This window comes from Vibrio ezurae NBRC 102218 (genome assembly GCF_000467185.1).
Taxonomy (GTDB): domain Bacteria; phylum Pseudomonadota; class Gammaproteobacteria; order Enterobacterales; family Vibrionaceae; genus Vibrio; species Vibrio ezurae.
This window is the reverse complement of sequence record NZ_BATM01000022.1, coordinates 1-57,671: the sequence shown is the minus strand read 5'-3', so window position 1 is coordinate 57,671 and position 57,671 is coordinate 1. Positions and strand designations below refer to the sequence as shown.

The 57,671-nt window shown below is 43.0% G+C and carries 53 protein-coding genes, 1 pseudogene and 1 riboswitch (1 of these 55 running past the window's edge); of the genes and pseudogenes, 19 read left to right on the top strand and 35 right to left on the bottom strand.

Annotation, left to right across the window (positions count from 1 at the left end; all coding sequences use genetic code 11):
* Window positions 1-157, top strand: partial view of a hypothetical protein gene (locus tag VEZ01S_RS09155; protein WP_021713755.1) — the 3' end only. 485 nt of this gene lie to the left of the window's left edge; the window shows 157 of its 642 coding nt (coding positions 486-642); its start codon lies off the left edge, out of view; the stop codon is at window positions 155-157.
* Window positions 158-172: 15 nt separating this feature from the next.
* On the opposite strand, the gene VEZ01S_RS09150 is transcribed toward VEZ01S_RS09155, so the two are convergent.
* Window positions 173-904, bottom strand: coding sequence for a dienelactone hydrolase family protein (locus VEZ01S_RS09150; RefSeq protein ID WP_021713754.1), 732 nt, complete (start codon window positions 902-904; stop codon window positions 173-175).
* A gap of 236 nt (window positions 905-1,140) precedes the next feature.
* Here VEZ01S_RS09150 and VEZ01S_RS09145 point away from each other — a divergent pair, with 236 nt between their 5' ends.
* Window positions 1,141-2,184: a helix-turn-helix domain-containing protein gene (locus VEZ01S_RS09145; RefSeq protein WP_021713753.1), complete on the top strand. Its 1,044-nt coding sequence runs from the start codon at window positions 1,141-1,143 to the stop codon at window positions 2,182-2,184.
* A 28-nt stretch (window positions 2,185-2,212) separates the two neighbouring features.
* Here VEZ01S_RS09145 and VEZ01S_RS09140 read toward each other — a convergent pair whose 3' ends face one another.
* From VEZ01S_RS09140 to VEZ01S_RS09100, 9 genes are all read right to left on the bottom strand, one after another.
* The gene (locus tag VEZ01S_RS09140) at window positions 2,213-2,761 is read right to left on the bottom strand and encodes a DUF1415 domain-containing protein (protein ID WP_021713752.1); all 549 of its coding nucleotides are present in this window, start codon (window positions 2,759-2,761) and stop codon (window positions 2,213-2,215) included.
* Between the two features lies 1 nt (window position 2,762).
* A complete protein-coding gene (gene nfsA / locus VEZ01S_RS09135) occupies window positions 2,763-3,485 on the bottom strand; it encodes an oxygen-insensitive NADPH nitroreductase (protein ID WP_040890563.1) in 723 nt (240 codons plus the stop codon).
* A 107-nt stretch (window positions 3,486-3,592) separates the two neighbouring features.
* Window positions 3,593-3,958, bottom strand: a complete 366-nt coding sequence (locus VEZ01S_RS09130) for a DUF6559 family protein (RefSeq protein ID WP_021713750.1) — start codon at window positions 3,956-3,958, stop codon at window positions 3,593-3,595.
* Between the two features lie 256 nt (window positions 3,959-4,214).
* Window positions 4,215-4,976, bottom strand: a complete 762-nt coding sequence (locus VEZ01S_RS09125; protein WP_021713749.1) for a hydratase — start codon at window positions 4,974-4,976, stop codon at window positions 4,215-4,217.
* A gap of 162 nt (window positions 4,977-5,138) precedes the next feature.
* The gene (gene gnd / locus VEZ01S_RS09120) at window positions 5,139-6,587 is read right to left on the bottom strand and encodes a decarboxylating NADP(+)-dependent phosphogluconate dehydrogenase (protein WP_021713748.1); all 1,449 of its coding nucleotides are present in this window, start codon (window positions 6,585-6,587) and stop codon (window positions 5,139-5,141) included.
* Between the two features lie 24 nt (window positions 6,588-6,611).
* Window positions 6,612-7,328: a 6-phosphogluconolactonase gene (gene pgl / locus VEZ01S_RS09115; RefSeq protein ID WP_021713747.1), complete on the bottom strand. Its 717-nt coding sequence runs from the start codon at window positions 7,326-7,328 to the stop codon at window positions 6,612-6,614.
* Complete coding sequence (gene zwf / locus VEZ01S_RS09110; protein WP_021713746.1) at window positions 7,325-8,827, bottom strand: glucose-6-phosphate dehydrogenase; 1,503 nt, start codon at window positions 8,825-8,827, stop codon at window positions 7,325-7,327. The genes pgl and zwf overlap by 4 nt, the downstream gene beginning before the upstream one ends.
* A 421-nt stretch (window positions 8,828-9,248) precedes the next feature.
* Window positions 9,249-10,106, bottom strand: a complete 858-nt coding sequence (gene yghU / locus VEZ01S_RS09105; protein ID WP_021713745.1) for a glutathione-dependent disulfide-bond oxidoreductase — start codon at window positions 10,104-10,106, stop codon at window positions 9,249-9,251.
* Between the two features lie 78 nt (window positions 10,107-10,184).
* Window positions 10,185-10,412 carry a DUF3820 family protein gene (locus VEZ01S_RS09100; protein ID WP_021713744.1) on the bottom strand — a complete coding sequence of 76 codons (228 nt, stop codon included), beginning with the start codon at window positions 10,410-10,412 and terminating at the stop codon, window positions 10,185-10,187.
* 135 nt (window positions 10,413-10,547) lie between these two features.
* Here VEZ01S_RS09100 and VEZ01S_RS09095 point away from each other — a divergent pair, with 135 nt between their 5' ends.
* A complete protein-coding gene (locus tag VEZ01S_RS09095) occupies window positions 10,548-11,444 on the top strand; it encodes a hypothetical protein (RefSeq protein ID WP_052032214.1) in 897 nt (298 codons plus the stop codon).
* 213 nt (window positions 11,445-11,657) lie between these two features.
* Complete coding sequence (locus tag VEZ01S_RS09090; protein WP_021713742.1) at window positions 11,658-12,242, top strand: outer membrane beta-barrel protein; 585 nt, start codon at window positions 11,658-11,660, stop codon at window positions 12,240-12,242.
* A 150-nt stretch (window positions 12,243-12,392) separates the two neighbouring features.
* Here VEZ01S_RS09090 and VEZ01S_RS09085 read toward each other — a convergent pair whose 3' ends face one another.
* The 3 genes from VEZ01S_RS09085 to VEZ01S_RS09075 all read right to left on the bottom strand — a co-directional run bounded on the left by VEZ01S_RS09085 (window position 12,393) and on the right by VEZ01S_RS09075 (window position 15,384).
* Complete coding sequence (locus VEZ01S_RS09085) at window positions 12,393-12,860, bottom strand: hypothetical protein (RefSeq protein WP_021713741.1); 468 nt, start codon at window positions 12,858-12,860, stop codon at window positions 12,393-12,395.
* A gap of 296 nt (window positions 12,861-13,156) precedes the next feature.
* Window positions 13,157-14,188 carry an L-threonine 3-dehydrogenase gene (tdh, locus tag VEZ01S_RS09080; RefSeq protein WP_021713740.1) on the bottom strand — a complete coding sequence of 344 codons (1,032 nt, stop codon included), beginning with the start codon at window positions 14,186-14,188 and terminating at the stop codon, window positions 13,157-13,159.
* The gene (locus VEZ01S_RS09075) at window positions 14,188-15,384 is read right to left on the bottom strand and encodes a glycine C-acetyltransferase (RefSeq protein WP_021713739.1); all 1,197 of its coding nucleotides are present in this window, start codon (window positions 15,382-15,384) and stop codon (window positions 14,188-14,190) included. The genes tdh and VEZ01S_RS09075 overlap by 1 nt, the downstream gene beginning before the upstream one ends.
* 163 nt (window positions 15,385-15,547) lie before the next feature.
* Between VEZ01S_RS09075 and VEZ01S_RS09070 the strand changes: the two genes are divergently transcribed.
* A complete protein-coding gene (locus VEZ01S_RS09070; protein WP_021713738.1) occupies window positions 15,548-16,462 on the top strand; it encodes a LysR family transcriptional regulator in 915 nt (304 codons plus the stop codon).
* A gap of 129 nt (window positions 16,463-16,591) precedes the next feature.
* On the opposite strand, the gene VEZ01S_RS09065 is transcribed toward VEZ01S_RS09070, so the two are convergent.
* The 3 genes from VEZ01S_RS09065 to VEZ01S_RS16750 form a co-directional block, all read right to left on the bottom strand.
* Window positions 16,592-17,785 carry an acetate/propionate family kinase gene (locus VEZ01S_RS09065; RefSeq protein ID WP_021713737.1) on the bottom strand — a complete coding sequence of 398 codons (1,194 nt, stop codon included), beginning with the start codon at window positions 17,783-17,785 and terminating at the stop codon, window positions 16,592-16,594.
* A gap of 388 nt (window positions 17,786-18,173) precedes the next feature.
* A complete protein-coding gene (locus VEZ01S_RS09060; protein ID WP_021713736.1) occupies window positions 18,174-20,072 on the bottom strand; it encodes a DEAD/DEAH box helicase in 1,899 nt (632 codons plus the stop codon).
* 299 nt (window positions 20,073-20,371) lie between these two features.
* Window positions 20,372-20,509 (bottom strand): hypothetical protein, encoded by a 138-nt coding sequence (locus VEZ01S_RS16750; protein WP_156896011.1) that lies wholly within the window; start codon window positions 20,507-20,509, stop codon window positions 20,372-20,374.
* Between the two features lie 286 nt (window positions 20,510-20,795).
* Between VEZ01S_RS16750 and rnb the strand changes: the two genes are divergently transcribed.
* The 6 genes from rnb to VEZ01S_RS09030 all read left to right on the top strand — a co-directional run bounded on the left by rnb (window position 20,796) and on the right by VEZ01S_RS09030 (window position 28,164).
* Entirely contained in the window at window positions 20,796-22,781 is a 1,986-nt protein-coding gene (gene rnb, locus VEZ01S_RS09055; protein WP_040890580.1) for an exoribonuclease II, read from the top strand.
* A 155-nt stretch (window positions 22,782-22,936) separates the two neighbouring features.
* Complete coding sequence (locus VEZ01S_RS16380; protein WP_119005664.1) at window positions 22,937-23,767, top strand: helix-turn-helix transcriptional regulator; 831 nt, start codon at window positions 22,937-22,939, stop codon at window positions 23,765-23,767.
* Window positions 23,768-23,844: 77 nt separating this feature from the next.
* The gene (locus tag VEZ01S_RS09045; RefSeq protein WP_021713733.1) at window positions 23,845-24,993 is read left to right on the top strand and encodes an iron-containing alcohol dehydrogenase; all 1,149 of its coding nucleotides are present in this window, start codon (window positions 23,845-23,847) and stop codon (window positions 24,991-24,993) included.
* Between the two features lie 891 nt (window positions 24,994-25,884).
* Window positions 25,885-26,622: a transporter substrate-binding domain-containing protein gene (locus tag VEZ01S_RS09040; RefSeq protein ID WP_021713732.1), complete on the top strand. Its 738-nt coding sequence runs from the start codon at window positions 25,885-25,887 to the stop codon at window positions 26,620-26,622.
* A 176-nt stretch (window positions 26,623-26,798) separates the two neighbouring features.
* Complete coding sequence (locus VEZ01S_RS09035; protein WP_021713731.1) at window positions 26,799-27,446, top strand: amino acid ABC transporter permease; 648 nt, start codon at window positions 26,799-26,801, stop codon at window positions 27,444-27,446.
* Complete coding sequence (locus tag VEZ01S_RS09030) at window positions 27,439-28,164, top strand: amino acid ABC transporter ATP-binding protein (protein ID WP_021713730.1); 726 nt, start codon at window positions 27,439-27,441, stop codon at window positions 28,162-28,164. The genes VEZ01S_RS09035 and VEZ01S_RS09030 overlap by 8 nt, the downstream gene beginning before the upstream one ends.
* A gap of 180 nt (window positions 28,165-28,344) precedes the next feature.
* Here the strand turns inward: VEZ01S_RS09030 and VEZ01S_RS09025 are convergent, their stop codons facing one another.
* The 5 genes from VEZ01S_RS09025 to VEZ01S_RS09005 form a co-directional block, all read right to left on the bottom strand.
* Window positions 28,345-28,809 (bottom strand): RNA-binding S4 domain-containing protein, encoded by a 465-nt coding sequence (locus VEZ01S_RS09025; RefSeq protein ID WP_021713729.1) that lies wholly within the window; start codon window positions 28,807-28,809, stop codon window positions 28,345-28,347.
* Window positions 28,810-28,865: 56 nt separating this feature from the next.
* Window positions 28,866-29,477 carry a glutathione S-transferase family protein gene (locus tag VEZ01S_RS09020; RefSeq protein WP_021713728.1) on the bottom strand — a complete coding sequence of 204 codons (612 nt, stop codon included), beginning with the start codon at window positions 29,475-29,477 and terminating at the stop codon, window positions 28,866-28,868.
* Between the two features lie 86 nt (window positions 29,478-29,563).
* The gene (locus VEZ01S_RS09015) at window positions 29,564-30,994 is read right to left on the bottom strand and encodes a coniferyl aldehyde dehydrogenase (RefSeq protein WP_021713727.1); all 1,431 of its coding nucleotides are present in this window, start codon (window positions 30,992-30,994) and stop codon (window positions 29,564-29,566) included.
* 229 nt (window positions 30,995-31,223) lie between these two features.
* Complete coding sequence (locus VEZ01S_RS09010; protein ID WP_040890577.1) at window positions 31,224-31,502, bottom strand: hypothetical protein; 279 nt, start codon at window positions 31,500-31,502, stop codon at window positions 31,224-31,226.
* Between the two features lie 370 nt (window positions 31,503-31,872).
* Window positions 31,873-32,454, bottom strand: a complete 582-nt coding sequence (locus VEZ01S_RS09005; RefSeq protein WP_040890576.1) for a DJ-1/PfpI family protein — start codon at window positions 32,452-32,454, stop codon at window positions 31,873-31,875.
* 178 nt (window positions 32,455-32,632) lie between these two features.
* On the opposite strand from VEZ01S_RS09005, the gene VEZ01S_RS09000 reads away from it, so the two are divergent.
* Window positions 32,633-33,103 carry a hypothetical protein gene (locus VEZ01S_RS09000; RefSeq protein ID WP_021713724.1) on the top strand — a complete coding sequence of 157 codons (471 nt, stop codon included), beginning with the start codon at window positions 32,633-32,635 and terminating at the stop codon, window positions 33,101-33,103.
* A gap of 154 nt (window positions 33,104-33,257) precedes the next feature.
* Here VEZ01S_RS09000 and VEZ01S_RS08995 read toward each other — a convergent pair whose 3' ends face one another.
* Together VEZ01S_RS08995 and VEZ01S_RS08990 are read right to left on the bottom strand one after the other, a co-directional pair.
* The gene (locus VEZ01S_RS08995) at window positions 33,258-34,856 is read right to left on the bottom strand and encodes an isocitrate lyase (protein ID WP_021713723.1); all 1,599 of its coding nucleotides are present in this window, start codon (window positions 34,854-34,856) and stop codon (window positions 33,258-33,260) included.
* Window positions 34,857-34,895: 39 nt separating this feature from the next.
* Window positions 34,896-37,064, bottom strand: coding sequence for a malate synthase G (locus VEZ01S_RS08990; RefSeq protein WP_021713722.1), 2,169 nt, complete (start codon window positions 37,062-37,064; stop codon window positions 34,896-34,898).
* 167 nt (window positions 37,065-37,231) lie between these two features.
* Between VEZ01S_RS08990 and VEZ01S_RS08985 the strand changes: the two genes are divergently transcribed.
* Entirely contained in the window at window positions 37,232-38,782 is a 1,551-nt protein-coding gene (locus tag VEZ01S_RS08985; protein WP_084621691.1) for a DUF3612 domain-containing protein, read from the top strand.
* A 105-nt stretch (window positions 38,783-38,887) separates the two neighbouring features.
* On the opposite strand, the gene thiE is transcribed toward VEZ01S_RS08985, so the two are convergent.
* Genes thiE through thiD form a run of 8 tightly spaced genes read right to left on the bottom strand, consistent with a single transcriptional unit; the run spans window position 38,888 to window position 45,431 of the window.
* Complete coding sequence (thiE, locus tag VEZ01S_RS08980; RefSeq protein WP_021713720.1) at window positions 38,888-39,511, bottom strand: thiamine phosphate synthase; 624 nt, start codon at window positions 39,509-39,511, stop codon at window positions 38,888-38,890.
* A gap of 9 nt (window positions 39,512-39,520) precedes the next feature.
* A complete protein-coding gene (gene thiM / locus VEZ01S_RS08975; RefSeq protein WP_021713719.1) occupies window positions 39,521-40,312 on the bottom strand; it encodes a hydroxyethylthiazole kinase in 792 nt (263 codons plus the stop codon).
* A 33-nt stretch (window positions 40,313-40,345) separates the two neighbouring features.
* Entirely contained in the window at window positions 40,346-41,011 is a 666-nt protein-coding gene (gene tenA / locus VEZ01S_RS08970; RefSeq protein ID WP_021713718.1) for a thiaminase II, read from the bottom strand.
* Window positions 41,012-41,020: 9 nt separating this feature from the next.
* The gene (locus VEZ01S_RS08965; RefSeq protein ID WP_021713717.1) at window positions 41,021-41,992 is read right to left on the bottom strand and encodes an ABC transporter substrate-binding protein; all 972 of its coding nucleotides are present in this window, start codon (window positions 41,990-41,992) and stop codon (window positions 41,021-41,023) included.
* Window positions 41,993-42,026: 34 nt separating this feature from the next.
* The gene (locus VEZ01S_RS08960; protein ID WP_021713716.1) at window positions 42,027-42,980 is read right to left on the bottom strand and encodes an ABC transporter substrate-binding protein; all 954 of its coding nucleotides are present in this window, start codon (window positions 42,978-42,980) and stop codon (window positions 42,027-42,029) included.
* A gap of 31 nt (window positions 42,981-43,011) precedes the next feature.
* On the bottom strand, window positions 43,012-43,764 hold the full coding sequence (locus tag VEZ01S_RS08955; RefSeq protein ID WP_439654007.1) for an ABC transporter permease: 753 nt from the start codon (window positions 43,762-43,764) through the stop codon (window positions 43,012-43,014).
* Window positions 43,765-43,798: 34 nt separating this feature from the next.
* A complete protein-coding gene (locus VEZ01S_RS08950) occupies window positions 43,799-44,602 on the bottom strand; it encodes an ABC transporter ATP-binding protein (RefSeq protein WP_021713714.1) in 804 nt (267 codons plus the stop codon).
* A 7-nt stretch (window positions 44,603-44,609) separates the two neighbouring features.
* A complete protein-coding gene (gene thiD, locus VEZ01S_RS08945; protein WP_021713713.1) occupies window positions 44,610-45,431 on the bottom strand; it encodes a bifunctional hydroxymethylpyrimidine kinase/phosphomethylpyrimidine kinase in 822 nt (273 codons plus the stop codon).
* 69 nt (window positions 45,432-45,500) lie between these two features.
* Window positions 45,501-45,598: riboswitch (TPP riboswitch) on the bottom strand.
* Window positions 45,599-45,847: 249 nt separating this feature from the next.
* Here thiD and VEZ01S_RS08940 point away from each other — a divergent pair.
* A complete protein-coding gene (locus VEZ01S_RS08940) occupies window positions 45,848-46,660 on the top strand; it encodes a LysR family transcriptional regulator (protein WP_084621692.1) in 813 nt (270 codons plus the stop codon).
* Window positions 46,661-47,408: 748 nt separating this feature from the next.
* Here VEZ01S_RS08940 and VEZ01S_RS08935 read toward each other — a convergent pair.
* From VEZ01S_RS08935 to VEZ01S_RS08925, 3 genes are all read right to left on the bottom strand, one after another.
* On the bottom strand, window positions 47,409-48,440 hold the full coding sequence (locus tag VEZ01S_RS08935) for an HlyD family secretion protein (RefSeq protein ID WP_021713711.1): 1,032 nt from the start codon (window positions 48,438-48,440) through the stop codon (window positions 47,409-47,411).
* A 3-nt stretch (window positions 48,441-48,443) separates the two neighbouring features.
* Window positions 48,444-48,956, bottom strand: a complete 513-nt coding sequence (locus VEZ01S_RS08930) for a hypothetical protein (protein WP_021713710.1) — start codon at window positions 48,954-48,956, stop codon at window positions 48,444-48,446.
* A gap of 186 nt (window positions 48,957-49,142) precedes the next feature.
* Window positions 49,143-50,114: a polysaccharide lyase family 7 protein gene (locus VEZ01S_RS08925; RefSeq protein WP_021713709.1), complete on the bottom strand. Its 972-nt coding sequence runs from the start codon at window positions 50,112-50,114 to the stop codon at window positions 49,143-49,145.
* 385 nt (window positions 50,115-50,499) lie between these two features.
* Between VEZ01S_RS08925 and VEZ01S_RS08920 the strand changes: the two genes are divergently transcribed.
* The 5 genes and pseudogenes from VEZ01S_RS08920 to VEZ01S_RS08900 all read left to right on the top strand — a co-directional run bounded on the left by VEZ01S_RS08920 (window position 50,500) and on the right by VEZ01S_RS08900 (window position 56,639).
* Entirely contained in the window at window positions 50,500-50,880 is a 381-nt protein-coding gene (locus VEZ01S_RS08920) for a DUF2750 domain-containing protein (protein ID WP_021713708.1), read from the top strand.
* Between the two features lie 212 nt (window positions 50,881-51,092).
* The gene (locus VEZ01S_RS08915; protein ID WP_021713707.1) at window positions 51,093-52,979 is read left to right on the top strand and encodes a polysaccharide lyase family 7 protein; all 1,887 of its coding nucleotides are present in this window, start codon (window positions 51,093-51,095) and stop codon (window positions 52,977-52,979) included.
* Between the two features lie 229 nt (window positions 52,980-53,208).
* Entirely contained in the window at window positions 53,209-54,774 is a 1,566-nt protein-coding gene (locus VEZ01S_RS08910; RefSeq protein WP_021713706.1) for a polysaccharide lyase family 7 protein, read from the top strand.
* A 203-nt stretch (window positions 54,775-54,977) separates the two neighbouring features.
* A pseudogene (locus VEZ01S_RS17045) lies at window positions 54,978-55,765 on the top strand (radical SAM protein); the annotation flags it as partial.
* Between the two features lie 136 nt (window positions 55,766-55,901).
* Entirely contained in the window at window positions 55,902-56,639 is a 738-nt protein-coding gene (locus VEZ01S_RS08900) for a hypothetical protein (RefSeq protein WP_021713703.1), read from the top strand.
* Between the two features lie 88 nt (window positions 56,640-56,727).
* On the opposite strand, the gene VEZ01S_RS08895 is transcribed toward VEZ01S_RS08900, so the two are convergent.
* Entirely contained in the window at window positions 56,728-57,564 is an 837-nt protein-coding gene (locus VEZ01S_RS08895) for an MOSC domain-containing protein (RefSeq protein WP_021713702.1), read from the bottom strand.
* Between the last annotated feature and the right edge of the window lie 107 nt (window positions 57,565-57,671).

The following is a 57,671-nucleotide window of genomic DNA, read 5'->3' as shown; positions in this document are numbered from 1 at the left end:
CCTTGCACCATCGCAGGCTCCTAAACTGGACGATCTTATGCAAGATCTTAGCTTACAACCTTGTTATAAAACCCACACTCACCCTCTAAAACGAGAAGAGGACGGATCCTTTGTGAAAAGATACGTCCATCTTTATGCGATTTTTGAATGTAAATAATCGGTGTTAGTCGCGCTATTTTGTCACTTCTGCAAGTACTTCATTAAAACGATTCCACGATTTTAGATCGGCATCTTTACGATAGCGATCAGAGCCAAGCACTGTAAATGCGTGTGGCGCTCCGCCGTAAGAGATCATTTCATGTTGAATGCCAGTGCTTTCCAGTTCATCAGCTAGCATGGCAAAGTCCGTCATGCTAACAACTTTATCTGCTGTGCCGTGGAAAATGACCACCGGTGCTTTCGTCATCTTGTAATCTTGACCTTGTGGCGTTTTTAAACCGCCATGGAAACTGATAAAGGCTTTCGCGCTATTGCCCGCACGAGCAGATTCAAGAACCGCGGCTCCGCCAAAACAATACCCTGCTACTACGGTATTATCTTTGCTACCATTGAGCATTTCTGCTTTAAGCTGACTTTCTGCCATTAGCTTTTGTAGCTTCGCTCGGTCTTTATACAACTCACCTGTGTGCTGCTTTTTATCTTTCACTTCGGTTGGGCGAATACCTTTACCAAACAAGTCAGCAGCAAAAACGTTATACCCCACTTCATTAAGCATTTTAGCTCGCTTAATTTCGTATTCGGTTAATCCATCCCAGTCGTGAACTAAGACCACTAAAGGCGCAGAATCAGAGATCTTAGACCAATAACCTTGATACTCTTTTCCATCCACTTCATAAACAACGTCTTCTCCTGCTAACACACTAGCAGAACCCGCCAATAACGCTGCATACAAAAAATAGCGCATACCACTGTCTCCTTCCTTATGAGTTCCATTGAGTGTAGTACGGCTTTCTAAAAATAAGAACTATTCCTATTTGATTTTTTACATGAAGTTAATGGAGATACAGACAACATAGATACTCTATAACCTATTTATTTGTAACGAGAATTTGTCAATGCTGAATACTGGCTATACTTAACGAATATGAAAAAGATTTGTCATTGCACTGTCGATGTTCACCAAAAACTGGAAAATCAATTTTGAATCAAGGTAGCCCTGAACTTTACATTACTAAACATGACGATGACTCGGAAACGCAAGCTATTCCGCTGGTTCGTGCCGATGTTGTCAACACCATCATAGTGCAGTTTGAGAAACAGGGTATTAACATGACTGAGGCACTGCGTCACGCCAATATCAGCCGTGAAATGCTGACAGATTCAAGCAATATGATCGTGAATACTTCAGTGAAAAGTATCTTCGGTAAGGTGTACACCGATGAGGGTATTTTTACTTTTGTCGAAGCGGTTATTCATACCCAACGAACTCAACTCATCCCACATTTTGTAAGAACGCTGTCTAAAAATCTGACCTTACGTGAGGTATTAACCCAGTTTAATTTATTAATCAGAGAGTCTATCCCTGTTGCTTCACAATACTTAGAAGTGAACGACAACAGCGCATGGTTTTGTTCTGCAATGCAGCATAAAGAAGTGAACGACTGGCAAGAGATCTTCAATGTTTTATATTGCGTCGAGCTTATTCGCTCACTGACCAATAACCTGGCATGGCGACCAAAGTCGTTGGCGTTAATTCAAAGTCGCCATGGTCAGTTTGCCAAAAACATTCCCAGTGACATCCAATTGTTATTTTCGCAACAGAACACCAAAATCAGCATTGATTTAGAACTGCTTGATCAAACGATTTATACCCATTACCCAGAGCCTGTCGCCAAAGAGATCATTTGGCATAGTACCTTCACCGATACTTTGTACACCGCGCTCGCGCCTTACGTGCATGAGCAAAATCTTGATATAGAACTGGCCGCCACGCTATTAAGCATGAGTACGCGCAGCCTGCAGCGCAAGCTACTGCAAGAGAAAAACTCATTTAGAGCCATCAAGAACAGCCTTTTATTTAATACTGCCTGTGATTTGATGAAACAGAACCTCAACCTAACCCAAATATCGGTACAATTGGGCTACGCCGACATAGCCCACTTCTCGCGTGCCTTTAAGCGATTTAGCGGTATTCCCCCTAAACGCTATCAGGCCCTACTGTGTGACGTAACACCTGATGTTTAAGGCCTGCTTTCTAAAGCAAAATCTACGGTTATAAATACGGAAACAAGGCTCGTTTTTGTTCATCAGTGAGATTACTCACACGCTCAATGTTGTTATCTGGAATAGCCTCTGGATCAGGGTAATGTTTTAATACCCTCTCCATACTTGCTTCTCGAATGAGGTGTATCACCGGATACGGCGAACGATTGGTTAAATTCTCATCGTCATCGGGATGAGTACCGGCAAAACAGTAATCAGGATGAAAGGTGGCTATTTGAAACTCCCCTTCGTAATCTTGCTGTTTAATCAGTGCATCAACCCAATCTAAAAACAGATTGTAATCCATAAAATCATCTAAGAAATTAGGGATAGTGACCAAAGTCGTTTCTAGCTCTTCGACGTCGGTGCTTTGCAAATGCATGAACTCTTGCAAGATAAACTCTAGCAATTGCTCTTCGTTGTCTGCTTCTGTGACGGCAATTCTGATCTGTTTATTTCGATTAGGTTTTGCGGCAAATGGACATAAATTTAGCCCAATGACCACCTTTTCTAACCATTCTCGAGTTTGATGCTCTACCTGCTCTAAATTAATACTCATATTATTTGGTATTAAATCCTTGATCTTGTAAAAACTCTTGCATAAACGGGCGGGCTTCTTTACTTAATATTTTAGTAATTTGATCCGACCAAGCACCCGATTTTTTATTGTCTGTACGCGTGGCATAATAGTTTTTGATTTGATCGTCATAACGGGCTAACACATCTTTATCCAATGCCGTGTATTGCTCTTGATGTACTACGATGGATTTAGGTAAACGAGGTTTAACCTCAGGGTTTTGCGCCGGATGCCCTAGACACAATCCAAATAGAGGAATAACGTGTTTTGGAAGTGCCAGCAACTCGGTGACCTGTTGTGGGTTATTACGTAATCCACCAATATACACGCCCCCTAGCCCTAATGACTCAGCGGCCGCAAGGCAGTTTTGCGCCATCATAGCCGCATCAACAGACCCAATTAAAGTTTGTTCGGTAAACCCGAGCTGCGCTTGTGGATGAATATCCTGATGACGATGGTAGTCAACACAAAAAACCAGAAACTCCGCGCAACTTTCTACATAAGACTGACCGCCAGCGTAGCGTGCCAGTTTTGCTCGGCTGTCCTTTTGCTGAATACGAATAATCGACACACACTGAATAAAGGTAGAGCTCGACGCAGCTAAACCACAATCTAAGATGGTTTCCAGTTGTTCTGCCGTGATGTTTTGCTCGGTAAATGAACGAATTGAACGGTGAGAAAGAAGAGTTTCGATTGTGCTATTCATCGGGCTATCCATAAGAAATCATTGGCCTTTAGAGTAGCAATAATGCGCCTTGTAGCAAAGTAACTTTCCGTCGATAACCATTACACTACACGGTTTTAACGCCGTATTTAATAACGACCGTTCATCCCATTTCGGTTAGACATATCATCATTCATGCTCCCGCCTTTCCAACCACCACTACCTAGGACATTTAAAACGTCGTTTGCGGTATAGTCGTCAGCGTCGGTAAAGAAATCATGAGATATCTCCTTGCGCAGTCGATGAAATAAAGAGGCATCCTCTAACCCTGCTAAGTCTTGAGGATCTGCAAACAGGGCCAGTGCAAACTTTTGCTGGCGTTGACTGAGGGTTTGACTGCTCGCTTGTATTTGCCCAATAGAGAAATAATCACGTCTGCCATACCCTTTTAGCAGTATCGGCGATAGTATTTTAATCACTTTGGCCATTCTGCGATATTGGATAAATCGAAACATACAACTCCTCGACTTTACTGCGATCAAGCCTTCTTAGCGTAAGGATTGGCTCTTCTTCATTAGCATTATGATGTTAGCACTGGAGTCGATATTGTCTAACACTGTCCTGCATATAAGCCATATTTAACTCATCTTTACTGCAATACGTAATACCAATCCCACTAACTCAGTGATCAGAAATAGCGCAGCAAAAAGGGGCCAATAGCCCCTTATAAAATAACAAATAATATGACGCTTAGTTGTTATTTCGTACGAGTTACTTAGCGTTAAATACCACTTGGTACTCGCCGATGCCTGCGTAATTTACTGTTGTAGGCTTGTCGAATTCAACTTCAACGATGCCACAGTAAGAACCGGTAATGATAGTCTCGCCAGCTTTGAACGTTACGCCGCGACGAGTCATGAAGTTAATTAGCCAGTAAACAGGGCTTTGCGCCGATTCGTTTGGATGTGTGCCATCAAAGTTTTGAACATTGTCACCTTGAGTCACAGTCACGTTAACTTTAGCCGCATCAAAGGCTTTTTCACGAGCAATTTCAGGGCCAACAAACAGACCTTGGTTTACCATGCAGTCAGCCAGTTTTTCGTTGAACTCAGCATCGCTGTCTGCAGCAAAACGTGCTTGCATTAGCTCAAGTGCCATGTGGCATGAACCGATAGCGTCATTGATTTGCTCTTCAGTGTAACCTTCTGCGTTTGCAGGAAGATCTTTGCCCAGTTTGAAGCCAATTTCTGGTTCAATGCGCGCTGCGCCATTGTCCATAAACAATTTACATGTATCGCCACTGTTCACGCTATCAGTAAAGATAGGTGCAACGATGTATTTGTCTTCCCCAAGTGGGTTCAAACATTTCCAGCCGCCTACAGCGCCGTTTTTCAGTTCAATCATTGCCGCTTGAGTTTGCAGAGCGTCTTCTAGAGTCGTTGGACGAATGTTTTCTGCAAGACGTGGCGCTTTAGTACCCGCTACGCGGCGGCTTAAAAGCTCTTTTGCCGCTTCTGTATATAATGTAGTCATATTGTATTACCTGATGATTGTTTTGTTTGATGATATAGCAATTTTTATATTCTGAATAGGTCGCCCAATCACGAAAAAGGGTGACTTGCATAACAAGTCACCCTTAAATTACCTAGTTAGATCAACCTTTGTCTTGTTAGTAAAAAAGACAGTCACTGACGATTAAACGTCGTAAGTTGTTGATGCTGTGTCGCCGCCCGTACCAGTCCAATTAGTGTGGAAGAATTCACCACGCTCACGGTCAAGACGCTCATAAGTGTGAGCACCAAAGTAGTCACGTTGCGCTTGAAGAAGGTTTGCAGGCAAACGAGCCGTTGTGTAACCATCAAGGAACGAAAGAGCAGACGTTGTACAAGGCATTGGGATGCCTACTTCTAGCGACTTAGCCGCCACTTTACGCCATGCACCTAGACAGTTTTCTAGGATAGCTTTGAAGTAAGGATCAGAGCCTAGGAATGCAATTTCTGCATCGTTTTCAAACGCATCACGGATGTTACCTAGGAATGCAGAACGGATGATACAACCGCCACGCCACATGAGTGCTACGTTACCGTAGTTTAGGTCCCAACCATTTTGGTTTGATGCTTCACGCATTAGCATGAAACCTTGTGCGTAAGAGATGATCTTAGACGCAAGCAGTGCTTGGCGAAGTGCGTCAACCCACTCTTGCTGGTCGCCTTCAACAGGTTGTACTGTTTTACCAAACAATTTCTCAGCCGCTACACGTTGATCTTTCATAGAAGATAGGCAACGAGAGAATACAGACTCAGAGATAAGCGTTAGTGGAATACCTAGATCAAGGGCATTGATACCAGTCCATTTACCCGTACCTTTTTGGCCTGCAGTATCAAGGATCTTGTCAACTAATGGCGCGCCATCTTCGTCGCGGTATTTCAAGATGTCTGCTGTGATTTCTACTAAGTAGCTGTCCAGCTCAGTGGTGTTCCAGTCAGCGAAGACTTTTTGCATATCGTCAGCAGACATGCCAAGGCCGTCTTGCATAAATTGGTACGCTTCACAAATAAGCTGCATGTCACCGTATTCGATGCCATTGTGTACCATTTTAACGAAGTGACCTGCACCATCGTTACCTACCCAATCACAGCAAGGCTCACCTTTATCAGTTTTCGCTGAGATGCCTTGTAGGATAGGTTTCACTGCTTCCCATGCTTCTGGAGAGCCGCCTGGCATGATTGAAGGACCAAAACGTGCGCCCTCTTCACCACCTGATACGCCAGTACCGATGAAGTGAATGCCTTTTTCACGTAGGTAAGCTACGCGACGGTTTGTGTCAGGGTAGTTAGTGTTACCACCATCGATGATGATGTCACCTTTGTCTAGTAGTGGGATAAGTTGTTCGATGAAACTATCAACCACATCACCAGCACGTACCATAAGCATCACTTTACGTGGCGTTTCTAGCTTCTCTACCATTTCTTGTAAAGAGTAAGCACCAACGATGTTAGTGTCTTTTGCTGGACCTTCTAAAAATTGGTCAACTTTAGCCGCAGTACGGTTATGTGCTACCACTTTAAAGCCATGATCGTTCATGTTTAAGATAAGGTTTTGACCCATTACTGCGAGTCCAACTACACCAATATCACCTTTCATTTTGTCTCTCCTACTATTCTTATCTTAAGCAATCTTACTTGCTGCGTCTGAGTCTAAAAACCATTCTGTTTCACCCGCATTGGAGTGAATTTTTGCTGCTGGATAGGGAAGATCCTCAGCTGGCGTATTGTAGATCTCATGTACGATATCTTGTTTGCCTGCGCCTAACACTAAATAGCTAATGCGTTTGGCCGCTTGTAGCACTTTTGCTGACTTCGAAATGCGCAACTGTCCAGACTCTGGATGTGAAGCAACGATAGCCAGTTTTTCTTCATTGTAATTTGTATGCTCTGGGAACAAAGAAGCGGTATGCCCATCAGCACCCACGCCTAGCAAGATCCAGTCAAACACGGGAACGCCATCTTGGGTGTCAATCACATCGCTCATTTCTGTTGCGAAACGAATGGCTTCTTGCTGAGGATCATTTTCACCCAAAATACGGTGAATGTTTGCTTCAGGCACACCAACAGGAACAAATAGCAAAGCATTGGCTTCGCCAAAGTTACTTTCTGCGTCAGTTGGTGCTACGCAACGTTCGTCGCCCCACCAAAAATGCAGGTTGTTCCAATCAATGCTACTCGCATGTGGCTCTGTCGCCAACAACTTGAATAGCATTTTGGGAGTGCTGCCACCGGATAGAGAAATATGTACCGCTCTACCTTGATGACTAAAGCTTTGTAACTCTTTGGCTAACTGCTCTACCACTTGAGTCGGCGTACTAAAGATTTTGCTATTCATCATAATTCGCAATACTCGGTATCTGTTAAGTTCTTACAAGGGAAGCGCCACGCTCTTCCATCACGTTCTAAAAGATCATGAGACTCTTTCGGCCCCCATGTTCCGCAGGCATAACCAAACAGCGCTTGTGGACGTTCTTTAAAGTCTAAAATAGGCTGAACATATTCCCAACAAGTTTCAACTGCGTCAGAACGAGCAAATAACGTTGCATCGCCATTTAATGCATCCAGCAATAAACGTTCGTATGCACTGAGCATATGAGCTTCGTTTAAAGACTTGTAATGGAAGTTCATTTTCACTTCTTTCGCGTGGAAACCTGCTCCAGGCTCTTTTAAACCAAAGCTAATCTGAATACCTTCATCCGGCTGAATACGGATAATCAGTTTGTTTTCAGGCGCATCCTGCCCAAACACTGGGTGCGGCGTATCTTTAAAGTGGATAACCACTTCTGTTACGCGAGTCGGCAGACGCTTACCAGTACGAACATAAAACGGAACCCCGTTCCAACGGCTGTTGTTAATGTAGGCTTTTAGTCCAATGTAGGTTTCAGTACGCGAATCATCAGCAACACCCGGCTCGTCTCGGTATCCAGGTAAAAACTCACCACGAACCTCAGATTCGGTGTATTGACCAAGAACAAGGTTATTCACTAAGTCGTGTTCTTCAAGAGGCTTTAAGCTTCTTAATACTTTCACCACTTCATCACGAATAGAATCCGCATTGATGCGCGGTGGTGATTCCATGCCAACCATGGCCAATACTTGCAATAGGTGGTTTTGGAACATATCACGTACTGCGCCAGAACCGTCGTAATAGCCGCCACGCTCTTCCACACCAAGGAACTCAGAACCTGTGATTTCAACATAATTAATGAAATTTCGGTTCCAAAGCGGTTCAAACATAATGTTTGAAAAACGGAACACCAATAGGTTTTGTACGGTTTCTTTACCTAGGTAATGATCAATACGATACAGTTGAGTTTCTTCAAAATGCTCATGGATCTGCTTATCTAGCAGTTGTGCTGACGCAAGATCGTAACCGAACGGTTTTTCAACAATAAGGCGCTTCCAACCATCGTCTTCTTTGTTTAGACCATGAGCGGCAAGGCTTGCAGGAATCACAGAATATAAGCTAGGGGGTGTGGCTAAGTAATAGAGAACGTTACGCTCTTCTAACTGATAGTGCGCCGCAAGTTCATCTTGTCGAGTTGCCAGTTTGGCATAATCTGCGGTATCGGACGTATTGATTGCTTGATAATGAAGATGGCCGATGAACTCTTCTAGAACAGATTCTTCTGTTTTTTCAAATTCTCGAAGGGCTTTCTTCAATTTGTCACGATAAGACTCATCACTGTATTCAGTACGGCTTACGCCTAAAATATAAAATGATTGGGGAAGTTGACCGCTTTGGTACAGTCTATATAAAGCGGGAATTAACTTGCGATAAGTTAAATCTCCAGAAGCACCAAAAATTACTATGCTGCTTTTATCAGGTATTACCATCATTTGTCCTTCAAGTGCCTTTAAGGGTTGCATAGAAGCATCGAGTTACGGGGAGAGTCCACCGGCGAATGGCTTACAATGCACCATGAGAAGAATTCTACACCGAATAAGGCGAATTAAAATAATTTGTCACATTTTCACAGTGATTAATTGAAATCTATAGGCAAAAAAAATCTCCGCCTTCGTTAACGGAGATTGCCTGCATCCATAGTTTAGCTTTATGACGCTTTAATAGAAACATTTTTCATTCGCATAATTATTTTTGCGATTCACCTGCATAATATTTGAGCACCGAGTGCTATCTAGCACGCATCAATCACCGTCTAGACTGGTCTTATAGAAAACTACATAGCCACTGACGCTCATAGTTAATACCCATGCTTCACTGCATAGAAAGCGCTCTAATTCTGCGCAATAAATGCTAAGGGCGTAATTTTAACACCGCATCGATATCCTCAGCAGTATGTCTTTCCGCAAGCTGCTCCCATGGTTCACCAAAAGCACGGTTAACAATACGGCCGCGTTGCACGCCCTCTCGCTGTGCGACTTGCTTAGCCCAACGCACCACATTGGTATAAGAGTCTACTTGTAAAAATTCGGCGGCATCATATAACTTACCCAATACAAGGTTGCCATACCAAGGCCATATTGCCATATCAGCAATCGTATATTCATCACCAGCAACAAAATGATATTTTGCCAATTGCTTATCTAATACATCTAACTGACGCTTTGCTTCCATCGCAAAGCGATTAATTGGGTATTGCTGTTTTTCATCAGCATAGGCGTAAAAATGCCCAAAACCACCGCCTAAGAAAGGAGCGGAACCTTGTGCCCAAAACAGCCAGTTAAACGTTTGAGTGCGAGCAGGTCCAGCGCTAGGTAAAAAACGATTAAACTTCTCTGCTAAATGCACAAGGATAGAGGCAGATTCAAATACATTAACTGCTTGTTCACCACTTTTATCGACCAAAGCAGGGATTTTAGAATTGGGATTCACACCCACAAATCCAGAAGAAAACTGATCAGAGTCACCAATATTGATCAGGAAAGCATCATATTCTGCTTCTTTAACACCAGCGCCTAACAGCTCTTCAAGCAGGATGGTGACTTTTTGTCCGTTAGGTGTCCCTAAGGAATACAGCTGTAATGAATGCTCACCTTCTGGCAATGCCTTTTCGTATCTAGCACCTGCTTCAGGGCTATTGATATTGGCCCATTTATTACCGCCATTGGTGTCATTAACCCACACTTTAGGGGGAACGTATTGCTCATTCATGGTCTCTCCTTTTACCTATTTCATCATCGCCGTATTGCGATATTTCCATCTACCAAAAGAATGACTTATTGATGTTGGCTAATAACGGCTGCTATCTTTTAACGGTTTAACCACCGAGTCTAACCCTTCAACCTTCAGCGCCAAGCAAAGTTGCAACAGACGACCTAGTTCACCTTCCGGCCACTGGGCTTTGTTTTGAAACCACAATAAATACTCTTCTGGAAGATCAATCAGTACGCGTCCAGCGTATTTACCAAACGGCATCTTCATGTGCGCGAGTTTAAGTATATTTTCTTTTTCTAACACTTTCTAAACCAAATCAAACACTTTGTGACAATATGAAATACATCAACCATAATAGAAGTGAACAAAATAACCAAAGGATTCGGCTTGCACCTCGCCCCCTCTATTCACTTATTCTTCTTTCTGCTGTTTGCCATCATTTCACTACAAGTACAAGCGCAAGACAGCGAAGAAATATGCTTAAGCAAGCCAGACGATGATAGGCCAATTTCCCGTGTTTATCACTTTCTTAATACCAAGTTTTGTCAGCCTGCGGTATGGTTTGATGACTTCTTCGCCGATGATCGCGTTACTGAAGATGCCCGTGCAGGCACCTCCGTGCGCTGGAAAAATGACTTTTCCTACATCGAAAAGGACGGTTTTAAATACGAAAGTAAGATCGACGCAAAATTTAACCTGCCGAAAGTCACCAAACGACTCAAACTGATCATCGAATCAGAGGGGGAAGATTCTCTTTTCGATCTCTTTCCGAAAAACTCGGATGAAGTCGAAAATAACATTGGACTTAGGTACGATATCTACGCAAAGGGCTACAGCAGCTTCAATATCAAAGCCACCTTCAAGCCAAAGATTGAAGCACGTTATCGTTTTACCTACCCTATTACGCTTAACACCGTCAGCCGCATCACGCAAAAAATCTATCAACAAACAGAATTAACCGGTGAGTCAACCCAGTTTGATATTGACCACGCCATCAACACACACTTTTTACTGCGCTGGACCTCATTCGCCGAATTTGAACGCGATCATGCCGAAGACACCAGCATCTGGAATATGGGAACCGGTTTTATTCTTTATCAATACATATCCCCAACCCAGGCCATTAACTACACCATCAGCACCACAGCAACAGACACCCCACGCAGCTTTATAGACAATACCTTAATCAGTCTCACCTACCGTCAAAACGTATTTTACGAATGGCTCTACTATGAAATCACTCCAGAGTACAACTGGTATAGAGAGTATCAGCAAAGTTTTGAGAAAGAAGCGAGTATTCGGTTCAGGTTGGAAATTCGATTTGATAATTTTTAAGGGAGCAGGAGGATATTAGTCATCAATCAAAAAGTTGATACTACATTCCACAAATAATCTTATTCCATTGATTTAATAGATAAATAATTACTATCACCAGAATTTCTCATTAAATGAAGCAAAACAAGTATAGTATTGACTTCACCCTGACATTTTTTGTAACACTCTAATCAAAATGACGCCGCGCAAACCAAAATTGTACGGAAGCAATCCATGAACAAGAAACTATTAGCTATTTTAGTCATTAGCTCATTCTCCATCACAGCCCACGCCGCTGACGACAAAGACTCAGGGCGTATCACCGTTTTTGCTGGTGCTAGCAATATCTCATCTAACTTTCATAACCCAAGATTTAGTGTCTATGGTGGCACATTGGGAGCTGAATTTGGCTTCAACAAATACGCCAGTATCAACTTAGCGGGTACTTACGCTTCTTTTGATGAATCTAATTTCCATAGCAACTCACAAGGTGACACCGCTGATGGTTGGGCAATCAACACCCGATTAATGGGTAAACTTGGCTACCCTATTGAAAACCTATCAGGGAAAGTAAGGATGACACCCTACGCTATGCTAGGTCTTGCTGTTGAATCCTATAAACTCGAACAAGATCACGCGGCAAACAGTACCTTCAATACTGACGACGGTAAAAAGATAAACAGCCAAGCAGGTTTAGCCTACGGTGTCGGCGCAGATATTATTATCGAAGATGTCTATGTGATTGGCGTGTCATACAACCGCTCAAACCTAGATACCAGTCACCAACAAACGTCACTAACATTAGGTTATCGTTTTTAAATAGACATAACGTAAAATTTGTTAGCAGACGATCAAATAAATCATCGCTGAATACTGCTCTCTACGACAGGCAGTATTCAGCGATGGATTTTATACTTGAACGCAATAGAAGCATCAAAAAGCACCTTTCTAACAGCGCTTAAATCCCCTCTATGTTGTCTGCGCTTTTTCTGTGTCATCAAGAGCAAAGTAGATCTTCGATACAATCACTTCAGCAATCAATATTGCAAAGACCACCGCGAAGAAGGCGACAACCCCATTAAATGGACCCGTAAACTGTACTTTGTCACCAAAAATAATGTTGATGGCTTCTAGCATTACAAATTTAGAGCCTACAAGGATGATATAGGTAGAAACACCTCGGTAGATTTTTGGAGCCGTGCCGGGCTTCGATTTAAAATAGTTTGCGAGCTTGTGTTCCAATCCTATGGATAATTTAAGCAATAGTTGGAGCAAGATTGCAGCAATGAAAGAGATGGTAAACGACTCAATGTTGACGTACTGGCAATACTCGTCAAAGAAATTCAGTACGGTTAAATCCACTAACACAGCTAACGTATAACCGACAAACAAGCGTTGCGGTGTATTAAAATTATAGCTCTTTCCTTCTGTGCTCATAATTACTCCCTTAATTACAAAAACAACAAATCAATAACAATTGAAAAACATTATCACTCAAATACGGTTTGTATTTCCAGATAAAATTCAATTAATTACGGTTTGAAGGTGTGCAATGTAAGAAAAGAAGAAACTGTGCTATCGGAAGATCGGTGTGAGAAGGTATCTCGTCGATAAGGCAAGAAATGTTGCGGTAAAACGAAAAATGGCCCCAAAGATCTTTGGAGCCATTTTAAAGTCACTGAAATCTTAGACTGTGTCAGTGATAACACCACACAGAAAAAGATTGATGTGTCTTATTCCCAATCAAGGATAACTTTACCGGAAGCCCCGCTACGCATAGCGTCAAAGCCTTTTTGGAAGTCATCAATCTTGAAGTTGTGAGTAATGATTGGCGTCAAATCTAAGCCTGATTGAATCAAGCTTGCCATCTTATACCAAGTTTCGAACATTTCTCTTCCGTAAATCCCTTTGATCACTAGACCTTTGAAGATCACTTGGTTCCAATCAATGCCCATGTCTGATGGTGGAATGCCAAGCAATGCAACACGACCACCGTGGTTCATCGCTTCTAGCATACTCTTAAATGCCATTTGAACGCCTGACATTTCTAAGCCTACATCAAACCCTTCGCTCATATTAAGCTCAGCCATTACGTCTTTAAGGTCTTCTTTAGCCACGTTTACCGCGCGGGTCACACCCATTTGACGCGCTAAATCAAGGCGGTATTCGTTCACATCGGTAATGACTACGTGACGTGCACCAACATGTTTGGCAACGGCCGCCGCCATGATACCAATTGGGCCTGCGCCTGTGATCAGAACATCTTCACCCACTAAGTCAAATGACAATGCTGAGTGTACCGCATTACCAAATGGGTCAAAGATTGCAGCAAGATCATCTGAAATGCCGTCAGGGATCTTAAAAGCATTAAATGCCGGGATCACTAAGTATTCAGAGAACGAACCTGTACGGTTAACACCTACACCGATAGTGTTACGACAAAGGTGCGTACGGCCGCCACGACAGTTACGACAGTGACCACAAGTGATGTGTCCTTCACCTGATACGCGATCGCCAATTTCAAAGCCGCGAACTTCTTGACCAATCGCCACAACCTCGCCCACGTATTCGTGACCGACCACCATAGGCACAGGAATGGTGTTTTGTGACCATTCGTCCCAGTTGTAGATGTGCACGTCGGTGCCACAAATTGCGGTTTTCTTAATTTTAATCAAAAGGTCGTTATGCCCCATTTCGGGCATATCGACTTCGTTCATCCAAATGCCTTCTTCTGGCTTTAATTTAGAGAGCGCTTTAATCTTCATTATTTGATCAGCTCCATATCACGACCCACTTCAATAAACACATCAATAGCGCGATCTAGCTGTTCACGTGAGTGCGCTGCGGACATTTGAGTACGAATACGTGCTTGGCCTTTTGGCACTACAGGGAATGAGAAGCCGACAACATAGATGCCTTTTTCCAATGCACGTTCTGCAAATTCGGCCGCCACTTTAGCGTCACCTAGCATAATAGGGATGATGGCATGATCCGCACCGCCCATAGTAAAACCAGCAGCTTCCATACGAGTACGGAAATGAGCAGCGTTCTCCCAAAGGTGCGTACGTAGATCGCCACTTTCTTGCAAAAGATCAATCACGCGCAGTGACGCTGACACAATCGCAGGAGCCACTGAGTTTGAGAAAAGGTACGGACGAGAACGTTGACGTAGCCAGTCAATCACTTCTTTTTTACCTGAAGTATAACCGCCTGATGCGCCGCCCATCGCTTTGCCCAATGTACCTGTGATGATATCGATGCGATCCATCACATTATGGTAGTCGTGAGTACCAGCGCCTGTTTCGCCCATAAAGCCGACAGCGTGAGAGTCATCAACCATCACTAGTGCGTTGTATTTGTCTGCCAAATCACAGATAGCCGGTAGGTTTGCAACTACACCGTCCATTGAGAATACGCCATCGGTAACGATTAGCTTGTGACGAGCGCCCGCTGCATCAGCATCGATAAGTTGCTGTTCAAGCTCACTCATGTTGTTGTTAGCGTAGCGAAAACGCATCGCTTTACACAAACGCACGCCGTCAATGATGGATGCGTGGTTAAGGGCATCAGAAATGATGGCGTCTTCTTTACCAAGGATGGTTTCAAACAAACCCGCATTCGCATCAAAACAAGAAGTATAAAGAATCGTATCTTCCATGCCTAAGAAAGTAGATAGCTTGTCTTCTAATTGCTTATGAATATCTTGCGTACCACAGATAAAACGTACAGATGCCATACCAAAACCGTACTCATCCATACCCGACTGAGCAGCTTTAATAAGTTCAGGGTGGTTAGCAAGGCCAAGGTAGTTGTTCGCACAGAAGTTCAGTACATCTTCACCTGTCGAAATAGACACAGACGCTTGTTGTTGTGATGTGATCACTCGTTCAGACTTATACAAGCCTTCAGATTTCACTTCTTCGATTTGGTTTTGAATTTGTTTATAAAACGCTGAAGACATAATGCTATCGATCCTTTCAATACAGAGATGTTTAAGTCTAAATAATTACGAGCTTAAACCCAGTCTTTGTTGATGATTTACAGTGTAAAGAGATTCTAGTTCAAACCTTCAAGGAGTATAATGCCCTCAATGGAAAATCATTTATGAATTCAAGGCACAAATAATGAAAACCAGTCAGCTCGTTGCGTTACTCCCTGATCTTGCAACTTATACTTTAGTGGTGCAGCAAGGAAATTTCACTAATGCAGCCAATAGTTTATCTATGACGCCGTCTGCGGTTTCAAAAACGATATCGCGCTTAGAAAAAGCATTAGAAGTGAAGCTGATTGAACGTACTACACGTAACCTTCGGATTACCGAAGAAGGCGAAAAGGTCTACGAACAAGCGATTCAAATGTTGTATGCGGCCGAGCAAGCGGTTGAACTCTCATCCAACCTGCATCTAAAGCCTCAGGGCAGTATCATGATCTCGGCACCGGAGGCATTGCTGAGCCTTGTGCTACAACCATTGATCATCGAATTTTTAAAACGCTACCCAGAGATACAGATAAAAGCCCGTGCCATTGATGGCTCCGTCGACATTCACAAACAAGGCATTGATATTGCCTTTCGTCTATCAAAAGATCCTGATGAACATCTCGTACTCAAAGAGTTAGGTCAAACCCATCTATTACTGTGCGCCTCTAAACCTTACTTAATGAAGCATGGCATTCCTAAACAGCCAAGTGACCTGCTGCGCCACAACTGTTTATATTTAGCAGAAACAGAACACGATAATGTGTGGACCTTCCATAAAGGAGACGAGTCTCAATCTGTTACCGTATCTGGCCGCTATGCCGTCAACCAAGCACAGTTAAGGTTTGAAGGCGTAAAGTCGCACCTGGGGATTGGGTTGTTTCATGATTTTGTGGTGGAAAATGCACTAGAAAATGGTGAAGTTGTACAAGTATTAGAGGATTGGACGCTTACAGGCAATTATCATGGCAATATTTTGATGCAATACGCACAAATGAAATACCTACCAGAAAGACTTCGTTTGTTTATCGATTTTATCAACCGAGCACTTGGCGCACCTTAAATTTTCATCATTACGATGGCAGGCATAATGCTAACCGTACTAAATAAGTGCTTATTCTAGCGTGTTAAAAAACGCAAAAAGCGAGCTTAAAATAAGCTCGCTTTCATTTATACCGAAATCAAAAGTAGACTAGATACGTTCTACTGATTCTTTAGCAATAACAAACTCTTCGTTTGTTGGGATAACCAATACTTTAGCACCAAGAAGTGCAGATTCACCGATTTGACCAGCAGCGCCAAAGCGTGCCGCTTCGTTACCTGCTTTATCTTCAGTGAAGCCAAGTAGGCTTAGGTTCTCAAGGATTTCACGACGGATATCCAATGCGTTTTCACCGATACCACCAGTGAAGATAACCGCGTCTAGAGCGTTAAGTGGTACTAGGTAAGAAGCGATGTATTTCGCTACACGGTAAGTGAATACTTGGAATGCAAGCGTTGCACCTTCGTGACCTTCAGCCATTGCTTCTAGGATGCCACGAGCATCAGAAGTTAGACCAGACACACCTAGGAAACCTGATTTTTTGTATAGCGTTTCGAATACTTTCTCTTGAGTCCAACCTTTCTTAAGTAGGAACTCGATAACACCAGGGTCAAGGTCACCACAACGTGTGCCCATCATTAGGCCAGCTTGTGGAGTGAAGCCCATTGAAGTATCTACAGATTTGCCATTTGCAATTGCACATACTGATGCGCCGTTACCTAGGTGAACAGTGATGAAGTTACTTTCTTCAACAGATTTGCCAATCACTTTCGCCGCTTCTTGGCTTACGAAGTAGTGGCTAGTACCGTGGAAGCCGTAACGACGGATGCGGTATTCGTCGTAAAGCTCGTGTGAGATAGAACCAGTAAATGCTTTCTTAGGCATTGTTTGGTGGAAAGCAGTATCAAATACAGCAAATTGTGGAAGAGAAGGATACGCTTCCATTGCCGCTTTGATGCCTTTAGCGCCAGCAGGGTTATGCAGTGGAGCTAGATCTGAAATGCTTTCGATTTCTGCAAGTACTGCGTCATCGATGCGAACAGTGCTAGTGAATTTTTCACCACCGTGTACGATACGGTGTCCAACAGCGACGATAGTCTCTTTTAGACTTAACTCTTCCATCAACTTAACGATACGGTTGATAGCTTCTTGGTGATGGTTGTCTGGTGCAGTGATCGCTTGTTCAGTTTTCTCACCATTGAATTTCCAAGCAATAGTTGCTTCTGGAAGGCCGAAACACTCACCTAGTCCGCTTACTAGCGCTTCACCAGATTCAGAATCGATAACAGCGAACTTCAGCGAAGAGCTGCCTGAATTGATAACGAGTACGTTCTTGTTTGACATGAGTTAAATCCTAAAATTAGACGGGGGGCATTCAATCTTTAATCATGATTATCAAATAATTTGAAATTTATTCAAATTTTTTTTAATCAATTAATCATACAAAATAAGATACTTTGATCTAGATCAATCTGCAAATTTATTTAGCCGTAAAATTTTTTCTAAAAATAAAAAGATTAAAATCGTTTTTAGTGTTTTAAAGGGCTACAGACCATTTTTAATGCTAAATGAGCCACAAAGCCTCTCTTATATTGGTCGGTTTTAATGGATATTAAATCATACTAGTTGCTATAGAATGCAATGCCAATTTCTTCAGGCGAAAAAAAGCCGGGACACTGACGTATCCCGGCTCTTACATTTTATTACTGGTCTGTAATTACACTACAGTATATTACTCGCCAGAGTTGCGACGAGATTGACCACGGTCGCCACGAGGACCATTACCACGGTTTTCGCTGCCACGGTTACGGTCGAAACGACGTTCGCCGTCACGGTTACCACGGTAGCCACCGCCTTCACGGTTACCACGATGACCTTCACCACCACGACGGTTACCACCGTCACGACGAGGACCACCATCGCGACGTGGACCACGAGACTCACGGAAGTCATCAAAGTCACATACTACAGCAGCGGTTTCTTTTTGACGAATACGCAGTTTACGTAGTTTACCCGCAGTTTCAGAGTTCATTGCTTTTGGAAGCTGAACAAACGTATGGCCTTGAGCCAGTTTGATTGCACCAATAGAACCTTTCGTTAAACCTAGTTCGTTTGCTAGAGCGCCAACGATGTCTTTAACTTGAACGCCTTGGTCACGACCCACTTGCAGTTGGTATGTATCCCAATCTTTAGTTTCGCCGCCGTAGCTACGACCACCTTCACGACGACCATCGCGGCCTCCGTCACGACCGCCTTCACGGCGTTCAGTGCGACGTTTCTTATCGCGCTCGATAGCGGCGATCATTGGGTCATCACCTACGTAGAATAAAGGACGTTTGCCTTGTTGACGACGTAGTAGGATTGCCGCAAGTGTTGCTGCGTCAATTTCTAAATCATTTTGTAGCGTTTCAACTAACTCAGCGAATTTCTCTACAGAGCTGTGTTCTTTATCAGCCGCAAGTTCAAGACCTAGCTTAGTGACACGAGCCGCCGCTACTTGGTCACGCAATGGAAGTTGGATTTCTTCCATAGATGACTTAGTTACACGCTCAATAGTGCGAAGCATACGCATTTGGTTAGTACGAACCAATAGGATCGCTTTACCCTTACGTCCAGCACGGCCAGTACGACCAATACGGTGAATGTAAGACTCAACATCAAATGGAATGTCGTAGTTGAATACGTGAGTAATACGAGGCACATCAAGACCACGAGCCACAACGTCAGTTGCCACTAGAATGTCGATTACGCCACGTTTAATATTGTCTACAGTGCGCTCACGTTGAGACTGAGGAATGTCACCGTGTAGTGCAGAAACTTTGAAGCCGCGGTCAGCAAGGTAGCCTGCAACGCGCTCAGTGTCTTGGCGAGTACGTACGAATACGATAGACGCATCGGTTTCTTCAGTTTCAAGAAGACGAGTCATTGCTTCATCTTTCTCGATACCTTTAACAACCCAGAATTTTTGCTCTACTTTATCAACCGTGTGGTTTTTACCCGCAACGTCAACAAACGCAGGATCACGCAAGAAGCGCTCAACAATTTTCTTAAGCATTGGAGGCATAGTTGCAGAGAACAGTACGCGTTGAGCCGTCGCTGGAGCGTGCTCAAGGATTGCTGTTACGTCTTCTACAAAGCCCATGTTTAGCATTTCGTCTGCTTCATCAAGAACGAAAGTTTTCACTTCGTCTAGGTGCAAACGGTCACGGTTAATCAAATCTTGAACACGGCCAGGAGTACCTACAACAATGTGAGTACCGTTTTTAAGGGCGCGCATTTGATCAACGATAGAAGTACCACCGTAGATTTCAAGAACTTTAAGACCACGGATGTTGCGGCCAAGGTTTTTGATTTCAGCAGCAACCTGAATCGCTAGCTCACGTGTTGGGGCTAGAATGATCGCTTGAGGTTTACGTTGGTCTAAATCTAATTTGTTAAGTAGAGGAAGCGAGAAAGCGGCTGTTTTACCAGTACCCGTTTGTGCTTTACCTAGTGCATCTCTACCTTCAAGAAGAAAAGGAATAGACGCTGATTGGATTGGAGTTGGAGAAACAAAACCCATTTCATCAAGGGCAGAAAGGATTTGTTGGTTTAGTTCTAAATCGCTGAATTTTATTTCAGATTCTTGCATCGGGATCCCACTATAGTCAGTGTGTTCATTAATACGGTCCCAGGTGCTCTCTAATATTCATACACCGATCCAGCAATACACACTAAATCCATTCGGAAGGAAAAGTATATAAAACGCATCAAGCCGCTAGGGACAAAATAAGGAGGCGAATTCTGCCCTAAAAATCAGACAATTACAAGAAAATATTGAATCAGATCACAAATTCAAGTAAATCCGCCCCTTTACGACCTTCCAAAATCAACATTTATCCCCTATTCTGAGCTGTTCATTTTGCCACCAAGGTATTGTACGAAACGCAGTTACCTTTTACGACCTTGCATGTCAGAATGCGTATACTTAACTAAGTTCTGACGCTCCTGTTGAGACAGGTTATCCCCTGTAGACTGCGCACAGCCCGCTATAAACCCCATACAGATCATAATTAACACGATTTTCATAATGTATCCCTTTTTCCGAGTAATGATATAACAGTGCAATATGCACCCACTGTTTACGGCAGAACTCGTAAAATGGATCGCTTTTCAAGCATGTTAAGCACAAATCACCCACAAATTCTCTAATGACGAAAAAAGTTTCACTATCTTGATTGGCAAGTTATACATTTGTATCAAGAGTCGGTAAGATGGCGCGTAAATCATTGCCTTTTGTACAAGTATTGCTCACATGCAACCTCGCAAAGGCATTAAATTAGCCCCCACTATTGTCAATAATAATAAAGAATTCATGTTTGCAGATAACCCGTTGCTTGCTCAACTAAAACAGCAAATTAAAGAAAAGATCCCAACCAAAGAAGGGACGATTAAAGCGACAGACAAAAAGTTTGGTTTTCTAGAAGTCGACAACAAAACAAGCTACTTCATCCCACCTCCTTATATGAAAAAATGCATGCACGGTGACCGTGTAGTGGCATTGATTCGCACTGAAAATGACAAAGAGTTAGCCGAACCAGACCAACTGCTTGAGCAAGCCGTTACCCGTTTTATAGGCCGAATTAAGCTGTTTAAAGGACGCTTAAATGTGGTTCCTGATCAGCCACAGTTACGCAACCTTTCTTTAAAAGCCAAAACAGCCAAAGGGCTAAAGCACGATATGTTTGCCGAAGGCGATTGGGTTGTAGCACACGTTATCCAGCACCCACTGAAAGGTGATGCTGGCTTCATGGTGGAAATCACAGAAAAAATCACCGATGCCAATGACAAAATAGCCCCTTGGTGGGTCACATTAGCAGAAAATGACTTGCCGAATACCGAGCCCGAAGGTATTGAAAACTGGCAACTGCACGATGATACCGACCTGACTCGCGAAGATCTTACTGACATTCCTTTTGTTACCATCGATGGTGAATCTACAAAAGATATGGATGATGCGCTGTATGCTCGCAAAACTGAAAACGGTCAGTTTGAGCTGAGCATCGCAATTGCCGATCCTACGGCTTACATCACACCGGATGATGAAATGGATAAAGTAGCGCGTGAACGCGGTTTCACGATCTACCTACCTGGTCGCAATATTCCAATGCTACCTAGAGATCTCGCAGACAACCTTTGTTCACTCATTCAAGACCAAGTGCGCCCTGCTCTTTGCTGCACAGTCACTATTGATAGTGATGGCACCATACAAGATGATATTCGCTTCTTTGCAGCGAATATTAAATCTCATGCTCGTTTGGCCTACAACGCTGTTTCTGATTACTTGGAAACTGGAACATCTGTAGATTGGACTCCAACGCAAGAGATTGCCAACGTGGTCGATGCTTTAGCAGAAATGGCGAAATCACGCAGCCAATGGCGAGAAAATAATGCGGTTATCTTCCCTGACCGTCCGGATTATCGCTTTGAACTTAGTGAAGACAACGATGTCATTGCTATTCATGCCGATATGCGCCGCACTGCCAATAAATTAGTCGAAGAAGCCATGATTACCGCTAACATTTGTGCTGGGCGTGTTCTGAGCGATAAATTAGGTATGGGTATCTTTAATACCCACTCAGGCTTAAAAGATGACAAAGTAAATAACGTCATTGATTTGGTGACTGAATATGGCGCAGAAGGTTTTGACTCGCAAAATGTGACCACATTAGAAGGCTTCACTGCGCTACGTCGTTGGTTAAATAGTCAACCTACTCAGTATTTAGACAACCGAATTCGCAAGCATCAAAGTTATGGTGAAATGGGCAATACACCAGCACCACACTTTGCCATGGGGTTAGATATCTACGCAACTTGGACCTCTCCAATTCGTAAATACAGCGATATGGTCAATCACCGACTATTAAAAGCTATCATCCTTGATAAAGCCCCTGTGCAAACACCCGATGATGAAGTGGGCGACGAGCTCGCAATTCATCGTAAGCACCACAGAATGGCAGAGCGCAAGGTCAGCGATTGGTTATACGCCCGTACCTTGAAAAAAGACGTGGCGGCACAAACGGCATTCAAAGCAGAAATTTTTGATATTGGTCGTGGCGGTATGCGCGTACGATTGATTGAAAATGGTGCCGCAGCATTTGTGCCAAACTCTTTGATTATGGATAACAAAGAACGCATAGAATCAAGCACTGAGCAGGGTTCTATTTCCATTGATAAAGAAGTGGTCTATAAGCTTAGCGACATTGTTGAAATTATCCTAACGGATGTCGACGTAGAAAAGCGCAATATCGTTGCCAAACCCACCGACGTTTTTGCTGATCTTCCTACTCAAGAAGATTAAGCCACTTACGCTAACGATAATAAACCGGTAACGCAATCCCCTGCGCTACCGGTTTTTTTCTTTGATAGCTACATCGACAAAAACAGACAAAGCCCCTTTCCATTCAATACGATAGTTGGATAAGATAAAATCATTCTATCTATAAGGCGTTATTTGTGTCGCTGTTTACTTATTTATCACTTTCTAAGGCGCAGCCATCGCTACTGCACCATTACGCAACAATGCCGTTGGCATTTGTTCGTCTGCAAGCAGGCACCCCGTCTTTTCAAGTACAGAACTCATCACTGATATTAAATAGCGAGCAAATACTCTGTTGCTTCACCGAAGATCTCCCCTCATTTTTCCTCTTAAATGAGCACATGGGGGTTAACGCAGAAGTACTTATGGTTGAATTTGAAGCCTTAGACGTGTTCTCAAGCGCGCATTCTTTGCCTGATCTCACCCTTTCCGAGCATCCCTTACACATACAGACAGCAACGCCTGCTAAGACACCTTCACTATTAGACAGCAATCTACTTGAACGGCAATTGTTTACGGCTTTATCCACTTGCGCTCAAGACTCTGTTTATTCAAACCCTGTTCAGCGCTCTTTGATAAATAGCTTTTTATTGCAACTGTCGCTCAACCATCAAAGCGTTGCTCGCCGCATACTACAAGCAACGGATACCTCATTCTCTGACAAGGTATCGCTGTTCCTTGATAGGAGACTGGATAAAGAGATCACTCTACCTATGCTTGCGCAACATCTAACACTGTCCATCTCTAGTGTAAAACGAAAGCTGGCAGAGGAAGGGCTCTCCTTCTCCCAAATGCTCAAACAAAAAAGAACCTATAAAGGTGCTACTATCTTGCGATCAGGACGTACTAATATAAACACCATTGCTGCGTTATGTGGTTTTAATAGTGCCACTCAATTTAGTCATGCTTTTAAGAGCGTGTACGGTTGCACTCCAAAGGTATTTCGCAGGGAACGTAGAACGCCTTAATCATTTACGATCAATAGACTTCGATGCATGAAAACCATCGTGCACATATGAAGGCAATAATTAAAGGGAACCATAACATGCAATTTAGCTATTCAAATCCAACCAATATCTATTTTGGACAATCTCAAATTGCTGCAATCGCTCAAGCAATCCCTATCGACAGTAAAGTTCTTGTCATTTATGGCGGAGGATCGATTAAGAAAAATGGCGTTTATGACCAAGTCGCTAGTGCGCTCAGTGGGCACCAATGGCAAGAGTTTTCGGGTGTCGAGCCAAATCCATCAGTAGAAACACTAGACAAGGCCGTTGATATCGTAAAGAAAAACAAGGTCGACTATTTACTTGCCGTTGGTGGAGGCTCAGTGATCGATGGCAGTAAATACATTGCAGCCGCATCACATTACGAAGGCGATGGTTGGGATATTCTCATCGGCAAACATCAAGTGACAAGCGCTGTGCCACTGGGGGCCGTGTTAACCCTTCCCGCTACAGGCTCTGAATCAAATAAAGCTGCTGTTGTCACTAAAAAGTCCACTCAAGATAAACTCAGCTTTTTGTCTTCTTATGTACAACCCAAATTTGCGGTGCTTGATCCTGACGCGATGAAAACGCTTCCACAACGCCAATTAGTCAATGGATTAATTGATGCATGGATACACGTCTGTGAACAATATTTAACGAAGCCTACTAACGCAATGGTACAAGACGGGTTTGCAGAAGCTCTGTTGAAAAACCTGAAAACACTTGGCAACGACTTTGACCATCACGACAGTGATACTTGGCGCGCTAATTTAATGTGGAATGCTAACCAAGCATTAAACGGCCTTATTGGTGTTGGCGTCGCACAAGACTGGGCCACTCATATGATTGGACATGAACTCACCGCTTTATATGGCGTTGATCACGCGCATTCACTAGCTATTATCCAACCTTCACTACTACGCAACCAAATTGAATGTAAACGTGCCAAATTAGAACAAATGGGAAAAAACGTTTTTGGACTACAGCAAAGTGCCGATTTGGCAGAGCAAACTATCAACTACATTGAAGACTTTTATCATAGCTTGAACATGCCAACCCAACTTACCGAGTATGGGGATAATAAAGCGGTCGCCATTGACACGATTTTACATCAATTAAAATCGCACAATATGCTGACGCTCGGTGAAAACCAATCGATTACTCTTATAGAAGTAGAACATATTTTACAGCAAGCTCTTGCTTAATTCTCTAGCATAGACAGCCGTATTCAGAAGGCGACATGTGATTTTGTCGACCTTCTGCTTTTACTCAACACTCAGTGGTATTGTTGATGCTTTAAGGCGGATAGCACTAACAAGCGTATGCTAAATCATGAGTGAGATCTCATTTTTGAAGAAAACCAATGCTACTTCACAAATAAACACCAAAAATAGCAAGCGCAGAACTCGCCAGCAAGTTAATAAACTGAAAATAACACCGAGCAATAGATCCATTTACGCAACATTTAACTCACTGGATTTAATATTGACCAATAGAAATTCACGTTGTATGCATTTTAATTAATATTAGAAATTGTTATTTCCATAGGATAACTAGAAATAGTTATGTAATTTTATTGTGAATCTCTGATAGCCTAAGTAACGCAATAATAAGCATTTACGTAAGATATTTAATCAACGCAGGAAAACTTTTACCACCAGCACTGCTCCTTCTTTGTTATGCAATGACTTTTTCTCATTTATTTAGACAATTAAGACTAAATTCAATAAAAAATACAGGGCGCTCAGTAATTCATTGATTAAAAAGGGGTTTTTAAACAACCTAAATTTAAAATCAATACGTTACATTCAATTTATGCCTGTAAAACACATCTACACTAATCTTATCGTTTAGATTTCATCAAAATAACGTTTAAAAAATGACCTGTAAAACCTAATGAAAAATAAGTAATTAGTTGCATATAAACTATGTGTTTTTTGTAAAGAAATCGATTAAATGACATAAAATATCGGCATTAATGCATAGTTAATTAGGGTCATTTTGTCTCATTACTTGATCTTTTCTTCCATAGGGATTATTTTCGTCGCTTGCTTTCGTCTCTTCACTGAGACTTAAAAATAAGGAAACTCGCAAAAATGAAAAAGATTTCAATTACATTTGCAATGCTTTTGGCTGCTCTGACAACCACAACTGCATTTGCAAAAGACAAAGTTTATAAGATCGCGACTGATGCAGCTTACGCTCCTTTCTCGTTCAAAGTAGATGGCGCATATACTGGTATCGATGTTGAAGTACTAGACGCTATCGCAAAAATTGAAGGTTTCGAATACCAACTAACGCCAATGAACTTCAACGGTATCATCCCTGGTGTTGTATCAGGCCAACTTGATGGTGCTATTGCAGGTATGACAATCACAGAGAAACGCGCTAAGGTTTTAGACTTCTCTGAAGGTTACTACGAATCAGGTGTTATCCCAGTTGTGACTGTAGATAGCAAAATTGCTTCTATCGCTGACTTCAAAAACAAACGTTTTGCAGTTAAGAAAGGTACCACTTCTGCAGATTGGGCAAGCGCTAACCGTAAAGACCTAGATTCTACTATTCGTTACTTTGACGATTCTGCATCTATGTTCCAAGAAGTGATCAACGGCAACGCTGATATCGCTTTTGAAGACTACCCTGTTATCGCTTACAAAATTTCTCTAGATAAAACTCCAACTCTAAAACTTGTTGGTGAGAAATTAACAACAGCGAAATTTGGTTTTGGTGTTAAGAAAGGCCAAAATGCTGAACTTCTTAAGAAATTCAACGATGGTCTAGCAAAAATTAAAGCAAACGGTACTTACGAGAAGATTCTTAATAAATACCAATAATACCTCGTTTAAACACAAGGTTTAGAAACATTGCTTTAAAATAAAAATATTTACTCAGGAAGGAGTTTATTACATAAACTCCTTCTTTCTTTTCTAAATAGCCTCTTAGATGAGCGCCTTATTTTGAGGTCAACATCTTTGCGACGAGGTTAAATAGTTTTATAAAGGAAATTCGTATGTTTGAGCTATTCATGGATAGCCTACCTGCCTTTATCGAGGGGATGAAAATCACCCTGATCATAACGGTAAGTTCGCTGTTCTTGGCAACTGGCATTGGCCTTGTATTGGGTCTTATTAATATTGGCAATAACAAAATTTTACGCCTTATTGCCAAAGTTTATATCGATATTGTCCGCGGTACACCTCTTATTGTTCAAGCCTTCTTTCTATACTTTGGCATGACAGGTTACCTTGGCTTCCATATGACAGCCGAAGTTGCAGGTACCATTGTTATTAGTATTAACGCTGGTGCTTACATGGCTGAAATTTTCCGTGGCGGTATTCAAGCAATTGATAAAGGCCAAATGGAAGCTGCGCGCAGTCTTGGTCTTTCATCGACTCAAGCTATGTTGAAAGTAGTACTTCCACAAGCTTTCCGTCATATGATCCCTGCGATTTTGAACCAGTTCATTATTTCACTAAAAGATACTTCGATCCTAACGGTTATCGGTGTGAGTGAATTAACACAGTCAGGTCAAATCATCATTTCTTCAACGTACCGTTCGTTTGAAGTATGGACAATGGTCGGCATTTTGTATTTTGTTCTTATCTATATTTTGAGCACTATCTTTAGACAAATTGAGGCGCGTTTGAACAATGATTAAGGTATCAAAACTAGTAAAAGCTTATGGCGATAACGTTGTTCTAAACGGTATTGACTTTCATGTTGCCGAAAACGAAGTTGTCTCTCTTATCGGGCCTTCAGGCTCAGGTAAGTCTACCCTACTTCGCTGCCTGAACGGCCTTGAAGAGTTAAACGGTGGTCATGTTGTTATTGATGGTGACGATCTAGCGAACAAAGATTTGGATATTAACAAGTTCCGTGAACATGTTGGCATGGTATTCCAATCTTTCAACTTGTTCCCGCACCTAACGGTAATGGAAAACATCACGCTTGCGCCATTAACACTGAAAAAAGCCAACAAAGCAGAAGCGCAAGCAACTGCATTTGAATTGTTGGACAAAGTCGGTCTGCGTGACAAAGCCGATGCGTACCCAAAAAGCTTGTCCGGTGGTCAAAAGCAGCGTATTGCAATTGCACGCGCACTGGCAATGAACCCTGACATTTTGCTTTTTGATGAACCGACTTCGGCACTTGATCCAGAGATGGTTGGTGAAGTTCTGCAAGTAATGCAAGATCTTGCCAACTCACACGGCATGACAATGGTTGTTGTAACCCACGAAATGGGCTTTGCTCGTGAAGTGTGTGACCGTGTAGTCTTCATGGCTGACGGTAAAATCGTTGAACAAGGTAAGCCTTGCGAAATCTTCGATAACCCGCAAAACGAACGTACTCAAGACTTCTTGTCTAAAGTTCTGTAAGCGTTTTTGCTTTACCCGTTATCCATCTAAAAGTTTGGGAACTGATGTTAATCAGTTCCCATTTTTTTGTCTGGATCTAGTGACATTAGTTTTGGGCAATAAAAAAGGACCTAAATAACATTTAGATCCTTAATCAATCGTTAATTTTACGACTTATCTTTTTCGTGATTATCGCCGAAATTAAAAGAAGTTGATGGATTTACGCCCTGTTTTAGCGTTTTTATCACTGTCATCGTCTTCATTACTTTCTGCAACTTGAGTCTGCACTTTAGCGTCAGAGTGGTTGCCGGCAAAATGCTCTTCGACATATTCCGGCTCATCGTCATAACCTTGATCGCCAGCGTCGTAATCTGTTGCTGCCATATCATCTGCATAATCACTTTCAACAACATCAGCCGGATCAACATAGATTACTAGGTAGAATTCTTCATTAAATTGCACCAAATCACCGTCAACGAGTTTACGACGTTTACGGGTTTCAATTTCGCCATTCACGGCGACATAGCCTTGGCTGATAGCTTGTTTCGCTTCACCGCCACCACTGACTGCATCGGCAATCTTTAGTACCTTGTAAAGTTCAACAGGTTGAGTTGACACCTCAACACCAATTGCTTCAATTTCGATTTCTTCTTCTAAGTGATCCACTGCATTTCCAACTTAAGTTTTCGAGCTATGCTCGTTAATTGGCGACATTCTAACTGCTATTGGAACTCAGGCATAGCACCAAGTTTATTGTGCCAGGCTTGGATATGAGAGTACTGCTCTTCAATCTCGACGCTAAATGCACCTTTCATTAGGTTCACAAATAAAAACCCAGTGATATCAGCAACAGACAACTCACCTCCGGCAAGATAGCTAGAATGTGCCAGTCTATTGTCGAGCTTAGTCAAAAACGCAATTGCACGGCTTTTTGACTCTTCACCCCACTCACTCACACAGTTCTCTCGATCAGAGTAAAAACCGGTAATATTTCTAAATGCCTGAAAACCGGCAATCAAACCTTGGAACTCTACAATGCGGTGCCACATTTCAACTTGTGCACTCTGCACGCCTGGCGCGCCAAATAGATTCGCCTGATTAGGCACAATATGATCAAAGTAACGACAAATCGCGACAGACTCACTGATGTAAGTACCATCGTCTAACTCCAATACTGGCACAGTGCCGCTAGCGCTTTTGTTTTGGAACTCAGGGGTAATGTTTTCACCGCCCTTTAGATCCACTTGAATACGTTCAACCTCAGCCCCAATCAGCTTGAGAAAAATCGAAACACGTCTACAGCTTGGCGTCGCCGCCGACTCATACAATTTCATTTCATATTTCCTTATTAAAATTTCGCTTTAAAGCGCTTTCGAATCTGTCCGATAAGGCGTTGCAATTTAGGTAATGTTTCCATCAATTACCTGACAAACCACTTCCTCATAACTGACAATACCCACTTACGATATTTCAAAATTAACCGAGATCTGGGTAAATAACTCGGCGTGTACAATATGGTTTTAGCATGGCTAAAGGTTCGAAATCCTTCTTCGCCATGATATCGCCCCATCCCAGAATGCCCTATCCCACCAAACGGTGCATCTTCGGCCGCGACATGAAAAATAGTGTCATTAACCGCCACTCCTCCAGAATGCGTATTTGCCAAAATATAATCAACAGTCGGTTGTTCATTACTCATAACATATAGCGCTAAGGGGCGCTCACCAGCATTCACATACTTTATCGCCTCTTCGACTTTTTGATAGGTGATGATGGGTAAAATGGGACCAAAGATTTCTTCCTTCATCACCGCTAAATCATCACTCGGATTAAAGATAAGATGTGGCAATAACTGGTTTTGTTCTGTGATGCTTTTACGGGTCGCAACTTCGATGACACGCACGCCATCAGTCGCTTTCGCTTGCTCGATATATCGTTGTAAACGTTGGTATTGATGATGATTGATAATATGGCTGAACTGGCTGAGATCTTCAGCGAAATAATGGTTAAAACGCTGGGCAAATAACTCGGCAAATTCATCGGCTCTGTTTTGATCAATCAGTACATAATCTGGTGCGACGCAGATTTGTCCTGCGTTGACGCATTTTCCAAACACAATTGAATCAATGATTTTATCTAACTGCGCATCAGGCGCGATTATCACTGGCGATTTACCACCTAATTCCAGCGTAACGGGCGTTAAATTTTTAGCCGCCGCCTGCGCGACCATACGACCAACGGATGTTGAACCAGTAAACAGTAAATGATCAAAAGGCAATGCACTAAAATTCGCGGCAATCGTCGCTCCGCCTTGTATCACCACTACTTCATCATCTAACACAGACAAGATATTAATGAGCACTTCATTGGTCGCAGGCGTAAATTCGCTGAGCTTTAGCATCACTTTATTGCCTGCTGCAATGGCTGTAGCAACTGGCGGTAAGCTCAACATTACCGGGAAGTTCCACGGCGAAATAACACCTACAACTCCAAGAGGCTGATACTCAACTTTTACTTTTGAAGGAAACAGCATTAATCCTGCATGTCGCTTCGACGGCTTTGCCCATCGATTGAGGTTTTTTAACGTGTATTTGATGTGATTAATGGTTGGAATAATATCAGACAGGACAGAATCAAACTCAGAGCGATTGCCGAAGTCTTTTGCCAGTGCTAAGACCAATTGTGACTGCTGCTCTAATATTGATTGTTTGAGTAGTAATAAGCGCTGTCTTCGTTGCTCTAAACTTGGGTTTGGCGTGTCTGCGTAACTCTTTTTTAAAGCGGTTAGTTTCAAGTTTAAATCACCTGAGTCTCCTAAAGTGTCACTCGAAACCAAATTAAGTCGCGCCATTACTGCCTCTCATTAAATTTTCAACCGTCATCATGATTGTTGCTTGTGCAATCGATTGTAGGCGATGAGAAGCATTACACCTAACTCTGTTCCCCAAAAATTTTACCCTTAGCAAAAACTTGCCTTACATAGGTAAAAATATGGGAGCAATTAGACATTCGTTACTATCTGTTTTGGTGTTTGACAATAAAAATTAAGCGTCACAGGTGCAACGCTTAATCCTTATTCATTACATGATATTTCTACGACAAGCTTCTTTCTTATAGCTGGATTCGCGATAAAGCCAAAGCAACCCATTTGCAACAATCATTAGCCCAGTAAACAATACATAATTCACCCACTGGCTCTTCACAAATGACGCAATACCCTGCTCACCGATAGAAGAATATTGAAAAGCGATACTAAACACTAAATAGAAAGCAAAAGAGCCAAGAGTGCTCTTAGAAAGCCAACTGAAGAAACCTTGCTCTCGTTTCTGATGCCAAATTTGAAACACTTTATCGTTCATATATTTACCTAACTTGATTATTTCTTTACTTAATTCAGTACGTGTCACTTGTGTCGTTTCACACCGAATTAAATAGCAAGCAACGCTTGCCATAATACTAAACCTTTTTGCTATAAACACGCCCTCCAACGAAGAACAGGGAATGCAAAAGGCTTACGAAAATTTGCGATACACGCTAACAAAGAGAGACATTATCTCACGATGTGCGCCTAACTGAATACACAAACCTAACATTTGAGGGCTTTAATACAGGAAAAAAGCTTTTGTTAAGCGTCAAACAGTGAATTAGATGATGAAAGGTCGTAAAGTATAAATCAGTAAGTACAGGCAGCTTATTATGGCCTTAACTCTCTCAATTAAAATTGCTAAGTCAGTCTGTGGATTCCTGCCAGTTGTACTCCATTTGCTTTGCTACTGTCTTGGCAAACGATTTACCGTAATGTTTTGATAGCAGATGTAAGCTCATATCGATGCCAGCCGAAATACCACCTGACGTAGTGAATTTTCCAGATGTAACCCAACGTTGATCCGTAATGACATTTAGACTTGGAAACTGTGATATTAAATCGGGGATATCTTCCCAATGTGTTGTCACTGTCGCATCCTTGACAATACCAGCTTGGGCGAGCAGAAATACCCCAGTACATACTGATACAACTTCGTTTGTAAACGGCGCAACCGATGCTAGCCAACTTAACGTAATGGAGTTATGCATCTCAAGACTATGCTCCCCACCGACAACCACTAGTACGTCAATCTTGGGATGATCGTATATTGTGTAGTCAGACAGTACTTTAAAGCCGCCTCTAGCGATAACGGGCTTCGTACTTTCTGACACTAGAAACACATTTAGGTTTTCAGCCCCTAGCCTCTTTGCGGTGCTGAAGACTTCGAACGGGCCCGAGAAATCAAGAACTTCTGCTTGATTATAAATGTAAATAGCTATGTTCATTCGCATTTACTCTACCATGACAAGTCACCATCAATAATACGACTAATCGCAACATAACGGTGAATATAAGACACAGTTTTTTCTTCAGTGTCGAGTTTTTAGTTGTACAGAATTCACCATTGACAGTCTGTTACATAATGTTACGATTCTTTGTTTTTTACTATCAAAGGCTAATATTATGACAAGGTTTATCACCCTAATTAGCTTGCTAATCTGCTGTACAGCACAGGCGGCAACAGACAAGAATCTAACTTGGGAACCATACAAAACAATTTCACTTTCTGAGTTTAATCAAAACCGACTAAACACCAAACTCAAGTTATTAGAGCTAGTGTCCGAACGCCAATGGGATATCATTAATCAAACTCCAGATTCTTTCGAAATGTCGCTAAGAAAATGCCATGTGCAAATGGTTTTTTCTGATAAAGCAATTACCATTAATCATGTTAAAGAGCCTAAGGTTCTACGACATAATCCATCCGTTCACCAAAGACCGAAATGCATGACGAATTGGCTGTCTAATATAGCGAAAGACATCAATACCACGCTAAAAATCATCGCGGCTCAACAAGAAGCCATTGCCTTAGAAAATAACCGTATTTCTGTTAAAAATAGTGCTGACACAGATAGTACTGATACGGACAAATAAAACATAACTTTCTATGAACTCGGCTCATTGTGGATAAACTACATACGAACTCACTAAACCTCCACACCAAAAACAAAAACAAAAACAGCGTTATAGCGAGCCTTCTCACTATAATGCTGTTTATTATCCTCTATTACTTCAATCTAATCACTCACTAAGCAAACTGATTCATGGTGTTGTTTTCACCCGATGCTTTCAGTGCTTGGTCACCAGAGAAATACTCTTTGTGATCATCACCTATGTTCGAACCAGACATGTCTTGGTGTTTCACCGAAGCCAGTCCTTGACGAATCTCTTTACGTTGTACCCCTTTAACGTACGCTAACATGCCCATTTCACCGAAGTAGTCTTTGGCTAGATTGTCCGTAGACAATGCCGCTGTGTGATAAGTTGGCAGGGTGATCAAGTGATGGAAGATACCTGCATCTCGGGCTGCGTCTTGTTGGAAGTTTTGGATTTTGATGTCCGCTTCTCTTGCCAACTCCGACTCGTCGTAGACGCTGTTCATCAGTTTTTCACGTTCATAAGCAGTCACGTCCATGCCCTGCTCTTGCCACATATCAAACACTTGCTGACGGAAGTTTAGCGTCCAGTTAAATGACGGGCTGTTGTTGTACACCAGTTTCGCATTCGGAATCACTTCTCGAATTCGGTTAACCATGCCTGCAATTTGTTGAACGTGCGGTTTTTCTGTTTCAATCCATAATAGATCGGCACCATCTTGCAGCGAGGTAATGCAATCTAACACTACGCGATCTTCGCCTGTATTGGGCTTAAAGCGCACTAGACCATTCGGTAGGCGCGTTGGCTTGATGTACTTGTCGCCTTGCTTGATCACCATCTCACCACTGGCAAGTTCTTCAAGTTTAGTCACTTCTTCGCCATCAATGAATGAGTTGTACACATCGGCAAGATCACCTTCGCTCTGACTCACAGGGATTTTCTGAGTTAAGCCTGCGCCAAGGGAGTCTGTTCTGGCTACAATAACGCCATCATCTACGCCAAGTTCTAAGAATGCGTATCGAACTGCATTGATTTTCGCTAAAAAGTCTTCATGTGGAACCGTTACTTTGCCATCTTGGTGACCACATTGCTTAGCATCAGACACCTGATTTTCAATCTGAATACAACACGCACCTGCCTCAATCATCTTCTTCGCTAGCAAATAAGTGGCTTCTTCGTTACCAAAGCCTGCATCGATATCCGCAATAATAGGCACAACGTGAGTTTCAAAGTTATCGATTTGATTTTGCACAGACTGAGCCGTGACAGCGTCACCTTCTGCGCGCGCTTTGTCGAGCGCTTTATAAAGGTGGTTAAGCTCACGAGCGTCGGCTTGCTTTAAAAAGGTATACAGCTCTTCGATTAGCATTGGCACTGAGGTTTTCTCGTGCATAGATTGGTCCGGCAGTGGACCTAGCTCTGAGCGCATTGCCGCCACCATCCAACCGGATAGGTATAAATAACGACCGCGAGTTGTCTCAAAATGCTTTTTCACTGAGATCATTTTTTGTTGGCCAATGAAGCCATGCCAGCAGCCCAAAGATTGGGTGTAATTAGCGTTATTTTCATCGTACGCTTGCATGTCTTCACGCATGATTTTGGCGGTAAAGCGTGCGATATCCAACCCACAGGTAAAGCGATTTTGTAGCCTCATGCGCGCGACATATTCAGGATTGATTGCCGCCCACGTTTGCCCTTGTTGCTCAATGGTGCCTTTTGCTGTCTCTATTACTGATTTGTAATTATCCATAATGGTTCTCTCCAGTTATTCAGTTGGCTATGTGTTGAATTATCGTTTTGCTTGTAGGCGGTACTCATGAAGTAGTGGTTCTGTATAGCCGTTTGGCTGCTCAGCACCTTGAAAAATTAAGGCTTTAGCACATTGAAATGCATGGCTAGTGTCTGTATTTGGCGTCATTGGTAAGTACCCCGATGTACCTTGGTTTTGCGCATCGACGGTGGCTGCCATCTGCTCAAGAACATCGTTAACTTGATTTGAGGTACAAATGCCGTGTTTTAACCAGTTTGCGATATGTTGACTGGAAATTCTTAAAGTCGCTCTATCTTCCATTAACGCCGTGTTGTTAATATCTGGCACTTTAGAACAGCCCACACCCATCTCTATCCAGCGCACGACATAACCAAGAATGCCTTGAATGTTGTTCTCTAGCTCTCGAATCACATCTTGTTCGGTTAGTTCGTTTTCTTGTGCCATAAGAGGGATATTTAACATGCCACGTTTGTAATCTTCGTTGTTCGCCGACAAACGTTGTTGCTGCTGTTTTACGTCTATCTCCAAATAGTGCAAAGCGTGCAAAGTGGCGGCCGTTGGTGATGGCACCCAAGCAGTAGTTGCGCCTGCTTCAAGGTGAGCGGTTTTTTGCTCCATCATTTGCGCCATTTCATCTGGCATTGCCCACATGCCTTTACCAATTTGCGCTTTACCCGCAAACCCAGTATTTAAACCCGTAGAGACATTGTTTTTCTCGTAAGCATCAATCCAAGTTTGGTGTTTAAGCTCTTGCTTAGGTAAAAACGGGCCAGCTTGCATGCTGGTATGAATTTCATCCCCAGTGCGGTCTAAGAAGCCGGTGTTGATAAAGAACACGCGTGATTTTGCGGCGCGAATACACTCTTTTAAGTTCAATGAAGTGCGGCGCTCTTCGTCCATAATGCCAATTTTGATGGTGTTTGGCTCAAGCCCTAACATGCGCTCAACGCGATCAAACAACTCACAAGAAAACGCTACTTCTTCCGGGCCGTGCATTTTTGGTTTTACGATATAAATGCTTCCGGCGCGGCTGTTTTTCATTCGGCATTGCTCAGGATTTTTAATTTCAATTGCGGCAATCAAAGCCGTTATTACCGCATCAATGATACCTTCTGGTGCTTGCTCTCCATTGTCTAGCGTCATTAAGTCACTGGTCATCAAGTGCCCTACATTACGAATCATCAACAGCGAGCGACCGTGCAGGTTATAATCTTCACCACTGCGGCCGTTATAGCTTTTATCGCCTTCTAGACGACGAATTTGTGTTACGCCATTTTTTTCAAAAGAAGCACTTAACGAGCCCGTCATCAAGCCTAACCAATTTCGGTAAGCATCGACTTTGTCGTCGCCATCGACAGCCGCAATGGAATCTTCCAGATCCATGATGGTAGAAACTGCCGATTCAATGTTAATGTCATCAATATGTGCCAAATCGTGTTTGCCTATTTTTCCTTGACGATTGATGATAATTTCTACATGTAAGCCATTGTTTTTAAGTAAAATCGACGTTGGCTCTCGCTCTGGATCACTCGCACCAACAAACTGACAAGGCTGTTTAAGTCCGGTGTGTGTCCCGTCAGGGAAGTGCGCCAGTAAACTATTGAAATAGATGGTGTAGCTTTCTACATCGTGATGCGAACCTTGATCTAAAGGGAACACTCTATCTAAAAAGTCTTTAGCATACGCAATCACGTGTTTGCCCCGAGCTGGGTTATATTTTTTTCCTGCTTTCATGCCTGGTTCAGATTGCGCAATTACGTCCGTACCATATAGCGCGTCGTATAAACTTCCCCAGCGAGCGTTGGCCGCGTTCAGCGCAAAGCGCGCATTTTTAATTGGCACCACCAGTTGCGGGCCGGCAATGTTGGCAATCTCTTCGTCAACGTTCTCTGTTTCAATGCAAAAGTCTTCGCCTTCAGCTGTTAAATAGCCAATTTCACTGAGAAAGTGTCGGTACTGCTCTGCGTTAAAGGAGCGATGACTGGCATGAAACTGGTCTATTTGCTGCTGCATTTTTGCACGAGTATCCAAGAGGGCTTGATTTATGGGGGTCAGTTCTGTCACTAGTTGAGTAAAATCGCCCCAAAACTGTTCGACATTCAAACCCACAAGTGGCAGCACTTCAGTATTAACAAATTGGCAAAAACCTTGCTGTATCTGGCATTCCTTAGTCATTGGTAGATTCATGGCTGTATTCCTCGTGATAGTGATTGAAGCGCTTTTCCATTGCTGCTGTTGCAAACTCAACATTCAATTTGTTATTGCTGTCGAATATTTACTCTAGACACATTTACTTTAACTAAGATTTAACTAGAATTTCACAATAAAAATTACACAGTGTAAATTTTACAAATATGAAAACAAAAACCAGTTTGTTCAGGCAGTCGCACTTTCTCGGTACAAAGATCCGTAATTTGCGCAAAAGAAACCATCTCACTCTCGATGACCTTTCTTCTCGATGCGTGAAATTAAACCCAGAATCCGCACCATCGGTATCGTATCTTTCGATGATTGAAAGAGGTAAGCGAGTCCCGAGTGAAGAGATGTTAGAGGTAGTCGCTAAGGTGTTTCAAAAGCCAGTCAATTGGTTTTTAGATGATGCAAGTGAGCAAAGTGAGTTGGTTCCAGAAAAAGGCACTAGAGGCGGCGTAACAGGTATGGCGCTTGAGCCTAGCTTTTTGTTTTCCCACGAAATTTTACAAATTGCCATCCCAGAAATGTTGGCACAAACTGGCACAACGGGTCGTCAATTTGCCCACCTATTGATTCGCGCACACCAAGAGCACAATCAAAATCACTTTCCTGATTTAGAGCGCGCAGCTGAAGATATTGGGCAAAAGAGGATGCCGTTGTCAGTAGACGATCTGCTAGAGATCTGCACCGATATCGGGCTTAACGTAAAGTGGTTTAAGGAACTGCCGCAAAGCGTGATTGAAGAGAGTGGCGACAAAAAACAGCGAGTGGTTCGCTCCTATTTTGAAGCGCCCAACATTGTTCATGTGAATAGCATTTTGAAGAAAGATCCCATCCGCCTTAAATACGATCTGGCGGTAAATATTGGGCATAAGGTGCTCCACCAAGGGGATGGTGAAAAAAGTAAACTCATGTCCGATAGCAAGCCAAGCTACGGCGTAAGAGATGAAAATCAGCCTACCAGTTCCGCTGAATTGGACTCCACCAAAATTTTGCATGCATGGCGCGACTTTGAATGTTCTTTCTTCGCCGGTGCATTGCTTTGCCCGAGAGTGCCTTTTCGCCAGTTGCTTGATAGAAACGGCTATGACATCAGCGTTTGCAAGCTCGCGGGCGTTTCCGAATCGATTGCAATGCGACGTATGACTGCGGTCTCACCCTACCCTCACTGGCATTATTTTGACGCTTATTATCCGGGGACACTCAAAGCGGTGTATCGCGGAAATGGGATCCCTCTGCCTTGGGGAAATATGAAGATGGTCGAAGATCCGTGTCAGCATTGGGCGGTTTTTCGCATGACCACCAAAGACACTGACTTTAATGTGAGCGTGGCGCAAATCTCCATTTTGATGCAAAACGATGTACCGCATATTTATTGCTGTGAATCGGTTAAGGTCAAAGATTTTGCCGGCAACTCGCATGTATTATGCAGCGGCCTTGATTTAAACCCAGCCATTGCCGCACAAGGGTTTAACGCTATTGATGTGGCGCAAAGGCTTAAGCAATCTTGCATCGATAACGGCGGCACTGGGCCTATTCCGAAAGACATTAAAGAGTTGCTACTCACTGTGGGCAGAATTTTAAATATTAACTGGATTGAGCGCGGCATAGATAACAGAGCTAGGCTCATCTGCTCAAGAGGCTCTGTCTGCCCTAGAGTGCCGCAATGCAAACGCCGTCAGAAAAAACCAATTAAAGTCGTACAAGAATAAACTCAATCGCACGAAAACAAAGAGGGTTGCCAAGTATAACTAGGCAACCCTCTTTTTATTTTTCGTGAATAGCTTATTTTACGCCAGACTGCATTTTTATAGTGGCTAAGACACTGAGCGCATCTTCGCCAATAACTGCTGACTTGCCAAAGTAGGATTGCTGGCCGCCGAAATGGCCGACACGAGTGCGACACCATCAACGCCTGTTTTTGCCACACTTTGGATATTGCTCTCGTTAATGCCGCCAATCGCCACCAGCGGTTTGGTTGACGTTTCAACCGCGCTTTGTAGCCCTGCTAAACCCCAATGTTTAATGGTGTTGGTTTTAGTTGGCGTGGCAAAAATAGCGCTGACACCCAAATAATCGACAGGCAAAGACTGCGCTTCTAGCAGTTGGCGCTCGCTTTCCACCGATAAGCCCAACAACTTGTCTTTACCCAGTAAACGTCTGGCATCTTCTACAGGCATATCAGACTGCCCCAAATGAACCCCGCTAGCATCAACAGCAAGTGCAACATCAACGCGATCATTGATAATAAGCGGTACACCACTGCCCGCCATCACCTCTTTTACCGCGCGGGCGCGCTCGATAAATGCACGCACATCGCCGTGTTTTTCACGAATTTGCACCATAGTGACGCCACCGGCAATAGCTTGCTTTACCACAGTGCACAGGGCGTCAAGATTTTGGTGATCATCGGTCACAAAGTAGAGCTCATAAGGGTTCATGCTGCGTCCTTATACAATTTGCAGTTTTAAACGAGACAAAACCGTATCTGTGTCTAGCTGATACAAGGTATCTAACAAGTTCATTTGCAGTGAACCAGGACCGGCTGATTTCTCAGCGGCGATTTCACCTGCCACCCCTAAAATAGCGGTAGCGGCGAGACCTGTCACTTCGCCAATGGCAGCAAATGCACCCGTGATCGCGGTGTGCGAACAGCCCATACCCGTTACATAAGGCATCATTTGATGACCATTATCGAGCTTATAAGTGGCTTGCTGAGTCACGACATAATCACTCGCGCCAGAGATCACCACGTTTGCGCCATAGTGCTCAACGCAGAACTTGGCGGCGTTGACCGCAGAGTCGCTGCTATCTAGTGCATCCACACCTTTTGACTGCGCTTGCTCCCCTGCCAAAGCAATGATTTCTGAGGCGTTACCACGGATAATCAATTGGTCGGCTTGCTCGGCAATTTGACGCGACACTTCGGTGCGGAGCGTACTTGCGCCGCAACCTACAGGATCAAGGATTACCGTTTTGCCGTTGATATTGGCTTGCTCTACTGCAAACAACATACGTGGGATCCACACACTGTCTAGCGTACCAATATTGATTACTAAACTGCCTGCAAAACTCATCATTTCGGCCATTTCTTGCGCCGAATGCGCCATAATTGGCGAAGCACCAATAGACAACAAGGCGTTTGCGGTGTTGTTCATTACCACATAGTTGGTGATGTTTACCACTAGCGGTTTACTGTCACGCAGAGTTTGTAAACTGGCTGCTATTTGATTTTTATCCATTGTCTAATCACCTTATGTAATGGCGTTACAACCTTATTTAAGCACGTTGTAACCTTGCTCCCAAAACGCAATTTCCATACGAGTGGCCGTTCTAAATATCTCAATAAGCTCTTTGCCACGAGCACTATCAAGCTCAATATCTTTGATAAGATCATCAAGATTGGCCGTGCATTCTACCACTGATTGCTGAAACTCTTGGTCAGAATACATTTCCAGCCAACTGCGATACGGATTGCCTTCTAGTTTGGTGCTCTCGCGACCAATCAAGTTCTTGCCAATCACACCGTAACCGATGGCACAGGGCGCTAATGCTGTGTACAAATCCGTTAGATCGCCCGCACTGCCTGTATCCAGTACGTAGCGAGTGTAAGCGACCGTACCGAAATCTTCGGTTTCCGCTTCCATCTCTTGCTCACTGATGCCCCATTTCGCACAAAAATCCACATGATGGCCAATCTCGGCATCCAGCAGTGCATGCAAACTGGATAACGCACTGCGCATCTGAGTCAGATTTTTGGCTTTGTAAATGGCGAGCGCATACGCTCTTGAGTATTGGATTAAAAACAAAAAGTCTTGCTTTAAATAGTGTAAAAACACTTCATGCTCAAGAGTACTATCAGCAAGCTGATGTACAAAATCATGCTCAATATAACCTTGCCACTCTTGCTGACAAGCTTGAATTAGTTGCTCTGTATTCATTGGACTGCCTTAGAAACTAGGTAGGTAGTTGGCACTATTTGGCACGCTACCAATAATTTTATTGTCAAACATAAACTGTGCATAGTTGTCATAACGCTGGCGATCAACCGCGGCTGGACGCAGAGCAAATCGAGTTAAAGTATCTTCCCAAGCGCGGCGGTTAAGCTCGTTGTTTAGCGTATCTGGTTTGTACGCAACAAACTCTTTCCAAGCTTGCTCTGGGTGATTGACAATATATTGTGTCGCCAACTCAATAGCGTGGTTAAAACGTTTTAACGCATCTGCGTCATAGCTATTGGCATTAGCCACAAAAACCAATTCATCATAAGCCGGTACGCCATGCTCTTCAGGGAAGAACGCTTTCGCTTTATAGCCTTCAATAGCCAATTGGTTGGTTTCAAAGTTTCTAAATCCGCCCCAAATAGCGTCTACTTTTCCAGAAGCTACCGACGACGACAGCGCCCAACCTACGTTTACAATTTCAACGTCCGAGAATTTCAAACCTGCAGAGCGCAGCATAGTGCCAATGCTCGCCTCTTCGTTGCCGGCAATGGCAATACCCACTTTTTTGCCTTTCAGATCTTTGAGTGAGTTAATTTTACCGTTATCGATCACCATCATGGTATTGAGCGGCGTAGAAACCAAAGTACCGCTGCGAATCAAAGGCAGTCCTGCCGCCACATCAATGGTCAGCGTTGGCTGATAAGATACCGCAAGATCGATTTTGTTCGCCGCCACCAATTTGGCTGGAACGCTAGGATCAGCCGGCTCTTGAATATTCACTTTTAAGCCTTGCGCTTTAAACAAACCGCGCTCTTGGGCGATAACAATTGGGCCGTGATTAGGGTTCACAAACCAGTCCAGCATTAACGTGAGCTCTTTGTCTTTGGCTTTGGCGCTATCACTGGCAAGTGATAATGGGCTAAATAAAACAGAAGTGGTTGCCAGTAACGCAAGCAAAGTCGAGATAGATCGTTTCATTAGGGTTCCTTTTCCTTGAAATAATTATTACAGGTTAAAAATCAATAAGATAGCTATTACTATCCGGGATCGTTTTTATAATATTAAGCTGTTGCATAAAGTGGCTATAGTCGTCATAGCGCTGTTTATTCATCGCCGAAGGACGCAGTGCAAAGCGGGTTAAGGTATCTAACCAAGCTCTATGGTTTAATTCGTTGTCCAGAGTGTCAGGGTTGTAGGCCACAAACTCTTTCCATGCTTGCTCTGGATGATTGACAATGTATTGAGTGGCTAACTCAAGGGCTTTATTAAAGCGAGTAATAGCGTCTTTATCGTAGTGCTTAGCATTGGCTACAAACATCAGTTCATCGTAGGGAGGAATGCCGTGCTCTTCTGGGTAAAAACTCTTGGATTTATACCCTTCAAGCTCTAACTGGTGCGATTCAAAGTTGCGCATTCCGCCCCAAATAGCATCAACGCGGCCCGACGCTAACGATGAAGAAAGCGCCCATCCAACATTCACAATTTTAATGTCCGAGAAATCAACGCCGTCGTTTTTTAGCATGCGACCAATAATGGCTTCGTCAGAGCCAGAAACGGACACGCCGACGGTTTTTCCTTTTAGATCCGCTAGCGTGTTAATTTTACTGTTGTCTAATACCGTCAAAGTATTTAAAGGGGTTGCCAGTAACGTGCCGCTCCACACCAAAGGTAAACCTGATGCCACATCAATCAAAAACGAAGGTTGATAGGAAATGGCAAGATCCACTTGGTTCGCCGCCACAAGCTTTGATGGAACGCTCGGGTCGGCAGGCTCTTGAATAGTGACTTTTAAGCCTTCTTTGGCAAACATGCCCTTTTGCTGGGCAATCACAATTGGCCCATGATTGGGGTTTACAAACCAGTCCAACATTAACGTCAGTTGTTTCTCTTTAGCAAAAACCGCATTGCTAAATAAAAGTGCAACGCTTGCTAACACTGCGCTGAATTTTGTTTTAAACGAGGTCATGTCTCTTCCTTAATGACATAAATAGCAGCAGTTAATCGAACTGCCACGGGATAAATTTATTGAGTAATCGGTCGGTGATGAAATACAAGGTGACGGAGATCAGCGCCAAAATAAACAGCGCGGCAAACATCTCATCGATCATCATGCGAGCATTGGCTTGCAGCATTAAATAGCCCAAACCGGCGCTAGAGCCTACCCACTCACCCACTACGGCACCTATCGGCGCCACCACTACCGCAACACGGATGCCGGACGCTAATGCCGGCATTGCCGCAGGCAGTCTTACTTGTGTTAGTTGTTGCCAGCGAGAGGCGCCCATGGTTTTGCTTAAATCTAGATATCCTTTCGGCGTATTACGCAATCCGTCATAACAACAGGTGGTGACTGGGAAAAAGATAATCAGCGCCGCCATCACCACTTTTGAGGCAATGCCATAGCCAAACCACAGCATCAAAATGGGCGCAATGGCAAATACGGGAATGGCTTGTGAGGCAATCAAAATAGGCAATAACCAGCGGCGCAAAGGCTCAAACAGCAACATTTGCAGCGCAAACATCAGCCCCATGCTTAACCCTAAAATCAAACCTAAGATGATTTCTTGGGAAGTAATAATGGTGTGTTGCCATAACACATCACTGCGCGTGCCTAAGCGGTTAAACACTGCCGCCGGCTCAGGCAAAATAAAACTAGGTAAATCAAAAAACGTTACCACGGCTTGCCAAATGCCTAGCACCACTAAGCACGAAACCACCAAGCGAAACACCATAGACGAATTGGCTTTCACGCGACTGGTTAAGCCTTGCTGAACCACGACAGGTTTACTCACCTCGGCCTCCTAATTGCTCAATAATGCTTTGTTGCAGTTGCGCCATTTCAGCGCTGATAAGACGAGGGGCATCCCCGACAGGGACGGCAACGGTTTCTACACTTTCAGAGGATTGCATCAGATAAATGCGGTTACTTAAACGAAGCGCTTCTTGAGGGTCGTGGGTAATAAGCACGACGGTTTTTCCCGCTAGCATTTCGCAAGCCAGATCTTGCAAGCGATAGCGCGTTACCGCATCTAGCGCCGAAAATGGTTCGTCCATCAAAACGATGGGCTTGTCTTGCATTAGTGTGCGCGCAAGGGCCACGCGCTGCTTCATGCCGCCAGATAGCTGCCTTGGATACACCTGCTCTTGTCCAGACAAACCTAGTTTAACTAGCAAAACACTGGCTTGCTGTTTTCGTTGTGCCTGTTGTGCTTTGGTCAGTTTTGTAGAAGCGAATCGGTCACTAAAGCAGACATTATCTATCACCGTCAGCCACGGCATCAATAAGTCTTGTTGCGCCATATAAGCGATGGACTCTGACAACGGATTGGCAAAACTGCTGTGGATCGTACCGCTCCAATGCACGTTGTTAGGTAACAATCCCGCCATAAGGCGCAATAGACTGGTTTTGCCACAGCCACTTTTACCTAACACACTGCTCCAACTGCCTTGTTTAAAGGTCAAATTGAGCTGGCTAAATAACGGAGCATCGGCATCAGCAAACTGCAAACTGCCGTTATTAATCACTATGCCTTGCGCGTTCGGTTCAACAACCGGATAAACACCATCTTGAGAAGAATGACTTTGCATGAGTCGATTACTTAGTGTTTAGTGCGTAGAAGTGATGTACAGGACCGTGTCCTTTACCAATATGAAGTTCATCGGCATGCGCAATTGCGTTAGAAATATATTCTTTCCCTAACGAAACCGACGCAATTAAGTCCTCGGTTTGCGCCAAGTACGAAGCGATCGCCGATGATAAAGTGCAGCCCGTGCCGTGAGTGTTTTGTGTGTTAATGCGCTCTACGGTAAAAGTTTCTACTTTATCGGCAGTAATGAGCAGATCAGTACTGGTTGATTCACTTTCTAAGTGGCCGCCTTTTAGCAACACTGCTTTGCAATCTAACGCGCGCAGATCTTCTATCATCGCCTTCATCTGCAATTCAGTCGTCGGTAACTCTTGATTTAACAAGGTGGCCGCTTCGGGCAAATTAGGCGTGATCACATCAGCAAGTGGCAGTAGCTGAGTCTTTAGAGTTGCAATGGCCGATTGTTGCAGTAATAAATCGCCACTCGTCGCCACCATCACAGGATCAACCACTAGGTATTTAGGTTGGTATTGTTTGAGCTTTTTCACCACCGCTTCAATCAGCGCCGCTTCGGCTAACATGCCCACTTTTACCGCCACCACGTCTAAATCGGTAAATACCGCATCCAGCTGTTGTTCAATAAACTCAGCAGAAATCGGCAAGATACCGCTTACACCTTGGGTGTTTTGCGCAGTTAATGCGGTAATCACCGAACAGGCGTAACTTCCTGTGGCAGAGATGGCCTTAATATCGGCTTGAATACCTGCACCGCCACCGCTGTCAGAGCCAGCAATAGTAAGAACAATTGGAGTTTTATTTATTTGAGACACGAAGGCATTTCCTTTTCGTTAGACGAACGAAACCAATGCCGACTGTGCTAAAAGAGTTGGGATCTATAGCGAGAATGGCGATTAGTTCCCTACGTCAGCACTAACTGAATCAGGTTCAACGGGTTCGCGATTGCGATCTCAGCCTATTGGCTCCCCGACTAATACGATGCGCCGATATTATCAGAGTCCCTATGGTGAGGGAACCAGAAAAGGTAGAAATTCAGAGCCATAATACGAAATACTCACGTTTTATAAAATAATCTACCGTTATGATACAAACAGAGAACGCTACACGATGACCTGCTTATCTGATAGCAAACTAAATGCACCAAATAAAAGCAGTCTCATATTATAAACTTATTGATTCTATTCGATTTTTGCTATTCTTAATTTTTAAAAGTAATCGTGGCGATAGGATGAGAATTACAGATCTAAATTCACTGAATGTATTTTTAACACTAATGCAAACGCACTCAACTCAAAGAGCAGCTAAAAAGCTTGGGCGCTCTCAGTCTTATGTTTCAAAAGTACTTGCTCAACTTCGTGAAGAGCTTGATGATCCTCTGTTCACACGCAGTGCAGAAGGACTCTCACCTACGTCCTACGCGTTAAGCATCCAACCCAAGTTGCATCACGCTATTGAACAGTTGTCTCAATCACTAGAGCCTGAAACCTTTTGCCCCAAGCATATTGATCACATTGTTATTCACGGTTTAGAACCATTACTCATTGAGTTTGGAAAATCTATCATTGAAGCCATTCGTCAGGAGACTGACGCGATAATAGAAATCCGCAATTGGACAAAATTATCGGATGGGATGATCTTAGATGAAGAGGTCGATTTAGGGCTGCACGTCTTAAACGATAAGCCTCAAAGCTTATATCAGAAAAAGCTCTACACCAGTTCAGGCATAGTCACGGGCAATGAGGACGGAGAGTACATCAAATATATTGCACCGGGTGTCAATGAGTATGAAAACCGTTTTCAGAGAGTTTTACCTGACGTGGAAGCCACCATTTTTGTCGACAACCATATGTTAATGAACAATTTAATGGGAATGGCTTATACGATGCGCCTCGCCAGTTACAGCCAAAACACTGATCTTCCTGAACTTGGTATCGACATTGCTATCATCCAAAAAACCTCTAAGAGAAAGTCACCTAAAAATCTATGGCTGGAAAAACTCATCACGCGCTGTGTTCGAGAGCAGAATAATCATAACAAGTAATGATGAATTGCTAAATGGTTCGGCTCGAAACAGTAGAAGCTCATTATAAAGTTGAGCTTCTACTGTTTTATGTATAACGTGTTGCTATCCTAGGCTTGTTCAACAACCAAATAAGATGTCGGCTGAGCGACATCCATCCTTATTTGTTAAGGCTATGCAACACGCCACTTGTTATCTTGCTCTTCTAAATGTAACTCTGCCATTGTGGATTCAATTTCAGTGTCTGAAAGCATATTTAACAAAAGACCAATTGGCTATCGTCGTCATTGAGCTCTGCATATAATGCTCGAAGGGTCACATCGGCTGTCCTTGGAATTACTGATTGCCCCTTTTCCCAGCGAGCAACTGTTTGTGTGTCAACACACAACATAACCTATTGATAATTCGCAACTCACTATTTATCACGCAACGTTCACCTTGATAAAAGTGTCACGGTGAACTCTGCTTCAAAGTCCATCGTACAATTTACACAATATAGTACATACTGTTGGGGTCAGATCTTGAATTTTGCAAAGATAAAAATGCATCCCGTACTCCTATCATTACAAATGGCCAATCATGTAAGGGTTTGTGATAGTATGTTTTGGAACAGAAATAAGTTTACTCACATAGCTCTACCTCCAATCGGCAAAAAAAGCACGGCTTCCATAAAAACCATGCTTTCTTTCGCTGCATCTACATAATCTTAGATACTAACCATTACAAAGCGTGTTACACCCTTAAAGGTTAAACATGCCATGACCAGCAATTACATCGCTGACAAGTAGGCTTTATAGGCCTTTAGACGTACCGTCGCGGCGCCGATGATATCCATAAAACCCAACATTGGATGCGGTTTTTCTGCTGACACCCAACCAGAGCCGGTAGAACCGATTGGAATGTTATACCCTTGCGGCTCTTCAAATTCGATGACAATAGTACGTCCATGGGAGTTCATATTATTACCTACGTGCTGTCTAACGTGTTGGCTACCCTGACGCACTTGTACCTGCGCTTCACCCGTACCGGTTGTCACGCTATGCACTCGCCCTCGGAAAATCTCACCAGGATAAGCGTCCACATAAAACTCAGCAAATTGGCCCTTTTTAATACCACGATAAGTTTGATCAGGGATTCTCATCTCTACAAATTTTTTATCTGTGGAATATAAATGCATATTACCAGTGCGAGTACCGCTCGTGATATTGGTAATCGAAAGCTGCCCATCAAACGGGGCGCGTACTTCGCGGCGCTCATGCTCCCACTTGGCGGTCGCCATCTGCGCTTCAATATTCATGATTTGTGCATGTGCTGCGGCGATGTTCGCTTCTGCCGTTTCGATTCGCGTTCGAGTATCGTCTCTTTCTGACTCTTGTGCGAAATCTTTTAACTGCTCTAAACGATGCAAAGTTTTTCTGTCGTTTTGCTGCTGATGCCTTAAAGACAAAATCTCAGCTTCACTGGCCTTTTTCTGTGCCTGCAAACTCTCCATCTTAGATTCGGTATCTTCCGAGCGTAAGGTGTAGATAAGATCGCCTTCTTTTACCATTTGGTTGTGAGTGACATACACTTCATCCACCTCTTGTCCAAACAGTGGACTTAACACCGCATGCGGCGCTTTAACCGTGGTACTGTCTGTGAGATCAGCCGGTGACCAAAAACGGTGAGCAACAAATAACGCCGTCGCAATAAACATACCGACCCCGACCATTACTGTCGCATTGCGTAACGTCCATTTGATAAAACCTATTTTGACCAAAATCCAGCACACAAGAATATAAGGCAACATAATCTCTTTCATCGCTTACTCTCCTGTGGTTTCGTTTTGGTTAGATGTTGTGGTGCCATTACGGATAATTTTTGAAATTGATTCACCAATCACATCCCAACGAGTAAAGGCGATGATGATAGCCAATACCCACCATGCTTTATTGATAAACAAACCACACAGTGAAAGTGCAAAGACAATTTGAGTATGTGCGCTCGACATATTAGAGGCTTTATGTACTGCGATTTCATGCAATTGCCACAACAAATACAACACATAGACAATCACAGAAATAGTGACTAAAAAGATAAAGCCCATAAACACTTCCGAGTCCAATAACTTGACTATGTTCGGAAGCCCATTACTAAAATATTCCGCAGGTAAATCTGTGCCATGAACGGCACCAAGATGAGATAAAGCAATCGACGCTACGCCGATAATAGCAAAGACAATAATCGCTTTAACAATATAAATCAGAACTGGCAGAGCGCTCCTTGCGAATTTTCTCCCTAAGCCGTCACTGGTAGGAGGTAAGGATGCATCAGACATTCATTTTCGCTTCTTTGTTGTGAGTTCCAAAGTATCTTAATAGAAGCGTTCAACGATTGTGGAATATGCCATATTCCTAAAAATGACTATGCAAAAAAAATCCCTTACCTAGGTAAGGGATTTGAATCTCTATAACGATACTAATACATCGTTAAATCATAAACATAATTACGAACTACGTTAAGATTAGTGAGTTACGTTAAGCTTGTAGAAAGTCGCTTGTGCGTAGTCGTCTGCATCGCCAGTTTTGTTTTGGTTGTAAACGCCCGCTTTGAAGTACATGTATTGACCGCCTTCACCGAAGCCACTCTCAGACATGTCGACTGTTTTAACAAGGTCTTTTTTACCATCACGCATGATAGTTACAGAAAGCTCGTTACCTTTAACTTGGATACGGTAGCTGAATTTCTCGTTAAGTTTGATACCGTCTGTAGGCTCTGTTGGTGTTGCATCTTGGTGCCAGTAATCAGGTAGTGGGTTACCGATGATGTTGTGCCAAGTTTCTTTACCAAACGCTTTACGTGGTTCGTGCGCAAAGTAGATAGAACCTGTTTCGTTTTGTGGCAGTTTACGGTAGTACAAACGGATTGGTTCGTTGTTGTTTGAGTGGATTTGACCGATGATCACACGACCAACCTGCCAGTTTTTACCTGTAGTTGTTACATGGTTAACGGCTAGAGTTGCTTCTAGTGTACCGTCAACACCACCCGCTGCTTTTTGGTCTGCTTGAGGAGCTGTTGAGAATACCCAGTTGTTACCGCCAACACCTTTCGTTTTGTAGTGAGTGTTACCACGGCGAATCATTTCACGTAATTCTGAACGAGTGTAAGTGGTGTTTTTAGATGTTTTAGCACCTTTTACTGGCGCTTTAAATACCATGCCGCCATCTTCTGCCAAGTAGAAGTAGTTAGCGTCAGAGTAACCTGCTGCTAGTTCTTTTTCTTTAATTTGGTCAGATTTGCCATCACCATCAGAATCGATAGGCACACTTACTGTCCAACCTAGCAGATCAAAGTTATCTGAAGGCGCTTTTGTTTTTGGAGCAGTATTAGGTGCTACATTTGAACATGCAGTCATCGTTAGCGCCGCAACTAAAGCAACAGCACCTAAAGCCGCTTTCTTACCTTTAGAAGTACTCAATGTTTTTAAAGTCATCATTGTATTTACACTCTATGTCATATTGTATGACGAAAGATGTTACCACTGATGTCTAACGGTAACCCATCATAAATTTGTGACAATGATCATAACTTTATAAAGAAAATGACCTGTCCAGTCAAAATATATTCAACTTTTAAATAGTTATACCTTAACAAATTAATTATTTGTATGACTTATATGCAGTGTGTATTACTTGGCGGTTTTTCAATGCTGGGTATATTCAAAGATGCAAATACAGACTTCTGCTTATTAAATACTCAGTATTATTATTGTTTTGCGTTTATGAGTGAGTTTCTTAATGTATAGACGTGATATAAAAATACAACGGCTACAAAAATCGCTATAATAGCGGTTATCAACACTATGCTTATCAAGGGCTTTTATGACACAGTCAAACACACCTAATGTCCCAAATGATCCATCTGAACGTTTTAATCTTTTTTTTAAAGCGGCTGCCACAGACAAAAAAATCTGGCTGCTAATTGATGAACACGGTAGCGTTATGCTAAATACCGAAGACGAAGAATGTGTACCTGTCTGGCCATCTGAAGAACACGCACTCATGTGGGCTACCGGTGAATGGGAAGGCTTTACCGCCGAACCTATCTCTCTTGCGAAATGGAAAAGTCGTTGGACCCATGGTTTAGAAGACGATGAGTTGTCACTCGTAGTCTTCCCCGATCAAGAAGGCGAAGGTATTGTGCTCTATCCCGATGAATTTGAGATGGAATTAACTAAGCGCGAAGCCAAAGTAAAAAAATAGCCTCTCCTCTTATTACTAATACAACACCACTCTAAAAATGCGCTTCATGATTCATCATGAAGCGCATTTTATTTGCCTCTTTCTCATATCATGATCTCATTTTTAATCACAACAGCACGTATAAGCTCACAGTTTCTATGATACTAATTTGACATAAAATATGACAAATCCGATGCTTTGATTTAAATCTTTCAATTAGTTTCAAAGTAATAATGAATAAAACACTCTTAGTTTTAGCCCTAGCCGCAATAATCAGCGGATGTGGCAGTAGTGATGATTCTTCTCAACCACCCGCTGTGGATCCAAACCCTCCAGGTGACGTTGATCCGACCCCACCAGACTCAGATGATGGTGATGACAACGACGACAGCGATAATGACGACGGCAACGGCGGTGATAGCGATAACGGCGGTGATAACGACAACGGAAGTGGCGACGAAGGCGATGATGACAGCAATGAAGATCATATCGCACCCTATGACCTCACAAAATTCCAACCAATCCTGTCTAACTCAGATCTGCAAATGTCTGATCCTGAAGGCGCAGAATCTAATAAAGAGAGCATTATAAAAGACGGTAACTTCCACAGTTACTTTGATGACTATTTTTACGCTGAGCAAAGCTCGCAAAATTTAGTATTCAAAATGTCGAATTACCTCATGCGCAGTGAAGTTCGCGAACTGGAAAATTTTGACGTTGATGCAGAAGGCATTAAACGCACTTTATATGCAGAAGTCAGCCTTCCTAATATAGAGCAAGCCATGTCGAATTCTTCTTCAAGCAGGGACCAAGTGACATTCTTGCAAATCCATAACAAAGGCACCGCAAGCGATGGCACGGGCTACATCCCTCACCCATTGCTAAGAGTGGTGTACGAAACCGAACGTGATGGTAACTATGGCCATTATTGGGCAGTCATCAAAAATAACGCTGTTGACTGTAAAGGCGACGCTGCGATACCAGATGACGCTCGCTGTGACGACGCCTATGATCACATCGATCTCGGTGAAGCCAATACAGACCAATTTACCGAATTCCAATTAGCGATACAAAGCAGTCGTCTTTCTATTCGAGTAAATGGGATTGAAAAAGCGGATCTTGATATCGACTACTGGGCGCACCTACTAAGCTACTTTAAAGCCGGCGTTTATAACCAGTTTGAAAACGGTGAATCTGAAGCTCACTTTAAATCTCTAAAAGTCATTGAACAGCAAGTGGATACCGACACCGATACCACTTATCAATGGAACATCGACGAATGGAAAATCACCATTCCCGCCAGTAAAGATGATTGGTACGGCGAAGGTGGTAGTAGCGCAGCAGAACTATTCCCGGCTCGTTGCGGTTACTCTGACCGAGATGAACTGGCTAACGATGAAGATATTTACCACGCCGATCAGGATATGACCTACTTCTCCGTGGAAAACGGTCGCATGCACTTTCGAGCAGATATGGGCTACGGCTCAACAACAGAAAACTCAAGCTACATTCGTTCTGAATTACGTGAGCTTTATATGAGTGATGAAGACACCACTTGTAGCAGCAGTAATGAAGATTCAAGCTGGTATCTTGACGATGACAGAACTGGCGCATCTACGCACACACTCAAAGCACTATTAAGAGTTGAAGAGCATCCCGACCTGAGCCAACCAAAAGTTATTCTAGGGCAAATTCACGGCTGGAAAATCAGTCAAGCTTTAGTCAAGTTATTGTGGGAAGGTGATAATCGACCAGTGCGAGTCATTCTAAATGATGACTATGAAACAAATAACTCAAGCTGCGGCCACTGTGAACCGTTTAGCGTTGATTTGGGCACATATAAAACAGGAGAAGAATGGGGTTACACCATTCGCGCTGATCAGGAAGGTATCTATCTTGCAACGTATGATGCAGATGGCGGCAATTTGAAGTCGCATACCATCCCTTGGGGCGAAGAGTATGTTGATAATGACGGTGATAAAGTGGTTTTGTCTGCGGATTGGGCATCTCCAGATATCGCTTTTTACTTCAAAGCTGGCATATACCCGCAATTTTCACCGAATTATTCTGGTGAAATATTCGACGTTAGCTTCGGTTACTTAGACATAGATCACTATTAGAAACACTCAAGTCGATCTTGATCGCACTTATTAATACATCTTTACATTTGTATTATTAAATTATGTATTATTTAAAACATTGAACGAATAATGAAGAATATCGTTCTCTCTAGATTTAAAAGATATAGAAATCATCAAGTCGTACTTTCTATATCAAACAAATGCAGTTATTAACTGTTTTATATTACAAATAATATCGTTGGTTTATACAACATTAGGTGAATGGTAAATGAAACATATATATCTAAAAAGCTTGTTAGCAACTTCTGTCTTATTAGCAGTAGGCTGTACTTCAGCGCCTTCAGCTCCGAAGTTTGACAACAACAAAGAGACAGGCGCAGCACTGCTTACTCCAGTTGCAATCACAGCAAGTAGCCACGATGGTAACGGACCTGACCGTTTATTCGACCAAGACCTAACAACTCGTTGGTCTTCAGCTGGTGACGGTGAGTCAGCGACATTGGACTACGGTTCAGTTCACGAATTTGACGCAGTTCAAGCGGCATTCAGTAAAGGTAACGAGCGTCAAACTCGCTTTGATATTCAAGTATCTGTTGACGGTGAAAACTGGACAACTGTACTAAAAGACCAACTGAGTTCAGGTGAAGCCATTGGTTTAGAGCGCTTCCAGTTCGCACCTGCTGTTAAAGCACGTTACGTTAAATACGTAGGTCACGGTAACACTAAAAACGGTTGGAACAGTGTAACTGAACTTGCTGCTGTTAACTGTGACATCAATGCATGTCCTGCTAGCCACATCATTACTCCAGCCGTTGTTGCTGCAGAGAAGACAATGATTGCTGAAATGAAAGCAGCAGAGAAAGCACGTAAAGAAGCACGTAAAGATCTTCGTAAAGGTAACTTCGGTGAAAAAGCTGTTTACCCTTGTGAAACGACAGTAACATGTCTACGTACCGAGCTTCCTCCAACACCAGCTCTACCAGCAACTCCACTTGCAGGTAATGCACCAGGTGAAAACTTTGACATGTCTTACTGGTACCTATCTCAACCATTCGACCATGACAAAAATGGCAAGCCTGACAACGTTTCTGAGTGGAACCTAGCAAACGGTTACCAACACCCAGAAGTATTCTACACAGCTGACGACGGTGGCATGGTATTCCGCGCTTACGTTAAAGGTGTTCGTACTTCAGAAAACACTAAATACGCTCGTACTGAGCTACGTGAAATGTTGCGTCGTGGTGACCAATCTATCCGTACTCAAGGCGTGAACAAAAACAACTGGGTATTCAGCTCAGCTCCTGTTGCAGACCAAAAAGCAGCTGGCGGCATCGATGGTGTTCTAAACGCAACACTGAAAATCGACCACGCTACTACTACTGGTAATGCTAACGAAGTAGGTCGCTTTATCATTGGTCAAATCCACGATAAAAACGATGAGCCAATTCGTCTTTACTACCGCAAACTACCAAACCAAGCAACGGGTGCGGTTTACTTTGCACACGAAAGCCAAGGCGCAACTAAAGAAGACTTCTACCCTCTAGTGGGTGATATGACTGCTGAAGTGGGTGATACTGGTATCGCTCTAGGCGAAGTATTCAGCTACCAAATCAAAGTTGTTGGTAACACTATGACTGTTACTCTATCTCGTGAAGGCCATGACGACGTAGTTCAAGTTGTTGACATGACTCACAGTGGATACGATGAAGGCGGTCGTTACATGTACTTCAAAGCTGGTGTTTACAACCAAAACATCAGTGGCGACCTAGATGACTACGCTCAAGCTACTTTCTACAAACTTGACGCGTCTCACGACCAATACCAAGCTAAATAATATTTATCTTCGTATGCTCTAAAATATTAATGCCGCTCACATTGTGAGCGGCATTTTTTATTCTATCCACACTAAATAATATACCCGTCTTTTCACCGTCTAAGATTTAATACCAATAATACTAAATAACCAGTCATTCTAGCTTGTTAAAATGCTCGATAACTATTATGTAATTATATACAGGAATCGATACTCATATTTCATGTACCTTTTGCACTATGTTCGATGACAAACGATTCAAAGTTCGTGAACTTAAAGAGATATTCAAAGACATTGCCGATGCTCGTCGCCTGTACCCTAAAGTGGAATCCATCTTCTTAATTGATGGTAATGTCATGGCAATGCGCACCGAAAAGTTAATCGCGATTCTCGATCAAATAAAGGTGACTTTTCCTGAGTTTAAAAACTTGGCTGTGTATTCAGGATTCAACGACTTTCGCCGCAAGAGCATCTCTGAATTAAAAGAGATCCGCTCTGCCGGATTAACTACTGCCTACTCTGGCCTTGAGTCGGGTGATCCTATTGTGCTGGAACGCATTAAAAAAGGCATGACTCGCGAGCACGCTATTCAAGGTATGGAAATAGCAAGAGAAGCAGGCATCAAAGTATAGCGTCATTCATTTTTGGCCTAGGTGGCCGAGAGCGCTCAAAAGAACACGCTATCAACACCACTAGCTTACTGAATATCATGCGTCCTGATGCAATTGCACCTATGGCTCTGGCTATTCAACCGGGCTGTGAATTAGAGCAAGAACTGCATAATGGACAATTTAGTCTGCCAAGCCCATTACAAATTTTGCAAGAGGAAAAGTATCTATTAGAAAATATGGATGACTTCCCTTGTTTCTACTGGGGCGATCACGGCAATAACATCGCTAGCATGCGTGGTGAGTGGCCTGCCGCCCGCCAACCGTTTTTGGAGCATAGTAACAAGCACATCAGCTTAAACCCAATGACCAAGAAAAACGTCATTGAGACCTATGCTTGGTAGCTTAGATTTAAAGCAACTCTTCAATTGCTGACGTGGTTGTCTCTTGCGAAATAAGTCACACTACTTCAGCAATAACTGTTCAGTCAGTTTCTGTTAAGCTAACATTTATTTACATATTATGATTAGGCACAGTGTCATGATCTTACATTTAGCTTCGAATACTTTGTTAACCACTGATGGGATTAAAATTAAGCAGTTTTCTTGTCCTCTACAAAAAAACTGGGAACAACTATCATGGACAAAGAGCGAGTTTAAGCGATTTTGTAGTTCTTGCGATAAGCATGTAATTGATTTAACAACATTTACTGAAGAACAAATAATCGCAATATTTAAAATTGACCCCGACGCATGCGCCTACATAGACTTTCATCATAGTGTGAGTGACATTAAGTTTATCAATACGAGTAAACCTCTAGAACACGAATCAAATATTTGTAACGAAACAATCAGAAATGACCTGCTAGTCATTAATACTGCAAGGGACATTGAATCAATTAATAGAGCTGTCAAACAAGGCTATAAAGCAATCATAAAATCCACGACCTATAGCGAATGTTTTGGTCAACGAGTGCATATAAAACAAGACGAAAATACCGGAGAATATATTATTCGGGGCTATGATCTCCGTTCTCCAGAAGCATATATGCTCCCCTGGTCTACACTGCAAGCTAATCTAAACTCATCACCTTTTGCGGCATACCTAATCCCTAGAGATCTGCCAAAGAATACTAAAGTATTCATCCCAGACCTCATTGAACATACTGTCGCAGACAAATGGCAAGGGAATAAATACAGAAAAACATCAAGTGAAGGCATATGGGATGGAAAAGAAATTATTATCGAAAAAACAATGGTTTATGAGATTTTAGGTTAAGTATTAGTAAAAATACATATTTTCATTATGAACTGGTGAGTATTCACCAGTTCATAAGCACAGCTAAATTCGCTACGTCAGCTTGGCTTTAACTGCGCGTATCTGCATAAGTAATAGCGGTGCGAGTCTCTAGAACTCGAAGCTCATCCCCTACTTCAATCACGCCTTCATTGAGTGCAATGAGGTTCATTCCAAAGAAAATCGCGCCTTTTTCGTCGGCTCTGAATTTAGCTAAGGTGGCGGTGGGCTCTTGGGCTGCCATTTTCTCACCTGTATTTGGATCAACAGAGGTCAATACACAGCGTTGGCACGCTTTGCCTACTTTAAATTCAACATCACCAATGGCGATTTTTTCCCAGCTGTCTTCGGCAAAAGGCGCGACGCCATCAATCACCAGATTGGTGCGAAATTGAGCCATAGATTGAGGGTGCGATGCACTGCGGTTTAACTCATCGAGCGAACCTTGAGAGATAACTAAAACTGGGTAGCCATCGGCAAAGCTGACTTTAGTATCTAGCTTCTCACGATAACGATTGGACTCTTCACCACAATATAATAGCAATGCTGGCGTATCTAACACATCGCTGAACCACTTGTTGGCAGCATCGGTAGTGGTATAGGCAAAAAAACGATCGCTCCAAATTTTGCATTCAAATTCTTCACGTTCAAGATCTGATATAGACAAATGTAGATCTTTTACATCGGGAGCACTCAGTACAATACCGTCTGGCAATAGCGTGCTTTTAATCGTCACCATCTTAGGATACTTACGTGCGGTAATCATGCGACCCGCCGTGTCTGTCACCACAAAACGGCGATCAAAACTGATTCCTTCTAAACCCACATAAGCTCTTGATTGTGCAATGCCAGATGTTGATTTTACCGGAAATATATTAATACCCGATAATTGAGCTAAATCCTTCACTTTATACCTCTAACTCTCTCAATGTTAATGCAATCTTATCGCATTTTCGCTATCATTTGCCCGCATTAAAGTAATCGTTTGCTTGGCGTGATAACCATACCACATTC

Excerpts from the sequence above, each read along its gene's own strand:
- tenA (WP_021713718.1), bottom strand. The coding sequence starts at position 41,011 with ATGAATACAGAGCAACTAATTCAAGCTTGTCAGCAAGAGTGGCAAGGT.
- VEZ01S_RS08985 (WP_084621691.1), top strand. The coding sequence starts at position 37,232 with ATGAAAACAAAAACCAGTTTGTTCAGGCAGTCGCACTTTCTCGGTACA.
- VEZ01S_RS09065 (WP_021713737.1), bottom strand. The coding sequence starts at position 17,785 with ATGTCAAACAAGAACGTACTCGTTATCAATTCAGGCAGCTCTTCGCTG.
- VEZ01S_RS09140 (WP_021713752.1), bottom strand. The coding sequence starts at position 2,761 with ATGAGTATTAATTTAGAGCAGGTAGAGCATCAAACTCGAGAATGGTTA.
- VEZ01S_RS09035 (WP_021713731.1), top strand. The coding sequence starts at position 26,799 with ATGTTTGAGCTATTCATGGATAGCCTACCTGCCTTTATCGAGGGGATG.
- VEZ01S_RS09070 (WP_021713738.1), top strand. The coding sequence starts at position 15,548 with ATGAAAACCAGTCAGCTCGTTGCGTTACTCCCTGATCTTGCAACTTAT.
- zwf (WP_021713746.1), bottom strand. The coding sequence starts at position 8,827 with ATGGTAATACCTGATAAAAGCAGCATAGTAATTTTTGGTGCTTCTGGA.
- VEZ01S_RS08965 (WP_021713717.1), bottom strand. The coding sequence starts at position 41,992 with ATGAAACGATCTATCTCGACTTTGCTTGCGTTACTGGCAACCACTTCT.
- rnb (WP_040890580.1), top strand. The coding sequence starts at position 20,796 with ATGTTTGCAGATAACCCGTTGCTTGCTCAACTAAAACAGCAAATTAAA.
- VEZ01S_RS08940 (WP_084621692.1), top strand. The coding sequence starts at position 45,848 with ATGAGAATTACAGATCTAAATTCACTGAATGTATTTTTAACACTAATG.
- VEZ01S_RS09040 (WP_021713732.1), top strand. The coding sequence starts at position 25,885 with ATGAAAAAGATTTCAATTACATTTGCAATGCTTTTGGCTGCTCTGACA.
- VEZ01S_RS08920 (WP_021713708.1), top strand. The coding sequence starts at position 50,500 with ATGACACAGTCAAACACACCTAATGTCCCAAATGATCCATCTGAACGT.
- VEZ01S_RS08935 (WP_021713711.1), bottom strand. The coding sequence starts at position 48,440 with ATGAAAGAGATTATGTTGCCTTATATTCTTGTGTGCTGGATTTTGGTC.
- VEZ01S_RS08960 (WP_021713716.1), bottom strand. The coding sequence starts at position 42,980 with ATGACCTCGTTTAAAACAAAATTCAGCGCAGTGTTAGCAAGCGTTGCA.
- VEZ01S_RS08990 (WP_021713722.1), bottom strand. The coding sequence starts at position 37,064 with ATGAATCTACCAATGACTAAGGAATGCCAGATACAGCAAGGTTTTTGC.
- VEZ01S_RS08900 (WP_021713703.1), top strand. The coding sequence starts at position 55,902 with ATGATCTTACATTTAGCTTCGAATACTTTGTTAACCACTGATGGGATT.
- VEZ01S_RS09060 (WP_021713736.1), bottom strand. The coding sequence starts at position 20,072 with ATGCAAGAATCTGAAATAAAATTCAGCGATTTAGAACTAAACCAACAA.
- VEZ01S_RS09010 (WP_040890577.1), bottom strand. The coding sequence starts at position 31,502 with ATGAACGATAAAGTGTTTCAAATTTGGCATCAGAAACGAGAGCAAGGT.
- VEZ01S_RS09045 (WP_021713733.1), top strand. The coding sequence starts at position 23,845 with ATGCAATTTAGCTATTCAAATCCAACCAATATCTATTTTGGACAATCT.
- VEZ01S_RS09130 (WP_021713750.1), bottom strand. The coding sequence starts at position 3,958 with ATGTTTCGATTTATCCAATATCGCAGAATGGCCAAAGTGATTAAAATA.
- VEZ01S_RS16750 (WP_156896011.1), bottom strand. The coding sequence starts at position 20,509 with ATGAAAATCGTGTTAATTATGATCTGTATGGGGTTTATAGCGGGCTGT.
- VEZ01S_RS09020 (WP_021713728.1), bottom strand. The coding sequence starts at position 29,477 with ATGAAATTGTATGAGTCGGCGGCGACGCCAAGCTGTAGACGTGTTTCG.
- VEZ01S_RS08915 (WP_021713707.1), top strand. The coding sequence starts at position 51,093 with ATGAATAAAACACTCTTAGTTTTAGCCCTAGCCGCAATAATCAGCGGA.
- gnd (WP_021713748.1), bottom strand. The coding sequence starts at position 6,587 with ATGAAAGGTGATATTGGTGTAGTTGGACTCGCAGTAATGGGTCAAAAC.
- tdh (WP_021713740.1), bottom strand. The coding sequence starts at position 14,188 with ATGAAGATTAAAGCGCTCTCTAAATTAAAGCCAGAAGAAGGCATTTGG.
- VEZ01S_RS09075 (WP_021713739.1), bottom strand. The coding sequence starts at position 15,384 with ATGTCTTCAGCGTTTTATAAACAAATTCAAAACCAAATCGAAGAAGTG.
- pgl (WP_021713747.1), bottom strand. The coding sequence starts at position 7,328 with ATGATGAATAGCAAAATCTTTAGTACGCCGACTCAAGTGGTAGAGCAG.
- VEZ01S_RS09090 (WP_021713742.1), top strand. The coding sequence starts at position 11,658 with ATGAACAAGAAACTATTAGCTATTTTAGTCATTAGCTCATTCTCCATC.
- VEZ01S_RS08925 (WP_021713709.1), bottom strand. The coding sequence starts at position 50,114 with ATGATGACTTTAAAAACATTGAGTACTTCTAAAGGTAAGAAAGCGGCT.
- VEZ01S_RS08910 (WP_021713706.1), top strand. The coding sequence starts at position 53,209 with ATGAAACATATATATCTAAAAAGCTTGTTAGCAACTTCTGTCTTATTA.
- VEZ01S_RS09030 (WP_021713730.1), top strand. The coding sequence starts at position 27,439 with ATGATTAAGGTATCAAAACTAGTAAAAGCTTATGGCGATAACGTTGTT.
- VEZ01S_RS08995 (WP_021713723.1), bottom strand. The coding sequence starts at position 34,856 with ATGGATAATTACAAATCAGTAATAGAGACAGCAAAAGGCACCATTGAG.
- VEZ01S_RS09005 (WP_040890576.1), bottom strand. The coding sequence starts at position 32,454 with ATGAACATAGCTATTTACATTTATAATCAAGCAGAAGTTCTTGATTTC.
- yghU (WP_021713745.1), bottom strand. The coding sequence starts at position 10,106 with ATGAATGAGCAATACGTTCCCCCTAAAGTGTGGGTTAATGACACCAAT.
- VEZ01S_RS09015 (WP_021713727.1), bottom strand. The coding sequence starts at position 30,994 with ATGGCGCGACTTAATTTGGTTTCGAGTGACACTTTAGGAGACTCAGGT.
- VEZ01S_RS09085 (WP_021713741.1), bottom strand. The coding sequence starts at position 12,860 with ATGAGCACAGAAGGAAAGAGCTATAATTTTAATACACCGCAACGCTTG.
- VEZ01S_RS09150 (WP_021713754.1), bottom strand. The coding sequence starts at position 904 with ATGCGCTATTTTTTGTATGCAGCGTTATTGGCGGGTTCTGCTAGTGTG.
- VEZ01S_RS09125 (WP_021713749.1), bottom strand. The coding sequence starts at position 4,976 with ATGACTACATTATATACAGAAGCGGCAAAAGAGCTTTTAAGCCGCCGC.
- thiE (WP_021713720.1), bottom strand. The coding sequence starts at position 39,511 with ATGAACCCTTATGAGCTCTACTTTGTGACCGATGATCACCAAAATCTT.
- thiM (WP_021713719.1), bottom strand. The coding sequence starts at position 40,312 with ATGGATAAAAATCAAATAGCAGCCAGTTTACAAACTCTGCGTGACAGT.
- VEZ01S_RS09000 (WP_021713724.1), top strand. The coding sequence starts at position 32,633 with ATGACAAGGTTTATCACCCTAATTAGCTTGCTAATCTGCTGTACAGCA.
- VEZ01S_RS08950 (WP_021713714.1), bottom strand. The coding sequence starts at position 44,602 with ATGCAAAGTCATTCTTCTCAAGATGGTGTTTATCCGGTTGTTGAACCG.
- nfsA (WP_040890563.1), bottom strand. The coding sequence starts at position 3,485 with ATGAATAGCACAATCGAAACTCTTCTTTCTCACCGTTCAATTCGTTCA.
- VEZ01S_RS08930 (WP_021713710.1), bottom strand. The coding sequence starts at position 48,956 with ATGTCTGATGCATCCTTACCTCCTACCAGTGACGGCTTAGGGAGAAAA.